Source organism: Streptomyces sp. PA03-5A (assembly GCF_033792725.1).
GTDB lineage: Bacteria > Actinomycetota > Actinomycetes > Streptomycetales > Streptomycetaceae > Actinacidiphila.
In genome coordinates, this window is sequence record NZ_JARAVL010000054.1 from 1 (window position 1) to 45,133 (window position 45,133).

Sequence of the window (45,133 nt, forward strand, 5' to 3'; positions counted from 1 at the left end):
CGGCCGGCGCGGGGCGCACCCGGCGGCGCCGGGCCGCGGGGCCGCTGGTGCCGTAGCCGACCAGCACGTTGCCGGATCCGGAGTCGCCGTCGGCCGAGGCGGCCGGGGCGGCGGGTGCGGGTGCGGGTGCGCCGGCGGCGTGCCGGTCGGGGGAGCCGACCGCGACCGTCAGCAGCGGCCGTCCGACGTCGAGGGTCTGGCCCTCCTCGCCGAAGCGCGCGGTGACCACGCCGCCGTAGGGGCAGGGCACCTCGACCACGGCCTTGGCCGTCTCGACCTCGACGACCGGCTGGTCGATGGCGACGACGTCGCCGACCTGCACCAGCCAGCGCACGATCTCGGCCTCGGTCAGCCCCTCACCCAGGTCGGGGAGGGCGAACTCGCGGACGACGCCCATCACACCTCCTCCCACTGCAGGCGCCCCACCGCGTCGAGGACGCGGTCGACGCCGGGCAGGTGGTGCCGCTCCAGCATCGGCGGCGGGTAGGGGATGTCGAAGCCGGCGACCCGCAGGACCGGGGCCTCCAGGTGGTGGAAGCAGCGCTCGCTCACCCGGGCCGCGATCTCGGCGCCCACACCGCCGAAGCCCGAGGACTCGTGGACGACGACCGCGCGGCCGGTACGGCGCACCGACGCGGTGACCGTCTCGTCGTCGAAGGGCACCAGGCTGCGCAGGTCGACGACCTCCAGGTCCCAGCCTTCCTGCACCGCGGCCTCGGCCGCCTCCAGGCAGACCGTGAGCGACGGGCCGTAGGTGATGAGCGTCGCGGAGCGGCCGCTGCGCCGGACGACGGCACGTCCGATGGGGGCCACCTCCTCCGGCGCGTCCGCCGACCAGTCGGCCTTGGACCAGTACAGCCGCTTCGGCTCGAGGAAGATCACCGGGTCGTCGGAGGCGATCGAGGCCCTCAGCAGCCCGTAGGCGTCCGCCACCGTGGCGGGGGTGACGACGTGCAGACCGGGGGTGTGCGCGTAGTACGCCTCGGAGGCGTCGCTGTGGTGCTCCACGCCGCCGATGCCGCCGCCGTACGGCACCCGGATGGTCAGGGGCAGCGGCATGGTGCCGCGCGTACGGTTGCGCATCTTGGCGACGTGGCTGACGAGCTGCTCGAACGCCGGGTACGCGAATGCGTCGAACTGCATCTCGACCACGGGGCGCATGCCGTACATCGCCATGCCCACGGCCGTACCGAGGATGCCGGCCTCGGCGAGCGGGGTGTCGGTGCAGCGGCTGTCGCCGAACTCCTTGGCGAGGCCGTCGGTGATCCGGAAGACGCCGCCGAGGGTGCCGATGTCCTCGCCGAAGAGGTGGACCGACGGGTCCTCGGCGAGGGAGTCGCGCAGCGCGCGGTTGAGCGCCTGGGCCATGGTGGCCGGCTTGCGTCCGGTGGCCACGGGGGTCGCGGTGGTGGCGGTGCTCATGACTGTGCCTCGGCCTCCAGCTCGGCCCTCAGCATCGCGGCCTGCTCGCGCAGCTGCGGGGTGGGCTCGGCGTAGACGTGTGCGAACAGGTCCATCGGGTCGAGGACCGGGTCCTCGTTCATCCGTTCGCGCAGCGCGGCGGCCATCCGCTCCGCGTCCTCCTCGGCGGCGCGGACCATCGCCTCGTCGAGCAGGTCGCGCTCGCGCAGGGCGCGCTCGAGCACGGCGATCGGGTCGTGCTCGCGCCAGGCCTCGACCTCGGCGTCCTCCCGGTAGCGGGTGGCGTCGTCGGCGTTGGTGTGGGCGTCCATGCGGTAGGTGATCGCCTCCACCAGGGTCGGGCCGCCGCCCTCGCGGGCGCGGGCCACGGCCTCGGTGAGCACGGCGTGGACGGCCGCGACGTCGTTGCCGTCGACGAGCCGCCCGGGCATCCCGTAGCCGACGGCCTTGTGGGCCAGCGACGGGGCGGCGGTCTGCTTGGCGAGCGGCACCGAGATGGCGAAGCCGTTGTTCTGCACGAGGAAGACGACGGGGGAGTGCCACACGGCGGCGAAGTTCAGCGCCTCGTGGAAGTCTCCCTCGCTGGTGCCTCCGTCGCCGACCATGGCCAGGGCGACGACGTCGTCGCCCTTGAGCCGGGCCGCGTGCGCGAGGCCCACGGCGTGCGGCAGCTGGGTGGCCAGCGGCGTGCTGAGCGGGGCGACCCGGTGCTCGCGCGGGTCGTAGCCGGTGTGCCAGTCACCGCGCAGCAGCGTCAGCGCCTCGACGGGGTCGACGCCGCGGGCGACGGCGGCCAGGGTGTCGCGATAGCTCGGGAACAGCCAGTCCTGGGGCTCCAGGGCGAGTGCCGCGGCGACCTCGCACGCCTCCTGACCGGTGCTGGAGGGGTAGACGGCCAGCCTGCCCTGCTTGGTGAGCGCGGTGGCCTGCCGGTTGTAACGGCGGCCCCGCACCAGCTGTCCGTACATCGTGGTCAGCACTCCGGCGTCGAGCGCGCCTGCCTCGGGGGTGCCGAGCAGTCGGTACGGCTCAGGGTCGGGCAGCAGCGGCGCCGGGTCGGTGCGGGGTTGCCAGACGTGCTGGTCCAGGACGGTCATCGCGAGCACCTCCTCGTGGGCGTGTTCAGTGGGGGGAGCGGGTATCGCTCCCCTACCGATTGTTCGGTCGCCGGAGGCATTTTGGCTACAGGTGTGTCCCGCCTGTGGACAAACGGTTCTCCACACCCTGAGATGGAGCCAGTACGTCCATGCTAGGGAGGCTCGGGGGCGTGACGGATTCCCAAATTTCTCGGGGCGGCGCCCCGGGACCGCAGGCAGCGGCGCCGGACACCGGTCCGGCGGCGGTGCGTCCGCTGGACGCGATCGACCGCGCGATCCTGCGCTACCTGCAGGAGGACGGGCGGGCGTCCATACGATCGGTGGCCGAGCACGTCCACGTGTCCCGCGCCAACGCCTACGCCCGGATCAACCGCCTCATCGAGGACGGGGTCATCCGCGGCTTCACGGCCCGGGTCGACCACGAACGCGCAGGTCACGGCGCGTCCGCCTACATCACCTTGAAGATCGTGCAGAACTCCTGGCGCACCGTGCGGGAAAAGCTGCTGGAACTGCCGGGGGTGGCCCACATCGCCCTGGTGAGCGGGGACTTCGACGTGCTGCTGCTCGTCCACACCCCCGACAACCGCAGCCTGCGCGAACTGGTGCTCACCCGCATCCAGGCGGTGCCCGAGGTGCTCAGCAGCCGCACGCTGCTGGTCTTCGAAGAGACCGACCGGGTGCTGACCGACTGACCCCACCGGCACCGCCCGCGGGCTCCCCGGCGCGGCTATCCGGCGTACTTCTGCAGGAAGGCCGTCACGGTGGCCCAGTTGGGGTCGTAGGTGAGCATGCCCACGCCGTGCTGGGGTCCGCTGACGATGTCGAGCCGGTTCTCGGCCGCCTTCTTCGTGGCCTTGCTCAGCGCCTCGGTCGACTCCGCGAACGCGGTGTCGCCCGCCGCCGCCATGTAGAGCACGGGCGCGGTCAGCCGCGGCACCGCGGAGCTCGCGTCCATGGTCCCGTAGGTCTCGGGCGCGGAGAGCGAGACCACGGCGTCGACCGGCGGATCCACCGACGCGGCGCCCTCCAGGACCGCCGTGCCGCCCTTGGACGCGCCCATGAGCAGGACGTGCCGCGCGCCCTTGGCGCGCAGGAACGCCACCCCGCCCACGACCTCGGGCACCTCGCTGCCGTTGGAGTCGACGACCAGGACGCGGTAGCCGTCCTTCAGCAGGAGGTCGGCCTGCGGCATCCACTGGCACATGTCGCCGTCCGCCTGGTGCATCAGCAGAACGGAGGTGTCGCCCTTGCCGGCGAGCCAGGCGTCCACGGGGTTGTCGTCGGTGTCGTCGTAACTGACGGACCCGGACTTCGCCTGCGCGGCCGTCAGGCAGCCGAAGTCCTCCGGCGGTGTGGCGTCGGCGGCCTGACCGCCGTCGTCACCCCCTCCGCACCCGGCGAGCAGCAGGACGGCGGCTGAGGCGGCGCACAGGCGGGCACGGAGGGTGAAGGACATGGCCCCGATCGTGAGGGTTGGTCTGGACCAGCGTCAAGAGACGCGCAAGCCGTCGAAGGCCAGCCGCACGACGGCGTCCACGACTGCGGCGTCGTCGTGCTCCCGGGTACCGGCCGTGTGCGGCTGGTACCACTCGACTATGGAGTTGATCATTCCGAAGAGCAGCCTGGTCGCGAGCCTGGGCTCCACGTCACCGCGCAGGTCCCCCTCCGCGACGGCCGACTTCAGCAGGTCGGCGACCCGGTGGTCGAACTCCCTGCGGCGCTCCAGGGCGGCGCGCTCGGTCCTGGTGTTCCCGCGCACCCGCAGCAGCAGCGTGACGTAGGGAAGCTCCGCCATCAGCACCTCGGTGGTGCGGCGCGTGACGTACTCCAGCCGCTCCACGGCGCGCCCGCCGCGCGCTCCGGGCTCCTCCAGGATGCCGAAGAGACCGTCCAGGGCACGGCCGACGGCGCGCTCCAGGAGCTCCTCCTTGCCCCGCACATGGTGGTAGATCGAGGACTTGGAGATGCCGGCGGCCCGCGACAGGTGCTCCATGGACGTGCCGTCGTAACCGCGCTCGATGAAGACCGTCACGGCCACGGCCAGCAGCGAGTCAGGCGTGTAGGTGTCCCTCTTGGGGGCGGGGTTGTCGCGCTGTGCCATGGTCATGATGAGAGTAGTCTCCCCTCGGCCGCCGCGCGGCGGTTCAGCGGACGGGACGGCGCGTAGCGCCCGCCGGGGTACGCCTGGTGCAGGTTGCGCAGCACCTCGCGGACCCACTCCGGGCCGAGTTCGGCACCCCAGGCGAGCGGACCGCGCGGGTAGTTCACGCCGAGCCGCATCGCGGCGTCGACGTCCTCCGGTGAGGCCACCCCCCGGGCGACGGCGTCGGTGGCGAAGTCCACCAGCATCGCCACGGTACGGGCGACGATCATGCCCGGTACGTCCTCGATGACGCTGACCTTCTTGCCCAGCGCCTGGAACAGCCCGATCGCCGCCTGCACGGTCTCCGGGCGTGCCGAGTCGGACGGCGCGATCGCGACCCGGGTGGCCACCCGGTAGTCCAGCGCGAGGTCGAACTGCACGTAGTCGACGGCCGGGCCCGTGGTGGCCGGGCCCCCGTCCGCCAGGTAGAGCCGGCCGCCGCCGGGCAGCTCGAGGTACCCGTCGTCCGGGTCGGCGACCTCGCCGTCCAGCACCTCTATGCCCGCCTCGGCGATCAGCCGGGGCAGCACCGCGGCCGGGCCGCGGCCGCCCATGCACACGGTGACCTCGGCGGGCGGCTTCTCCGGCCCCGCGGTGTGGGGGGCCGGGGCGGCGGCGCCCTCGGCGTGGTCGTACCAGCCGTGCCCGCTCTTGCGGCCGAGCCGCCCGGACTCCACCAGCCGCCGCTGGGCGAGGGAGGGGGTGAACTTGGGGTCCTGGAAGAACGAGTCCCACACCGAGCGCGTGACGGCCTCGTTGACGTCCTGGCCGATCAGGTCGGTGAGCTCGAACGGGCCCATCCGGAAGCCGCCGCTCTCCCGCAGCACCGCGTCGATGGTGGCGGGGTCGGCCACGCGCTCCTCGTGGAGCCGGAAGGCCTCGGCGTAGAAGGGGCGCGCGACCCGGTTGACGATGAAGCCGGGGGTGTCGGTGCAGCGCACCGGTGTCTTTCCCCAGGCGGCGGCGGTGTCGTACACGGCCTGGGCGGCGGCCTCGTCGGTGGCGGCGCCGGAGACCACCTCGACCAGCGGCAGCAGCGGCGCGGGGTTGAAGAAGTGGAGGCCGACGAAGCGGCCCGGGCGCCGCAGCGCGCCGCCCACGGCGGTGACCGACAGGGAGGAGGTGTTGGTGGCCAGCAGGCAGTCCTCGGCGACCACCGACTCCAGGGCCGTGAAGAGCTGCTGCTTAGCGCCCAGGTCCTCCAGGATCGCCTCGACGACGAGCGACACGCCCGCCAGTTCCTCGATCTCCCGGACGGCCGAGAGCCGGCCGCGGGCCGCGTCACGCTCGGCGGCGGGCAGCCGGCCCTTCTCCACCAGGCGGTCCAGCCGTTCCGCCAGGGCCCGCTCGGCCTGCTCGGCCCGGCCGGGGCCCGCGTCGTAGAGCCGTACGGAATGGCCCGCCACCAGCGCGACCTGGGCGATCCCCTGGCCCATCGTCCCCGTGCCCACCACCGCGACCGTGCTGGATCGGTCAAGAGCGCTCATCGCCGCCACTGCTCCTCGCCAGTTGTCCACAGCTTCGGTCGGCCCCCTTGTCCCGACCGAACATTCGGTTAATCTAGCGGGGAAGCCAGCACCCTGCCCACCCCAATCCAGCTCGACGAGGAGTTGGCCCCATGGCTGCCGATCTCACCGCTGTCCCGTCGGTCGCACGGCACCGCGAGACGCTCGACAAGGCGCTCGAGGCGATCCGTACCCGCGAGTACTGGTCTCCGTACCCCGAGCACCCGAAGGCATACGCGGACGGCGAGACCGCCCAGGCCGCGTTCGACGCCCTGCGCGGCACCCGCTTCGACCTGGACCAGCCCGGCACCGACGGCTGGACCGGCGGCGAGGTGTCCCCGTACGGCATCGAGCTGGGTGTGGAGTACCCGCACCCGGACGTCGACGTGCTCCTCCCCGCGATGAAGGCCGCGATGCCCGCCTGGCGCGAGGCCGGCCCGGAGAACCGGGCCCTGGTCTGCCTGGAGATCCTGGCCCGGATCAACGCGCGCACCACGGAGATGGCCCACACGGTCATGCACACCTCCGGTCAGGCCTTCATGATGGCCTTCCAGGCCGGCGGCCCGCACGCGCAGGACCGCGGCCTCGAAGCGGTCGCGTACGCCTACGTGGAGCAGGTGCGCACCCCCGGCACGGCCGAGTGGGTCAAGCCGCAGGGCAAGCGCGACCCGCTGACCCTGCGCAAGGACTTCACGACGGTGCCGCGCGGCATCGCGCTCGTGATCGGCTGCAACACCTTCCCCACCTGGAACGGGTACCCGGGCCTCTTCGCCTCCCTGGCCACCGGCAACGCGGTCGTGGTCAAGCCGCACCCGCGCGCCGTGCTCCCGCTGGCGCTGACGGTCGGGATCGCCCGCGAGGTGCTCGCCGAGAACGGCTTCGACCCGAACCTGGTCTGCCTGGCCGCCGAGCGCCCCGGCGAGGGCCTGGCCAAGACGCTGGCGCTGCGCCCCGAGGTCCGCGTCATCGACTACACGGGCTCCACCGCCTTCGGCGACTGGCTGGAGGAGAACGCCCGCCAGGCCCAGGTCTTCACCGAGAAGGCCGGCGTCAACACCGTCGTCGTCGACTCCACGGACGACTACAAGGGCATGCTGTCCAACCTGGCCTTCTCCCTGTCCCTGTACAGCGGACAGATGTGCACCACCCCGCAGAACCTGCTGATCCCGCGTGACGGCATGGCCACCGACGACGGCCACAAGGGCTTCGACGAGGTGGTGGGCGATCTGTCGGCCGCCGTGGGCGGGCTGCTCGGCGACGACGCCCGGGCCAACGCCCTGCTGGGCGCCCTGGTCAATCCCGATGTGAAGGCACGCCTGGAGGCCGCCGCCTCCCTCGGCGAGGTCGCGCTCGCCTCCCGCGAGGTCGCGCACCCCGACTTCCCGGACGCCGTGGTCCGCACCCCGGTGATCGTGAAGCTGGACGGCGCGAAGCCGGACGACGAGGCCGCCTACATGTCGGAGTGCTTCGGCCCGGTCGCCTTCGCGGTCGCCATGGACTCCACCAAGGACTCGGTCGACCTGCTGCGCCGCACCGTGCGGGAGAAGGGCGCCATGACGGTCGGCGCCTACACCACCTCCGGCGAGGTGGAGCGGCAGATCGAGGAGGTCTGCCTGGAGGAGGCCGCCCAGCTCTCCCTCAACCTGACCGGCGGGGTGTACGTCAACCAGACGGCCGCCTTCTCCGACTTCCACGGCTCCGGCGGCAACCCGGCCGCCAACGCGGCCCTGTGCGACGGCGCCTTCGTCGCGAGCCGCTTCCGGGTCATCGAGGTCCGCCGCCAGGCCTGATCCGGCCCGCCCGCACACCGACAGCCCCGTCCGGAGCAGCCCTGTCACTCCGGACGGGGCTGCTCCGTACCCACCCGCGCGTAGCGCTGGATCCAGGCGTGCATGGCGATGGCCGCCGCGGCCCCCGCGTTGATCGAGCGCGTGGAGCCGAACTGGGCGATCGAGCAGACCGCCGCCGCGTGCTTCCACGCCTCGTCGGTCAGCCCGGGCCCCTCCTGCCCGAAGAGCAGCACGCAGCGCCGTGGCAGTTCGGTGGTCTCCAGCGGCACGGCACCGGGGAGGTTGTCGATCCCGATGATCGGCAGGTCCTCCGCAGCCGCCCACGCGGCCAGCGCCGCGACGTCCAAGTGGTGGCGCACGTGCTGGTAGCGGTCGGTCACCATGGCGCCGCGCCGGTTCCAGCGGCGCCGCCCCACGATGTGCACCTCCTTCGCCAGGAAGGCGTTGGCGGTGCGCACCACGGACCCGATGTTGAAGTCGTGCTGCCAGTTCTCGACGGCGACGTGGAAGTCGTGGCGCCGGGTGTCGAGGTCGGCGACGATCGCCTCCCGCGTCCAGTAGCGGTACTCGTCCACCACGTTGCGGCGGTCGCCCTGCGCGAGCAGCTCGGCGTCGTAGCGCGGGTCCTCGGGCCAGGGCCGCGGGTGCGGCCCGACCCCGACCTCGGGGCCGAAGCCGTCGTCGTACTGCAGCGGCTCGGCCGCGTCGTCCTGGCTGGTGCTCACACCACGAGATTAGAGGGGGCGGGCTCGCCGGCCGGTCCCGGCCCTCGCTGCCCCGCGACCGCCCGCGCCTGCGCGTCCTCCGCGCCTTCCCCGCCTTCACCGCCTTCACCGCCTTCACCGTCTTCACCGCCTCCCGCGCCCTGCGGCCGGCCGTCCTCGGACTCCCCGGCCGCGCCGCGCCGCAACGGACGCACCACCCGGTCGCCCGCCCAGCGCAGGAAGCCGGTGGGCAGGAAGACCGCGTCGGCGGCGATCATCGCCAGCGAGAAGAACGGCAGTCCGAGGACGATCGCGATCGAGGCGTGCTCCAGCATCATCAACGCGAGGAGCACGTTCTTCACCCGGCGGTTGAAGAGGGTGAAGGGGAAGGCGACCTGGACGATCACCGTGCCGTAGGTGATCACCATGACCATCAGTCCGCTGGCGGCCATCGCATGGGACAGCCCCGGCCAGGGGCTGAAGTCGTCCAGGTGCAGCGGGTAGTACACCGCGGTGCCGTCCTGCCAGCGCGAGCCCTGGACCTTGTACCAACCCGCCGTGGCGTAGATCAGGCACACCTCGACGACGATCACCAGCAGACCGGCGGCGTGCAGGATGTTCGCGAGGATCCGAAGGACCGTGCGCGGCTCGCCCGGCGCGTACCGCCGCACCGCCCACCACACGGCCTGCAGCAGCAGGAAGCCCCACAGGAACGGCGTCCAGCCGAGCCAGGGCAGCAGGCCGTCGGTCCAGTTCAGGCCGGTACGGCCGAGCAGCTGCGCCACGGTGAGCACGAGTCCGAGGACGATCCACAGCGCGATCCCCGCGCCGTCGCCGTCCCGCCCCTTGGCGCGGCGGCGGGCGTCGAGCGACCAGACCCGCCCGCACCGGGTGAAGACGAGGTAGATCGCCATCAGGTGGATCACGTTGTCACCGCCGTCGCCGACGAACACGCTCCGGTTCTGCAGGGAGAGCACGCCGATCATGAACAGCAGCGAGGCCGTGCGGGTCCGCCAGCCGAGCAGCAGCATCGCGCTCGCCACGATCGCACCCGCGTACACGACCTCGAACCACGCGTCGGCCCTGCCCCACAGCAGCAGGGTGAAGGCGTGGTTGTCGGCGACGAGCCGGTTCGCCAGGTCCCAGCTCCACGCCCCGTCCGGCCCGTAGAGCTCGTGGCGGTGCGGCCACTCGCGCAGCAGGAACAGCAGCCAGGCCAGTGAGATGCCGATCCGCACCACGGCGGTCTGGTACGGGCCGACGGTGGTGCCGGTGATCCGGGCCAGGCCACGCGACAGCCCGCCCGCGGCGGAGTCGAGCAGTCCGGCGAAGGGGGACGGGACGGGGGCCGGGCGGGCGGCGGGGGCCGGGCGGCCGCGGGCCGCCGCCGGCTCGGGTACGGGGCGGCCCACGGGCTCCGCGGCCGCCCCGTGCGCGGACTCGTTCACGGCTTCGCTCACGACGCCTCCTCCCCGCTCTCGTCTCCCTCGTCCTCGTCCGCCGCGTGCGCGTTCCACCAGGGCAGCACCTGGAAGGTGGTGCGCGTGTCGATCTCCTCGGGGCTCCAGGTGGGGGCCGCGACCGGCGTGGTGCCGGTGCGCACCTGGAGGCGGACGACGTCGCCACCGTCGAGCCGGGGCCCGATGCGGTCCTCCACGATGCGTTCCAGGTACCGCCTGCTCAGCTCGCCGCGCACGCCGATCGGCTTGTCCTTCTCACCGTGGGAGGCGGCGTAGAAGCTCCACGCCCGGCGCAGCTCGTTCTGCTGGGTGTGGCTGGGCAGGACGTTGTGCCTGATGGCGGCGATGTCCATGGCCGTGAGGTCGATCCAGCCGGTCACCTGGTCGGTGCCGTCGTCCTTGTGCACATCGGCGCGCGCCCAGACGTGGATGTTCTGCTGGAGCGGATTGGGTGCGAAGAGCTTCCAGTTCTGCTCGAACTCGGGGTAGACGTAGCTGCCGACCAGGTCGCCGTGCTTCTTGGTGGCGGTGTTCGTGGGCGCGACGTGCAGGAAGACCATGAGCAGGTGCACCGCGACGCCGACCACGGCCGCGGCCAGCGCCAGCGCGACCACGGCCCGGGCGGGTGGCGACAGCGCGGCTATCCCGGCCGGTCCCCCGGATTCCTCGGGTGGCTCCATCGTGGTTCTCCGCTCGTGTTCCCCGTGTTCCGCTCAGCACGGAACGGTACTCATGCCGCACACGTGCGGTACAGCCGTCCCGGTCAGCACGGGCCGCGGGCGCCACGGGCAGGGTCAGGGAGGAGGCTACGGGGATGTGGACTTCCCCGCCCGGTCCGCCTAATCTGACACGCCGTCAGAATGGACGCGTCCGGGAGGTCGGGCCATGGACTTCAGCTTCAGCGAGGAGCAACTGGCGGCCGTCGAGGCGGCACGGGCGGTGTTCTCCGGCGTGGCCCCCGACGCCGTTCCGAGCCCCGCGCTCACCGCCGGTGCGGTGGCGGAGGACTTCGACCGCCCGCTGTGGCGCCGGCTGGCCGCCGCCGACCTCCTCGGGCTGGTGCTCGGCGAGGCGTACGGCGGGGCCGGCCTCGACCCGGTCGCACTGTGCCTGGTGCTGCGCGAGGCCGGGGCCGTGCTCGCCCGGGTGCCGCTGCTGGAGACCTGTGCCGCCGCGCTCGCCGTGCAGGGCGACGGCCCCGAGGAGCTGCGCGCCAGGCTGCTGCCCGCGGTCGGCCGCGGCGACCTCGTCCTGACCGTCGCCTCCGCGGGCCGCACCGGCCACGACGGCGCGGAACTCGCCGTCACCGCGCGGCCCGTGGACGCGGACGCGAACAGCCACGGGCAGGGCGCCGCCCGCGACTGGCTGCTCGACGGCGTCCAGACCGCCGTCCCCTGGGCGCCGCAGGCCGACCTCGTCCTGGTCCCGGCCTCCGCCGCCGGAGGCCGCACGGTCATCGCCCTCGTCCCGCGCGAGGCGGTCACCGCGGCCGAGCAGATCTCGACCAGCGGGGAGCGCCACGCCGAGCTCCGGCTGGACGCCGTCCGCGTCCCCGCGGGCGACGTGATCACCGCCGAGGGCGCCTGGGACCGGCTGCGCCGGCTGCTGACCACCGGCACCTGCGCCCTGGCGCTGGGGCTGGGCACCACCGTCCTGCGCATGACCGGCGCCTACACCGCCAAGCGCGAGCAGTTCGGGCACCCGCTGGCCACCTTCCAGGCGGTGGCCGTGCAGTCCGCCGACCGCTACATCGACCTGCGGGCGATGGAGGTCACCTGCTGGCAGGCCGCCTGGCGGCTGGACCCCGCCGACGTCGCGGTCGCCAAGATCTGGGCCTCGGAGGGCGTACGACGGGTGGTGCAGACCGCGCAGCACCTGCACGGCGGCTTCGGCGCCGACACCGACTACCCGCTGCACCGCTACCACGCCTGGGCCAAACAGCTGGAGCTCTCCCTCGGCCCCGCCGCCGCCCACGAGGAGGAGCTGGGCGACCTGCTGGCGGCCGAGGCCTGACGGCCCCGGGGCCGCCCCGCGGGCCTCAGAGCACGTGCGCCGGGCCCGCGCCGTCCGTCACCAGCGGGCGGCCCGCGGCCTCCCAGCCGAGCATGCCGCCGTCGACGTTCACCACGTCGAGGCCCTGCGCGATCAGGTACTGGGCGACCTGCGCCGAGCGACCGCCGACCCGGCACACGACGTGCACCCGGCGGTCCGCCGGGACCTCCTCGATGCGGGCCACGACCTCGCCCATCGGGATGTGCACCGCGCCCTCGGCGTGCCCGGCGTCCCACTCGTCGTGCTCCCGGACGTCGAGCAGGTAGCCGTCGGCGGGGACCTGCGCCGCGTCCACCGCGGGCAGCTGGGCGTAAAACATGGAACGGACTCCTTCGGTCGGGGCGTGCACGTCGAACGTACCCGACCCGCTAATCGGACCCCTTCGAGGAGCGCACCAGCTCCGCCAGCCGGGCCTCCCGGTTGGCCACCTGGTTGAGGAGGTTCTCCGCGATCTCGTTGAGCAGCCCGTCCGGGTCCTCCGGGGCGAGCTTCATCATCTGCGCGATCGCGCTGTTCTCCAGGTCGGCGGCGAGCGCGGCCAGCCGCTCCTTGCGCTGCGCGAGCCACTCCAGCCGCGCGTACAGCACCTCGGCCTCGCTCGGCTGCTCCTCCTCCGGGACCGGCCCGGCCTCCCACTCCTCCGCGAGCTCCCGCAGCCGCTGCTCGTCGGCGTAGGTGTACGCCTCGTTGACCCGGGCGATGAACTCGCTGCGGCGCTCGACCTCGGCCTCGTCCTGCGCCAGGTCCGGGTGGGCCTTGCGGACCAGCTCGCGGTAGAGCCGCTGCGCCTCCTTGCCCGGCCGCACGCGGCGCGGCGGGTTCGGGTCCTCCTGGGGCCGGACCCCGTCCGAGCCGAGCAGGCCCTCGAAGAGCTCCTCCACCCCCGGCATCGGCATCACGAGGGCGCGCGCCTCCCAGGCGCGCTGGATGTCCTCGCGGGAGCCGCTCTTGGCCGCGACCGCCTCCGCGATCAGCGCGTCGAGCTCGTCGAGCCGGGCGTACATCGGGCCGAGCTTCTGGTGGTGCAGCCGGGAGAAGTTCTCGACCTCCACCCTGAAGGTCTCCACCGCGATCTCGAACTCGATCAGGGCCCGCTCGGCGGCACGCACCGCCTGGGCCAGCCGGTCCTGGGGTTCGGAGGATGCGGCGGCCGACTCGGTGCCGGGGGCCGACTCGGTGCCGGGGGAATTCGTCACCGGTCCAGCCTACGAGGAGTGGGGGGCGCCGGTCACAGGGTACGGCCTCGTACCTGCCCCGGCACACCGGCGCCCGGGCCCTCACACACCCTGTTCCGCGGCGATCCGCCCGGCCCGCACCTCCGCCACCAGCTCGGCGTGGTCCGCCTCGGTCCGGTCGGCGTACGCGACCGCGAAGGCCGCGACCGCCTCGTCGAGTTGCCCGCCCTTTCCGCAGTAGCCCGCGATCAGCCGGGGGTCCGCGGAGTGCGCGTGCGCCCGGGCCAGCAGCGCGCCCGTCATCCGCGCGTAGTCGTCTATGAGGCCGGCCTCCAGTGCCGCGGGGTCGACGCTGCCCTTGCGGTTGCGGAACTGCCGTACCTGGTGGGGACGGCCGTCCACGTCGGCCCAGCCCAGCAGGCTGTCGCTGACGACCTGCATGCGTTTTTGGCCCAGCACCACGCGCCGTCCCTCGTGCTCCACCGCGGGCGCGTCGAACCCGGCCTTCCCCAGGTACGGCAGCAGCGCGGAGGGCCGGGCCTCCTTCACCTGGAGCACCAGCGGCTGATCGAGGTGGTCCAGGAGCAGCACCACGTACGACCTCGTGCCCACGCTGCCCGTCCCGACCACCCGGAACGCCACGTCGTGCACCGCGTACCGGGCCAGCAGCGGCCGCCGGTCCTCACCGATCGTCGCCAGGTAGCCGCCCTCCGACAGGGCCCCGGCGACCGCCGCCGCCTCCCCGTCCGGCACCCGGCGCAGCACCGGGGGCGCGTCGACGAAGCGGCGGCCGCCGCCCTCGACCTCCTCCGTGGCCCGCGCCGCGAACTTGGCGCTGGTGTTGCGGCGCGCCTTCCCGGCCACCCGGCGCAACGTGCCCGCCAGGTCGCGGGCGTCGGCGTGCGCGACCAGCTCCTCGTCGGCGATGGCGTGCCAGGCGTCCAGCACCGGCATCTTCGCCAGCAGCCGCATGGTGCGCCGGTACGCGCCCACCGCGTCGAAGGCGGCACCCCGGCACGCGTCCTCGTCCGCCCCGGCCTCGCGCCCGGCCAGCACCAGGGAGGCGGCGAGCCGCTTGACGTCCCATTCCCAGGGGCCGTGGACGGTCTCGTCGAAGTCGTTGATGTCCATGACCAGCCGGCCCAGATGGTCCCCGTACAGGCCGAAGTTGGCGGCGTGCGCGTCCCCGCAGATCTGGGCGCCGATGCCGGTGACCGGGCCGCCCGCGAGGTCGGCCGCCATCAGCCCGGCCGAGCCGCGGAGGAAGGCGAAGGGGCTCGCCGCCATCCTCCCCACCCGCAGCGGGACGAGTTCCGGGATGCGCCCGAGGCTCGACTCCCGCACCGCCTCCACCGCGCCCGGCCGGTCTGCACCCGGAGTGAACACCGCGTGCGCCTCGCGCGGCACCGCCTCCCGCAGCGCCTTGCCCTCCTGCTTGGGCGCGCCGTCGTGCGGCCATCTCTGGAACCCCGCGATGTGCGGAAGCCTGTGCTCCACGTGCTCTTCCTCCCCACGGGCCATGCCCGGTTGGTCACTCCTGGGGGCAATCTAGCCATTTACCGGACCGCGTCCGATGTTTCATGCTTGCCTGGACGGTGAAGACCCGACCCTGATGCTCCTTCAGCCTTCCGCGCCGAACCGCAGCCGAACCGCAGGTGCCCGACGTTGGACGAGATGACCAGGCTTCCCACGACCACGACCACGACCCCGCTCGCAGCCACCGGTGTCTCCGCGCTCGTACGCCTCGCCGTGCTCTGCGTCGGCCCCGACGGTGACATCTCGTACTGGAACCGCGGCGCCGAGGAGCTCTTCGGCCACCGCTGGGAGGGCGTGTTCGGCCGTCCGGCGGCCGGACTGCTGCCGCACACCGCGGGCCGGCACCCCGGTGAGCAGGACGCCCTGGAGGTGCTGGACGAGTTCACCCGCTCCGCCTGGGCCGGATCGCTGCCCACCACCGACCGTGACGGCGGCGTCAAGGACGTGGTGTGGTGGTCCTACCGCATCATGGAGCCGGCCGGCCGGAGCCTGCTGGTGATCGCCGCCAACGCCCGCCCGTTGCGCGACACCGGGCCGCGTCTCGCGCTCGGCGACCACCTGCTGCCCTACACCGCCGACGGCACCACCGCCCGCGGCGCCGTCCGCATCATCCCGCGCCTCGCCCCGGCCGCCGACCCCGCGCACGCCGAGCACCTGGCCGGCCGGCTGGGCTCGGTGCTGCCCCGGGTCAGCGCGGGCCGGCTGGACCGGATCGTCCGTCAGATCGTGCCCCTGGGCTACCCGGCGGTGGAGGTCGACGGCACCGTGCTTCTCCCCGTGCTCCCCGAGGAGCACGGCACGACCGTGGCCCAGCCCGCCGCGAACCCCGCCACCGGCCGCGCCGCGCGGCCCACCCGGCCCGCCCGGCGCACCCGGCCCGCGCAACCGGAGCTGCTGCCCGGCCCCCGCGGCGACGTCGCGGCACCGGTACTGCTCCCGGTGGCCGCCCCCAGCGTCTCGCTCGCCCCGGGCCACGTGCTGGACGAGCAGCTCGCCCTGCTCCGGGAGACCGGGGCCAAGGTCGGCACGACCCTCGACCTGGCGACGACCGCCCGCGAGCTGTGCGCCGTCACCGTGCCGCGTTTCGCCGACTTCGCCGCCGTCCTCGTCGTCGACCAGCTGTTCTCCGACTCCGAGCCGCCGAAGGACGACCTGACCGGTGACACGATCATCGCGCGCCGGGTCGCCGTCGCCCACACCGACACCACTCCCGGCCCGTGGGCGGCCGCCCTGCCGGAGGGCGAACTGATCCCGCTGCCCGCCGACTCCACCCCGCGGCTGGGCGAGCCGCTGCTCGTGCCGGTGATAGACCCGGCACTGGCCCGAGACATCGCGCTCGACCTGGGCGTCCCCGGGCTCGGCCCGTTACTGCCCGAGCGGTCGATGGTCGTCGTACCGCTCACCGCACGGGGCACGGTGCTGGGCCGGATGTGCTTCCTGCGCCACCCCGGCCGCCGTCCCTTCGACGCCAAGGACGCCGCGACCGCCGCCGAGGTCGCCGCCCGCGGCGCGGTGCAGCTGGACAACGCCCGGCTGCACCGCCTGGAGTCGCGCGCCGCCGCGACCCTGCAGCGCAGCATGATGCCGACCCGCCCGCCCCGCATCCCCGGGGTGCGGATCGCCCACCGGTACATGCCCGGTGACCGCCAGGCCCAGGTCGGCGGCGACTGGTTCGACGCCATCCAGCTGCCCGGCGGGCGCGTGGCGCTGATCGTCGGCGACGTGATGGGCCACGGTCTGCTGTCGGCGGCCGTGATGGGCCAGTTCCGCACCTCGGTGATCACGATGGCCGCGCTCGACCTGCCGCCCGCGCAGTTGCTGCGCCACCTGGACAACCTCGCCCACCGCCTCGGCGCCGAGCACCTGGCGACGTGCGTGTACGCGGTCTACGACCCGATCCACCGGACCCTGACCCTGGCCAACGCCGGCCACATCCCGCCGGTGCTGGCCCGGCACGACGGCCGCAGCGAACTGCTGCAGATCCCCAAGGGCGCCCCGATCGGCGTCGGCGGCGTGCCCTTCGAGACGGTCGAGATCCCGGTACCGGACGGCAGTTGGCTGGTGCTGTGCACCGACGGCCTGGTGGAGGTGCGCGGCCAGGGGATAGACGCGGGCCTGGCGGCGCTGTGCTCCAACGTCATCGAGCCCCAGCAGACCCCCGAGGACGTCTGCGAGCAGATCCTCAGCCGTGTCCACTCCGACGACCGTCGCGACGACGTGGCGCTGCTGGTCGCCAACTTCCAGGGCATCCCGCCCGAGGACGTCGCCGAGTGGCGGCTGTCGATGGACCTCTCCGACGTCCGGCGGGCACGCGCGCTCACCCGTGAGCAACTGGCGCGGTGGGGGCTGGAGGGGGTCAGCGACCTGACCGAGCTGCTGGTCAGCGAGCTGGTGACCAACGCGCTGCGGGTCGCCTCGCACGAGGTGTCGCTGCGGCTGATGCGGGTCGGCAAGCTGCTGGTCGAGGTCAGCGACGACGACCACAACCTGCCGCAGCTGCGCCGCGCGGACGCCGACGACGAGGAGGGCCGGGGCCTGGCCCTGGTCAGCAACCTCTCCCGGCGCTGGGGCACCAGCCGCAAGGCGGTCGGCAAGGTCGTCTGGTTCGAGCTGCCGCTGCCCGCCTGACCCTGGGACGAACCGGACCGGACCACCCCGATCCAGTCAGATGTAACCTACAAGCATGCAGGCCGGCAAAGGCGCGTCCGTCGAGACGATCCACCGCGAGATGACCGCGTTCGCCCGCCGCGCACGCACCGCGGTGGCCCGCATGCACCCACAGCTGTCCCTGGTGGCGTACACGCTGCTGGCCCACATGAGCGAGCACCGGGACTGCCGGGCCACGGACCTCGCGCAGGCGTTCCTGCTGGACAAGTCGACGGTCAGCCGCCAGGTCGCCACCCTGGAGCGGCTGGGCCTCGTCGAACGGCGCCCCGACCCCGCCGACCACCGCGTCCAGGCGCTGCTGCCGACCGCGGCGGGCGCGGCCGTGCTCGCCGAGGCGAACCGCGCCGCACGGCGCATCGTGTGCGGGAGGCTCGCGGACTGGGACGACACCGACCTGGAGCGCTTCGCCGCCTACCTGACCCGCTACAACGACGCCGCGGAGCAGCAGGGCTGACCCGGCGTCAGCCGGTCGCCCCCGCCCCCGCCCCTGAGCCGCAGGCCTCCGCGCCCTCCGTGCAGGCAGCCGCACCGTCGGGGAGGTACTTCTCCGCCCACGACCCCAGCTCCCCCAGGGCCGGACCGAGCGCCTCACCTGCCTCGGTGAGGCGGTAGCTCACCCTCAGCGGCGGGCCGGGGTCCACCTCGCGGACGACGATGCCCGCCTCGGCCAGCTCCGTGAGCCGGTCGGAGAGCATCCGTTCGCTGATCTTGGGGATGGCCCGGCGCAGTTCGACGAAGTACGCCGGCCGCTGCGTGAGGACGGCCACGATCAGGCCGCTCCAGCGCTTGCCGAGGATCCCGAAGACGCGGGTCAGCCCGACGTCGACCTTGGCGCACGGCTCCGCGTCGTGCGCGGCCGGCTCAGTCCCCTGTCCCATGGCCACAAGGGTACCCGGCTTGTCGTTACGTGCTGCAGAAAAGTAAGGTCCTGTGGTAACAATAGCAACGCACGAATTTTTCACTCCGAACTTTACGGAAGTGGAGGCACCCCCATGCCCACGCTGCTGCACCTCGACTCGTCCATCTGGCCCTCCGAGACCTCCGCGTCCCGTGACGTGGCGAACTCCTTCCGCAAGGAATGGGAGGCCCAGCACCCGGGCGGCGTCGTGATCTACCGCGACCTGAACGCCGAGCCCATGCCGCACCTCGACGCGACCCACTACGTGGGCGGCGCCGAGCACCCGCTGCGCAGCGAGCTGGCCGACGAACTCGAACGGGCCGACGCCCTCCTGATCAGCGCGCCGATGTACAACTTCTCGATCCCCAGCACCCTCAAGGCCTGGCTCGACCAGGTGATCATCCTGGGCCGCACCGCGGGCGAGCAGCCCTCCGCCGCGGACACCCCGGTCGTCGTGGTGGCCAGCCGCGGCGGCGGCTACGGCCCGGGCACCCCGCGTGAGGACTTCGAGTTCGTGACCAACTACCTGGAGAAGGTCCTGCAGGGCTGCCTCGGCATCACCGACGTCGAGTTCATCGTCCCCGAGCTGACCCTGGCCCGCGTCGTCCCGGCCATGTCCGGCCTCATCGAGGCCTCCGACGCCTCCCGCACCAAGGCCCACGAGCAGGCCACCGCCAAGGCCAAGGAGCTCGCGGCGCGCGTCGCCTGACCCCCGTCCCGGCCGCCCCTCCGTCGTCGTACGTGCCCGGCCGCCCGGGCGTACGGCTACCCCACGCTCACAGGTTGACGCCGAAGTCCTGCGCGATGCCGCGCAGGCCCGAGGCGTAGCCCTGGCCGACGGCGCGGAACTTCCACTCGGCGCCGTTGCGGTACAGCTCGCCGAAGACCATCGCCGTCTCGGTCGAGGCGTCCTCGGAGAGGTCGTAGCGGGCGAGCTCGTTGTTGTCGGCCTGGTTCACCACACGGATGAAGGCGTTGCGGACCTGGCCGAACGACTGCTGGCGGCTCTCGGCGTCGTAGATCGACACCGGGAAGACGATCTTCTCGACCTCGGCCGGCACGGTGGCCAGGTTCACCTTCACCTGCTCGTCGTCGCCCTCACCCTCGCCGGTGAGGTTGTCGCCGGTGTGCTCCACCGAGCCCTCCGGGCTCTTCAGGTTGTTGAAGAACACGAAGTGCTTGTCCGAGACCACCTTGCTCTCGGCGTTGACCAGGAGCGCGCTCGCGTCGAGGTCGAAGTCGGTGCCGGTGGTCGTACGGACGTCCCAGCCCAGACCGACGGTGACCGCGGTCAGTCCCGGGGCCTCCTTCGTCAGCGAGACATTGCCGCCCTTGGAAAGGCTGACACCCATGGGATCTCCCTGCTCATTCCGGCGCGGGCCGCGCCCCTTGACGATTCCTTTGCCCAATCGCTCAACGGCTCTCCGGGGCCGCGGGTTCCCGGCGCCGCACCCGTTCACCTGAGTGCCGTACACGCCCGTACGACGGGCGTGGGAACGGTAGAAAGGACCCATGGCCACCGGCTCCCGCGCTCCGTCCGACTCCCCCTCCGGCGCCGACGACCCCGGGAGCACCGCCGAGGAGATGGTCGGCGCCCTGCTGACCGCGTCCCGGCTCCTCGTCGCGGTCTCCGCCCGCTCGCTCGCCGCGGTGGAGGAGGCACTGACCCTGCCGCAACTGCGCATGCTGGTCGTCCTCGAGACGCACGGGGCGCTGAACCTCTCGCAACTCGCCGCCGAACTGGGCGTCCAGCCCTCCACGGCGCTGCGCATGCTGGACCGCCTGGTGGCGATCGACATGGTCACGCGCGACGCCTCCCCCACCGACCGGCGCACGACCGTCATCTCGCTGACCGCGACCGGGCGGCGCACCGTGAACGACGTCACGGAGCGCCGCAGGGCCGAGATCGCCCGCATCGTCGACGCGATGCCCGCAGGACAACGCCGCCACCTCGTCCAGGCCCTCCAGGCCTTCGCCGAGGCCGGCGGCGAGCCCCCCGTCGGCCAGCGCGACGCGCATCACGCCGGCTGGTGACCCTCCCGCCGGCGTGCGGCGGTCAGGACGGCTGGAAGCCGCCGACCTGCGGGAGATCCCCGGCCAGCCCGAGCTTCGCGGCGGTCAGCTCCACGCTGCCCTTGCCGGTGGGCCAGCAGCACCGCGCCGCTCTTCGGTGACCAGGCGATCCACCCCGGTGCCGCCGGCACCGACGTCTCGTGCGGGCTGGTGGACCTCGGCGACGTCCGCTTCCACTGCACCGGTGAGCACGACGGCCCCTGTCCCCGGACCCGTTCCGTGACGTCGTCTCGTAAAGACCGCGGGTCGCACCCGTGGGAAGGCCTCCCCAGGGCGGTGGGCAGGCTGATGGTGGCCATGCCTTCGCCGAGGTTGCGGGAACTGCTGACCGCCCTCACTCAGCTCGCGCTCTTCTGCCACGCGAGGGCCTGCCTGCGTCAGCGGAGATCTGGCTGTCTCGCAAGGTCATCGAACGGTTCATCGCTGTTGGCTGTCCCCAATGGGAAAAGGCACCCGGGGCAACTAGCGCACCCGTCTTTTGCGCCTACGCGAGATCCTCTTCGGCGGTGAATGCCGCACCGGCGCCCCGGCCGGGCTCTCCGCCGCAACCGCGAACCGCCCCTGCGGCAGCACCGAGTTGCCTGGACAAGCCGGGAGAGCGCCCCGCGTACAACGGGCCGAAGACCATCCGTCGCCTCCGGGAGCGCGGCTACACGCCCGGCTACCTGGCCGACGACCGCGCCTCCAACAACTCCGAACTCCCGCTGGTCGACCCACAACCCGGTCCGACCGGGCCTGTCAAGGTCAGCCGCCAGCGCGCCATCCCGCTCGCCCCAGAAGAAGGGGCCAAGCACCGGCAGGCCTTGGACCACGGCGAACAGTGGCGGAAGATCTACTTCCGCCTCCGCAACAGCGTCGAAGGCTTCAACGGCTTCGCCAACAGCCCGCTCGCCGAGACCATCGAATCCTCACGATCCCGGCCCATCCGAGGGGTCGCCGCCCAGACCATCCTCCTGGTCCTCCAGCTCGCCCATGCCAACCGTCGGAAGATCACGACGTGGCTGGACAGCCTGGCAGTCGGCGGACACCACCCCATCAGGCGCACCAACCGCAGACGCAAGACGAAGCCCCTTGGTACCTGGACGCCAACGGGCCACTTGACACCCGCCACTTGAGTGACGCGCCTCACAGGTGCACATCACCCATACGAAAGAGCCCTCTCGCCGACCGTAAGCGGCCGGCGAGAGGGCTCCAGCGCGTGAGGGATGCGGCGACCGCCCCAGCCGCCGGCCCGACCCCTTGATCAGCACGAGAAACGGGCCCCCGACTGCGACTTTCGTCACGGTCGGAGACCCGTCTCCACTGTGTGCGCGAGGGGGGAGTTGAACCCCCACGCCCTTTCGGGCACTGGAACCTGAATCCAGCGCGTCTGCCTATTCCGCCACCCGCGCATGGGTGTTGTCTTCCGGATCCCTTCACACCTTGGGGTCTTCCCCGTCCGGTGCGTCAGCCCCTTCCGACACGGAGAACATTAGCACGCTGCTCAGGGTGGAATCACATCCGTTTCCGGGCACCCCCGAGCGAGGGGAACCGTCCTCTGTTGCGGGACACTGGCATGAGCCGCCTCTACCATCCCTGTGGGGGAGCGGCCGCGGACCATGGCACTGTTGACACCGGTCCCGTGGGACCGATCGGGGAACCAGCGGTTTTCCCAGTGCGTGGATACGATCAGTAAGCAGTACCGGAAGGATCGGACCGGAGGACCACGGCGGACCGCCGTGCGCAACCGCAGGACCTCGAGGAGGGAGGTGCACCGTGGGAGTACTCAAGAAGTTCGAGCAGCGTCTCGAGGGCTTCGTGAACGGCACCTTCGCCAAGGTGTTCAAGTCCGAGGTACAGCCCGTGGAGATCGCGGGTGCCCTGCAGCGCGAGTGCGACAACAACGCGACGATCTGGAACCGGGACCGCACCGTGGTCCCCAACGACTTCATCGTCGAGCTCAGCACCTCCGACTACGAGCGGCTGAGCCCGTACGCCGTCCAGCTCGGCGAGGAGCTCGCCGGCATGGTGCGCGACTACGCCAAGCAGCAGCGCTACACCTTCATGGGCAACATCAAGGTGAACCTGGAGAAGGCCGACGACCTCGACACCGGCCTGTACCGGGTGCGCAGCCGCACCCTCGCCTCCAGCGAGTCGCAACAGCAGCAGTACCAGCAGCAGCAACAGCCCCCCGCCGGCCGTGGTGGCTACGGCTACCCGCCGCAGGCCCCGCAGCGCCCCGCGGGCCCGCCGCCGATGCCGGCCGGTCCGCCGCCCGGCGCCGCGCCGGTCACCAGGCTCCCCGGAAGCGGCCCCACGGCCCCCGGTGGCGCCGGCATGAACGTACGCCGCTGGATCGAGATCAACGGCACGCGCCACCAGATCTCCCGTCCGACCCTCGTGCTCGGCCGCAGCACCGAGGCCGACGTCCGGGTCGACGACCCCGGTGTGTCCCGCCGCCACTGCGAGATCAGGGCGGGATCGCCCTCGACGGTCGTGGACCTCGGGTCGACGAACGGCATCGTGGTGGACGGACAGCACACCCAGCGCGCTACGCTCCGCGACGGTTCACGGATCGTCGTGGGCAGTACCACCATCGTGTACCGGCAAGCCGAAGGGTGAAGCGGGGGCAATGTCAGAGCTGACCCTGACGGTCATGCGGTTGGGTTTCCTCGCCGTACTGTGGCTGTTCGTCATCGTGGCCGTGCAGGTCATCCGCAGCGACCTGTTCGGCACGCGGGTGACCCAGCGCGCGGCCGGGCGCCGCGAGGCCCAGTCCCGCCCGCCGCAGCAGCGCCAGCAGGCGCAGCCCGCGCAGGGCCGCCAGCAGCAGAACAACAACAACCGGGCCCGGCGCGGTGCCCCCACCAAGCTGGTGGTCTCCGAGGGCTCGCTCGCGGGCACCACGGTCGCGCTCCAGGGGCAGACGATCACCCTGGGCCGGGCCCACGATTCCACGATCGTGCTCGACGACGACTACGCGTCCAGCCGCCATGCCAGGATCTACCCGGACCGCGACGGCAACTGGATCGTCGAGGACCTGGGATCCACCAACGGCACCTTCATGGACCGGAACCGGCTCACCACGCCGACCCCGATCCCGCTCGGTGCCCCGATCCGCATCGGCAAGACCGTCATCGAGCTGCGGAAGTAGTCGCACAATGGGCGAGCACAGCCAGCGAGCGCGAGCGAGAGGGTGGGCAGCGTGCGGATGTACCCGGAGCCGACGGGCGAGGTGCGCATGACTCTGTCGCTGCGCTTCGCCGCCGGCTCTCACAAGGGAATGATCCGGGAGGGCAACGAGGACTCCGGCTACGCCGGCCCGCGGCTGCTCGCCATCGCCGACGGCATGGGCGGCCAGGCCGCCGGTGAGGTCGCCTCCTCCGAGGTGATCTCCACGCTCGTCCCCCTCGACGACGACATCCCCGGCTCGGACATCCTCACCTCCCTCGCCACCGCAGTACAGCGGGCCAACGACCAGCTGCGCGTCATGGTCGAGGAGGACCCCCAGCTGGAGGGCATGGGCACCACGCTCACCGCCCTGCTCTGGACCGGCCAACGGCTCGGCCTGGTGCACGTCGGCGACTCCCGTGCGTACCTGCTGCGCGACGGTGTGCTCACCCAGATCACCCAGGACCACACCTGGGTGCAGCGGCTCGTCGACGAGGGCCGGATCACCGAGGAGGAGGCCGGCACGCACCCGCAGCGCTCGCTGCTGATGCGCGCCCTGGACGGCCGCGGCCAGGTCGAGCCCGACCTGTCGGTCCGCGAGGTCCGGGCCGGCGACCGCTACCTGATCTGCTCCGACGGCCTGTCCGGCGTCGTCAGCCACCAGACCCTCGAGGACACCCTCGCCGGGTACCAGGCGCCCGCCGAGACCGTGCAGGAGCTGATCCAGCTCGCCCTGCGCGGCGGCGGCCCCGACAACATCACCTGCATCGTCGCCGACGTCCTGGACATCGACGACGGCGACACCCTCGCCGTGCAGCTGCACGACACCCCCGTCGTCGTGGGCGCCGTCGCCGACAGCCGGCACCACTCGCCGCTGTCCGACCCGCGGCATCTGCAGACCCCGGCCGGCCGCGCCTCCGAGCTCGGCCGTCCGCCGGCCCCCGACGGCGCCTTCGGTCCGCCTGGCAGCGGGAACCCGCAGGTCAGCGCCCCCGTGGGCGGCTTCGGCGCGTTCGAGGACGAGGAGCTGAGCAAGCCCCGCAAGCGCGGCCGGTGGCTCAAGCGCTCGCTGATCCTGCTGGTCGTCCTCGGTGTCATCGGCGGCGGCCTGTACGGCGCGTACCGCTGGACCCAGACGCAGTACTACGTCGGCGTCAAGGGCGACCACGCGGCGATCTACCAGGGCATCGAGCAGAAGCTGGCCTGGGTCAACCTGTCGAAGGTCCACGAGGACCGCCCCGGTATCGAACTCAAGTACCTACCGCAGAACCAGCGCAAGTACGTCACGGCCACGATCGCCGCCAGCGGACTCGGCGACGCGCGCCGGACCGCGGACGAGCTCGAGCACCAGGCGAAGGTCTGCCAGACCAAGGAAGCCATCGACAAGTCCAAGGCCGCCGCGGCGGAGAAGGCCAAGAAGGACGCGCAGAAGGGCGCGGACACCGCCACCGGCAAGACCACCGGCAGCCCGTCCCCCGACGCGTCCAGCTCCCCCAAGCCCGGCACGACCCCCTCCAGCAGCCCGTCGACCAGCCCCACCCTCTCCGACGAGGACCAGTCGCTGGCCCAACAGTGCCCCAGCGGCAGCTAGTGAGCAGGAGGGGCGTCAGTCCAGCATGAGCGTTGTCACGAACACCACGACCATCACATCCGTCGGCGCACCGAGCCGCCGCAACACGGAGCTCGCGCTCCTGGTCTTCGCGGTCCTGATCCCGGTCTTCGCGTACGCGAACGTCGGGCTGGCGAAGAAGGGCACCCTGCCCGCCGGCATGCTCGCGTACGGCCTCGGCCTCGGCGCCATCGCCCTCGTCGCGCACCTGGTCGTCCGCAAGTTCGCCCCCTACGCGGACCCCCTGATGCTGCCGATCGCCACCCTGCTGAACGGCATGGGCCTGGTGTTCATCTGGCGGCTGGACCAGGAGCCCACGCTCCCCGGCGGTTCCTCCGCGCCGACGCAGCTGATGTGGTCGACGCTGGGCGTCGCGCTCTTCCTCGGCGTCCTGGTCTTCCTCAAGGACCACCGCATCCTGCAGCGCTACACCTACATCTCGATGGTCGTGGCGCTGGTCCTGCTGATCCTCCCGGTGTTCTTCCCGCCGGTCTACGGCGCGCGGATCTGGATCACCATCGCGGGCATGTCCATCCAGCCCGGTGAGTTCGTGAAGATCATCATCGCGGTGTTCTTCGCGGGCTACCTGATGGTCAAGCGGGACGCGCTCGCGCTCGCCAGCCGCCGCTTCATGGGGATGTACCTGCCCCGCGGCCGTGACCTCGGCCCGATCCTGGTGATCTGGGCCCTCAGCATCCTCATCCTGGTCTTCGAGACCGACCTGGGCACCTCGCTGCTCTTCTTCGGCCTCTTCGTGATCATGCTCTACGTCGCCACCGAGCGCACCAGCTGGATCGTGTTCGGTCTGCTGCTGTCCGTGGGCGGCGCGGTGGTCGTCGGCAGCTTCGAGTCGCACGTCCACAGCCGGGTGGAGGACTGGCTCAACCCGTTCCGCACCGTCGAGGCCGGCCAGGGCGCCAGCCAGCCCGCGCAGGCCATGTGGGCCTTCGGCTCCGGTGGCCTGTTCGGATCGGGTCTCGGCCAGGGTTACTCCCGGCTCATCGGCTTCGCGGCCAAGAGCGACTACATCCTGGCCACCGTCGGGGAGGAACTGGGCCTGGCGGGCCTGATGGGCATCCTGCTGCTCTACGCACTCCTGGTGGAGCGCGGCGCCCGCACCGCGCTGGCCGCCCGTGACCCCTTCGGCAAGCTGCTGGCGATCGGCCTGTCCGGGGCCTTCGCGCTCCAGGTGTTCGTCGTGGCCGGCGGTGTCACCGGGCTCATCCCGCTGACCGGCATGACCATGCCGTTCCTGGCACAGGGCGGTTCCTCGGTGATCGCCAACTGGGCCCTGGTGGCCATCCTGCTGAGAATCAGCGACACCGCGCGCCGACCGGCGCCGACCCCCGCCTCGTCCCCCGACGCCGAACCGACCCAGGTGGTGCGGACCCAGTGAACAAGCCCCTGCGCCGAGTCGCCATCTTCTGCGGACTGCTCGTGCTCGCCCTGCTCGTCAGGGTGAACTACATCCAGTTCGTGCAGGCCGACGAGCTCAAGAACGACGCGAACAACCGACGGGTCACGATCAACCAGTACGCGACGCCGCGCGGCGACATACTCGTCGACGGCAAGGCGATCACCGGCCACACCGAGACCACGGGCAGCGACTTCAGGTACAAGGCCACCTTCAAGAACGGGAAGATGTGGGCGCCGGTCACCGGCTACGCCTCGCAGGCCTTCGGGACGACCCTGCTCCAGGGCGTCGAGGACAAGATCCTCACCGGTGACGACGACCGGCTCTTCTTCACCCGCACCGTCGACGTGCTGTCCGGCAGGCAGAAGCAGGGCGGCGACGTCGTCACGACCCTCAACGGCGCCGCCCAGAAGGCGGCCTTCGAGGGCCTGGGCAACAAGAAGGGCGCGGTCGCGGCCATCAACCCGAAGACCGGGGCCATCCTGGCCCTGGCGAGCACGCCTTCGTACGACCCCTCATCCTTCGCCGGCAACTCGCAGAAGGACAGCGAGGCCTGGAACGCCCTGCAGAAGAAGAACAACCCCGACGACCCGATGCTGAACCGGGCGCTGCGGCAGACCTACCCGCCGGGCTCCACGTTCAAGGTCGTCACGGCGGCCGCGGCGCTGCAGGACGGGCTGTACGACGACATCGACGAGCCGACCGACTCCGAGGTGCCGTACATCCTCCCGGACACCAACCACCAGGAACTGAAGAACGAGGGCGGCATCGCCTGCAAGAACGTCTCCCTGAGGGAGGCGCTGCGGGTCTCGTGCAACTCCGTCTTCGGCAAGCTCGGTGCGACCCTCGGCCGCGACAAGATGGTCGAGGAGGCCGAGAAGTTCGGCTTCAACGAGGAGCAGTTCGTCCCGGTCCGCGTGGCGGCCAGCAACTTCTCCACCAAGATGGACAGGCCCCAGACGGCACTGTCGTCCATCGGCCAGTTCGAGACCGCCGCCACCCCGCTGCAGATGGCGATGGTGGCCTCGGCGATCGCCAACGACGGCAAGCTGATGAAGCCGTACATGGTGAGCGAGCTCCGCGGCTCGAACAACAAGCTCGTGGACAGCGTCAGCCCCGAGGAGCTCTCGCAGCCGCTCAGCGCGGAGAACGCGCAGAAGCTCCAGCAGATGATGGAGACCGTCGTGCAGTCGGGCACCGGCACCAACGCCCAGATCCCGGGCGTCACGGTCGGTGGCAAGACCGGTACCGCCCAGCACGGCGTCGACAACAGTGAGAAGCCTTACGCATGGTTCATCTCATACGCGAAGACGGACAGCGGCTCCCCGGTGGCCGTCGCCGTCGTGGTCGAGGACGCCAGCGCGAACCGCGGCGACATCTCCGGTGGCGGCTTCGCCGCGCCGATCGCCAAGAGCGTCATGGAGGCCGTGCTGAACAAGTGATGCCGGTCACACCGTATCCATGGATGTGCGCTATGTCGCACGTCGCGGTACCGGTCGTGTATCGGCTACCGGCGAGGGCCGGGATCGGCACGCGGCGGCGGGTACGGTATGCCCGAGCAGCCACACGGACGGTTTAGGAAGGGCAAGCGCTATGGAAGAGCCGCGTCGCCTCGGCGGCCGGTACGAGCTGGGCTCGGTGCTCGGCCGCGGTGGCATGGCCGAGGTGTACATCGCCCATGACACCCGGCTCGGCCGCACCGTCGCCGTGAAGACGCTCCGGGTGGACCTCGCCCGCGATCCGTCCTTCCAGGCCCGGTTCCGCCGTGAGGCCCAGTCGGCCGCCTCGCTGAACCACCCGTCGATCGTCGCGGTCTACGACACCGGCGAGGACTACGTCGACGGGGTCTCCATCCCGTACATCGTCATGGAGTACGTGGACGGCTCCACCCTGCGTGAGCTGCTCCACTCCGGGCGGAAGCTCCTGCCGGAGCGTTCGCTGGAGATGACCATCGGCATCCTCCAGGCCCTGGAGTACAGCCACCGGTCCGGCATCGTGCACCGCGACATCAAGCCCGCGAACGTGATGCTGACCCGGAACGGTCAGGTCAAGGTCATGGACTTCGGCATCGCCCGCGCCATGGGCGACTCCGGCATGACCATGACGCAGACCGCGGCCGTGATCGGCACCGCCCAGTACCTCTCCCCGGAGCAGGCCAAGGGCGAGACCGTCGACGCGCGCTCCGACCTGTACTCCGCCGGCTGCCTGCTCTACGAGCTGCTCACCGTGCGGCCGCCCTTCGTCGGCGACTCCCCGGTCGCGGTGGCGTACCAGCACGTGCGCGAGGAGCCGCAGCCGCCGAGCGTCTACGACCCCGAGGTCACGCCCTCGATGGACGCCATCGTGCTCAAGGCGCTGACCAAGGACCCGGACTACCGGTACCAGTCCGCCGACGAGATGCGCGCCGACATCGAGGCCTGCCTCGACGGCCAGCCCGTCGCCGCCACGGTCGCCCTGGGCGCCGTCGGCTACAACGGCGGCGGCTACGGGGGCTACGGCAACGACGCACCCACCACGGCCCTCCCGCCCCAGCAGGACGCCGGCACCTCGATGCTGCCGCCCATGCGCGAGGACGACGGCGGCTACGGCTACGACCAGCCCCAGGGCAACGGCCGGCGCAAGCCGAAGAAGAGCAACACGTCCACGATCCTGCTGGTCGTCGCCGCCGTCCTGGTCCTGATCGGCGCGATCTTCATGGGCAAGGCGCTGTTCTCCGGGAACGGCAGCGGCAACGACACGGTGTCCGTCCCGCAGTTCGTCGGCGACACCAAGTCCGAGGCCCAGGACCGGGCCTCGAACGGCGGGATCACCATCACCTTCGGTGAGGCGATCTTCTGCGCCGACCAGCCCAAGGACCACGTCTGCAAGCAGTCGGCCGAGGCCGACAGCAAGATCCCCAAGGACCAGAGCGTCACCCTGCAGCTCTCCAAGGGCGCAGAGAAGATCGAGGTCCCGGACGTCACCGGTGACTCCTTCGAGGACGCCGAGGCGGAGCTGAAGGAAAAGGGCTTCGAGGTCGACAAGCAGTCCAAGACCTCCAGCGAGGAAGAGGGCACGGTCCTCAAGCAGGACCCCAAGAGCGGCGCGAAGCGGGACAAGGGTTCGACGATCACGCTCACCGTGGCCGTGGCGCCCGAAGAGGTCACGATCAAGGACGTGAGCAACAAGACCCAGGCGGAGGCCACTCAGATCCTCCAAGCCGACGGCCTGAAGGTGACCAGCACCCAGGAGGAGTCCGCCGACCACGCCCAGGGCACGGTCATCCGGACCGACCCGACGGCCGGAAGCACGATCAAGGCGGGCGAGACGGTCACCCTGATCATCGCGAAGCCGCCGTCCACCAACGCGATCCCCGACCTGAAGGGCATGACGGTCGCGCAGGTCAACGGCATCGCGCAGGAATTCGGCGTGACGCTGCAGTTGGCCCCCGGCTCGTCGCAGGACCCGAACGCCATCGTCCGGAACCAGAATCCGCAGCCGGGCACCCAGATGAAGCCGGGTGACATCCTGACGGTCTTCGCCCCGGACCAGAACGGCGGCGGAGGCTTCATCAACGGAGGCAACGGCGGCTGACGCCGAACGCACCGGAAACGGCGGAAGGGGCCGCGGACATCACGTCCGCGGCCCCTTCCGTTTGCGTCCCCTGCCCGTGCGGGCGGCTCCTGCGCGTCAGCCCAGCTCCGCCGGAGGCGTCCGCTTCGCGTCCACCTTCTGGGTACGGACGAGTTCGGCCCACACGATGTAGCGGTCGCGCGAGGTGTAGACCGGGGTGCAGGTGGTGAGCGTGAGGTAGCGGCCGGCCTTCTTCTTGCCGCTCTCCTTCGGGATCTGGTCGATCACCTCGACGTTGTACTTCGAGGTCTCGGGGAGCACCTTGTAGACCTTGTAGACGTACCAGGTGTCGCGGTTCTCGAAGACGACCGGGTCGCCGTTCTTGATCTTGTCGATGTTGTGGAACTTGGCGCCGTGGCCGTCGCGGTGCGCGGCGAGCGTGAAGTTGCCCTGCTTGTCCCCGGGCATGGCGGACTCGACGGGCTCGGTGTAGTAACCGGCGACACCCTCGTTGAGCACCTTCGTGGAGGTGCCCTTCTTCACCAGGACCTCGTAGTTCCTGCCCATGGCGGGGACGTGGAGGAAGCCGATGCCGCCCTTGGTGTCGAGCTTGCCCGGGGCGCTGTCGGCCCACTGGCGCCTTATGGCATCGCCCTCGTGCTTGGCGGCGCGGTCGGCGAGGACGTTGGTCCACCAAAGGGAGTAGACGACGAAGAGCCCGAGGATCACGCCCGCGGTGATGAGGAGTTCACCGATCAGGCTGACGGTGGCGGCGAACCACGAGAGCCGGTGCCGGTCGGGCACGGCTTCCCGGGCGCGGTCGTGCTGGGTGGTCGTCACCACTTGCCCCGATCCTTGTACGTCCGTACCTGGCTCAGCCGACCAAGGCGGGCGGCTTGCCCTTGCTGCGCGGCCATTCCTCGACCATCTTGCCCCACACGATCAACCGGAACTTGCTGGTGAACTCCGGTGTGCACGTGGTCAGTGTGATGTAGCGGCCGGGCTTGGTGAAGCCGGATCCGTCGGGGACCGGCTTGATCACCGAGATGTTGGAGGGCGGGGTCGAGGGCAGCGTGCTCGTGATCTCGTACGTGTAGTACGTGCTCTCCGTCTCGACCACGACCTTGTCCCCCGCCACCAGTTTGTTGACGTAGCGGAACGGTTCGCCGTGGCTGTTGCGGTGGGCGGCGAGGGCGAAGTTGCCCTGCTTGTCCCAGGGCATGGCCGTCTCCAGGTCGCCGGAGTAGTGGCCGATCATGCCCTTGTCGAGCACCTTGTGCTTGTCGACGCCCTCGGCGATGGGCGCCTTCACGTCCAGCTTCGGGATGTACATGATCGCGAAGCCCTGCCCGGGCGAGAAGGCGCCGGGGTCGCGGGCCGGGTCCTTCTCGCCCTGCCACTGCTTCTGCAGGTTGTTGGCGGCGCCGCCGGCCTGCTGGTGGGCGAGGACGTTGGTCCACCACAGCTGGTAGGTGACGAAGAGCAGCATCAGCACGCCCAGGGTGATGAACACCTCGCCGGCCACCCGGCTGGCGATCACCGCGGGGCTCTCCTTGGCCGCGCGCGCGGCGCGCCGGGCCTCCATGCGGGACCTGGGTGCGGCCGGTGTCGACGCCATGGGGGCCGTGACGGCCCCTGTGGCGGCCTGGGGGGCCTCGGGGGTACCGGAACGCCTCCGTCCCCTGCCACCGCGCCGTGCGGCCTCCTGGGCCGCTTTCCGGCGGGCGGCACGTCCGCCGCCCTCGGGCGCCGGGACGCCGGAGGGCGGCTGCGGGATCTCCTCCCGGTCCTGCTCCGGCTCGCGTTCCGGCTCGGCCCCGGTCACCACGGGCATCGCCATGGTGTCGCCGGGCGCGCCCGCGACCCGGCGGCGCGCGGCGGCACGCTCCGCGTCGGTGAGCGGACGCCGGACGGCCCTGAACCCCTCGGCGTACGGCTGCTCGGGCGGCCCTCCGTGCCGGGGGCGCGGCTCGGGCGGCTCCTCGGGGCCCGGCGCGGACGACGGCCGGGAGGGCCACGGGTCGGCCGGCTGCGGCTCGTAGGCGGGCCTCGTGGACCCGTAGTACGCCTGCTCCTGCCCTTGTCCCTGTCCCTGCTCGTACACCTGCTGGCCCGGCACCGCGGCCTGGGGGGTGACCGGCTGCGCGGTCGCGGACGGCGGCGCAGGCGGCGTCATGGGGGGCGGCGCAGGTGGCGCCGCGGCGGGCTCCGCGCCGGAGTCCGCGCCGGAGTCCGTGCCGGACTCCTGGGCGGGGCGGGCCGCGCGGCGCCCGGTGCTGGGCAGCGGGTCGTTGAGCGGGTCGGCCAACTGCTCCACCACGGCGGCGAATTCGGCGGTGTCACCGAAGTGCCGATGCGCGGTCACGCAGTCACGCCCTGGTTCCGACCACAGGCGCGAGGCCCGCGGAACGCTCGACGGCGCCCTTGTCGCCGCATTCCACCAGCCAGTTGGCGAGCATCCGGTGCCCCCATTCGGTGAGCACCGACTCGGGATGGAACTGGACGCCCTCCACCCGGGCGCTGCGGTGCCGCAGTCCCATGATGATGCCGTTCTCCGTCCAGGAGGTGATCTCCAACTCCTCCGGCACCGTGTCCCGTTCGACCGCCAGCGAGTGGTAGCGGGTCGCGGTGAACGGCGTCGGCAGCCCCGCGAAGACCCCGCGGCCCTCGTGGGTCACCAGGGAGGTCTTGCCGTGCAGCAGCTCCGGCGCCCGGTCCACCACACCGCCGTACGCCACCGCCATGGACTGCAGTCCGAGGCAGACCCCGAAGACCGGGACGTCGGTGGCGGCGCAGTGGCGCACCATGTCGACGCAGACACCGGCCTCCTCGGGGGTGCCGGGCCCGGGGGAGAGCAGGACCCCGTCGAAGCCGTCCTGGGCGTGGGCGAGCTCCACCTGGTCGTTGCGGAGCACTTCGCACTCGGCGCCCAATTGGTACAGGTACTGGACCAGGTTGAAGACGAAGCTGTCGTAGTTGTCGACGACGAGGATGCGTGCGCTCATCTGACGGCTGCCATCCCCTCGTCGACGGTCACGTCCCCGAACGGCAGCAGCGGCTCCGCCCAGGGGAAGACGTACTGGAAGAGCACGTAGACGGTGGCGAGGACCAGCACCAGCGAGATGAGTGCCTTCAGCCACACGTTGCCCGGCAGATGCCGCCAGATCCAGCCGTACATGCGCCGCCTTCCTGCCCTCCGTGCCCGTGCCTCGCCCAAGATTAGCCCGACAAACCCTCCGGCATACCGTCCTCCACAGGCCGTGTGGATTCCAGGTGCCCCCAGGTGATGAGCCGGTGGCTGTGGCCCCACTCGGGATCGCAGGTGGTCAGGGTCAGATAGCGGCCGGGAACCGTGTACCCGGACTTCTCCGGGACGGGATCGATCACAGCGACGTCGGTGGGGACGGTGCGGTAGGGTGCGCGGTCGATCTCGTAGGTGTACCAGGTGCGCCCGTCGGTCAGGACGACCTCGTCGCCCTTGCGCAGCCTGGGGAAGTCCTTGAACGGGTCGCCGTAGGTGCGGCGGTGGCCGGCGACGGCGAAGTTGCCCACGGCGCCGAGCCGGGCGGTGTCCGCGTAGTGGCCGAGGCCCTTCTTCAGGGTGCCGGTGCCCGTCCCCTCCAGCACGGGCTTGTGCCAGGAACGGCCCAGCCGCGGGACGTACATCACCGCGAAGGCCGTGCCGTCCCGGTACGGCGCCGCGGCCGGCCCCGACGGGGAAGGGGACGCCGAGGGGGTGGCAGCGCCCGTGCCCTCGGGGGACGGGGCGGCCGCGGCGACCGGCCCGGTCGCCCAGCGGTCCTGCAGCCGGTCGAGCTCCCCGTCCATCGCGCGGTCCGCCCGTACGCCGGTCCAGAACAGCACGTAGCAGACGAAGAGCACGATCAGCGCGCCCACGGTGATGCACAATTCGCTCAGCGTCCGCACCACCAGGCGCATGATCACCCCACAGGCTTGGCGTACTGCAGGTCCACTGTGCCGGAGTAGCCGGGAAGAGTCACCCGTCGTTCGTCCTCGACCTTCCAGCCGAGCCCGTAGGCCTGGACGTACTGCAGGTAGTTCTGGATCGCGGGGCTGGCGTCGAGCGCCTTGTGCAGCTTCTCCTGGTCGCCGACGGCCGTGATGGTGTAGGGCGGGGAGTAGACGCGGCCCTGCAGGATGAGCGTGTTGCCGACGCAGCGCACCGCGCTGGTGGAGATCAGCCGCTGGTCCATCACCTTGATGCCGGAGGCGCCGCCCGCCCACAGGGCGTTGACCACGGCCTGCAGGTCCTGCTGGTGGATCACGAGGTCGTTCGGCTGCGGATTCGGCACGCCCGGGACGAGCGCCGTCGCGTCCGGCGGCGCGTCGTTCAGGGTGACGGAGACGGCGGGACCGGCGAGCTTCAGGGTGCCGGCCTCGGCGCCGAGCCGCGCCAGCTCCTTGCGCGTGGCGTCGCTGACGCCGCTGTCGGTGTGGGCGAGTCCGTCGACGTCCTCGCGCACCCCGGCGAGCTCGTTCTCCAGCTGCTCGTTCTGCCGGCTCTTCTCCTGGACACGGTCCGACAGGCGCAGCAGCGGGTCGTCGGTGCGGATGTCCAGGCCCTTGGCGGTGTCGAAGCTCATCCAGAACAGCAGACCGGCCATCGCGAAGACCCCGGCGCTGAGCACACGAAGCACCACAGACCGGGCGGATCGGGGGCCCGGGGAGGCGTCCACCGGATTGCTCACCGTAGCCTTATCTCCTTCCAACCCGCGGAAGCACTACGCTAACGGACGCCCGGAGGCGTGGGCCCCCCTGCCGTCGGGCCGCTCATACAAGACGTCACACGCGCGGTTACGCAGCGCATCGACAGGAGAGTCCCTCGTGCCGAAGTCACGGATCCGCAAGAAGGCCGACTTCACTCCGCCCCCGGAGAAGACCACCCCCATAAAGCTGAAGTCCGGCCGCGGCTGGGTGGCTCCGCTCATGCTGGCACTGTTCCTCGTCGGCCTGGCCTGGATCGTGGTCTTCTACGTGACGCAGGGCAGCTTCCCGATCGAGCAGCTGGGCAACTGGAACATCGCCGTCGGCTTCGGCTTCATCGCGGGCGGGTTCGTCGTGTCCACGCAGTGGAAGTAGCAGATCGCACAGTTATCCACAGGCGTCATCCACAGTGTTGAAAAGGTCGCATGATCTGTGGATAACCGCCAGCCGGTTGACACCGGTGTGACCGGTGGTCCGATGTACGGACCACCGGTCTTTCGTTGATCTTGCAGGTCAGACACGGTGTGTAGGGGCACGCGCACGGCTCGCCCACAGGATGCACAGGAGGCCTCCGCCTCTCTGTGGATAACGTCTGATCAACGCTGCGCGTTACGGCCTAGCCGGAGATATTCGCGACCCCGGCCCACACCGTGACCGCCACGGCGAGCAGCATCGCCACGCACGTCCCCCACTGGACCAGCGCCCGGCGCGAGCGGGGCGCGTACGCCATCGCGACGGCGATGATCGCCCCGGTGACGAGACCGCCGATGTGCGCCTCCCAGCTGATGTTCCCCCAGGTGAAGGTGAACAGCAGGTTCAGCCCGAGCAGGATCAGGACGGGCCGCATGTCCATCCGCAGCCGCTTCACGAAGACGGCCGTGGCGCCGAAGAGCCCGTAGATCGCGCCCGAGGCACCCAAGGTCAGGGTCTCCGGGGCCAGCAGCACCACCAGCGCGCCGCCCCCCAGCCCCGCGACCAGGTAGAGCGCGGTGTAGCGGGCCCGGCCGAGCAGCGTCTCCAGCGGGCCGCCGATCCACCACAGCGAGAGCATGTTGAAGGCGATGTGCGCGAAGTCCTCGTGGAGGAACATCGAGCTCACCAGCCGGTACCACTCGCCCGGCCCGCCCGCCACGCCGCACACCGCGGTGCCAGGGGCGTAGCACGGGACGAAGAGCCCCAGCTCGGTGACGAACTGCTTGCCCTCGACCTTGGCGAGCAGGAACACCAGCAGGTTCAGCCCGATCAGGATCTTGGTGACCAGCCGGGGGTCCCCGGCGACCGAACCGCCCGCCACCGTGCGGGGTTCGGCGGCCTGGGCCGCACGACGGCCCTCCCGCACGCACTCCGGGCAGTGGAAGCCCACCGACGCGTTGATCATGCACTCCGGACAGATCGGCCGCTCGCAGCGGGAACAGCGGATGCCGGTCTCCCGGTCCGGGTGCCGGTAGCAGCGGACGGCCTGGTCGGTCATGTGTCAGCCCTTCGCAGCGGAATCGCCCCGCCCGTCATACGCACGGGCGGGGCGTTCGGGTTCCCGGGACCCTAGCGACGCTCGATCACGACGCTCTGAATCACCACGTCCTCCAGCGGACGCTCGGTGCGCGGGTTGGTGGGGGCGGTCGCGATGGAGTCCACGACCTTCTGGCTGGCGGGGTCGGTGACCTCGCCGAAGATGGTGTGCTTGCGGGTGAGCCACGCCGTCGGGGCGACCGTGATGAAGAACTGCGAGCCGTTGGTGCCCGGGCCGGCGTTCGCCATGGCCAGGAGGTAGGGCTTGGTGAAACCGAGGTCCGGATGGAACTCGTCGGGGAACTGGTAGCCGGGGCCGCCGGTGCCGTTGCCCAGCGGGTCGCCGCCCTGGATCATGAAGCCGGAGATGACCCGGTGGAAGACCGTGCCGTCGTAGAGGTGCTCGTGGGAGGTCCGGCCGGTGTGCGGGTCCGTCCACTCACGGGTCCCCTCCGCGAGCTCCACGAAGTTCTTGACCGTCTTGGGCGCGTGGTTCGGCAGCAGCCGGACGGTGATGTCCCCGTGGTTGGTCTTCAGGGTGGCGTAGAGCTGCTCGGCCACGATCTTGCCTTCCATAGTCCTCACTGACAGGGGCAAATCCTCGCACGTCACGCCTTCCCGCACGCAACTGTCGCGCCCCAGGTCATCCGGTGGCATCGTCGGTGACGGCTCCCCTTGACCCGGATGCCCGTACGCACATGCCGTACCCCGCGACGGCGGGCATGATTTCAAACCGGGTGGAAAGGCGAAAACCGAACGCCACCGAGGAGGAGGTTCTCGTGACCCGCATCGACAGCGTGCGCGACGCAGCCGAGAGGACGAGGGTCAGCGTGCGGCACGCCGCGGACGTGGTGGCGCCGTACGCCGACACAGCGAAGCTCAACGCCGCGCACTACACGGACGAGGCCAGGCTCTACCTGGCACCCCGGGTGTCGGCGGCCGGGCGGCAGGCCCGCGCGGCGGCCCGGGCGCAGTACGACGCGCACCTGGCGGCGCGTCTCGACCAGGCCCTGGCGGCGGTGCCGCCGGGCGTCCAGCAGAAGGTCGGGACCGCCGCCCGGCGCACCCGTGACAGCGCCCGTCTGGCGGCGGAGTTCACAGCGCCGCGGATGGGCCAGGCGGTGACCACCGTGCGCAGCGTCGCGGCCCCGGCCGCGGAGGAGGCGGCCGCCCGCAGCGCCGCCGCGGTCGCCGTGCTGCGCAGCCACGTCACGGCGGACGACATCCGCAAGCTGGAGCGCCGCCGCGAGCGCCGGGCCCGCAACGGGCGGTTCGCCAAGGGCCTGCTCCTGGCGGGCCTCGTCGCCGGGGCCGGCTTCGCGGCGTGGAAGTGGTGGAGCAAGCAGACCAACCCCGACTGGCTGGTGGAGCCCGCGCCCGCCACCGAGGTCGCCGACCGCGCCTCCCTCAACGGCGGCGTCGGGGCCGACGCCTCGTTCGGCAAGGTCGACGGCTCGCCGGTGGACGCGCTCGACCCGGAGGTACAGGCCAAGCAGGCGGAGTCGGACGCCGACGACCGCCGCGACCACGGGGACACCCACCCGTGACGTGACGGTCCGGACACCGGCGGCGGTGCGACACGACCGGCAGGAGGGCGGGACCCGTGACGGGTCCCGCCGCCCTCCTGCCGTACGCACCCGTCACCGTCCGGAAGGCGCAGGCAGCGGCAGGACCTCCTCCTCGGCCTCTGGGTCGGCGATCTGCGCGGGCACCCCGCGCAGGGCGTACAGCGCCACGACGGCGCCGACCGCGAGCAGCGCCGCCCCCACCACGGTGGTGACCTGGACGCTGTGGCAGAAGGCGTCCTTCGCGGCCGCCAGCAGCGCGGCCCCGTCCGCCCCCGGCACCCGGGCGGCCGCCTCGGCGGCCCCGCCCACCGACTCGCGGGCGGCGTCCGCGGCACCTGCGGGCAGTCCCGCGGGAAGGGCGAGCGCTTCACGGTAGACCGCGCCGAGCAGCGAGCCGAGGACCGCGATGCCCAGCGAACCGCCCATCTCCATGGCGGTCTCCGAGACGGCGGCGGCCGCGCCCGTCCGCTCCTTGGGGGCACTCGCGAGGATCGTGTCGTTGGTGACCGAGACGATCAGGATGATGCCCGCGCCGTTGGCGACCAGCGGCGCCAGCAGCTCCCAGTACGGCGTCCCGGGCGTGGAGAGCCGGCCGAGCACCGCCGTGCTCGCGGCCAGCAGCACCAGGCCGAGGGCCACCACCCGCGCCCGGCCCAGCCGCGGGATCAGCGCGGTGGCCAGCGGAGCGGCGAAGGCCGCGGCCAGCGGGCCGGGGAGCAGCGCCAGCCCCGCGGTGAAGGGAGACCAGCCGCGGACGACCTGGAAGTACAGGGAGAAGGCGAGCGACAGCGTGGACGAGGCGAAGATCATGACCAGGTTGGCGCCGACGGCGCCGCTGAAGGCGGGGTTGCGGAACAGCCGCAGGTCGATCAGGGGCTCCTCGACCCGCACCTGGCGGCGGGCGAACAGCACCAGGGCCGCCGTCCCGATCGCCGCGGCGATCCAGACCGGCGCATGGTCCACGCCGTCCCGGAAACCCTCCTTGACGGCGTAGATGGCGCCCACGACACCGACGACCGACAGCGGCACGCCGATCCAGTCCAGCCGTCCCGGCCGGGGGTTGCGGGACTCCGGCAGCACCAGGGCGCCGGCCACGAGGACGACCGCCATGAGCGGGACGTTGATCAGGAAGACCGAGCCCCACCAGAAGTGGTCCAGCAGCAGACCGCCGACCACGGGGCCGAGCGCGAAGCTCGCGGCGGCGATGCCGCTGCTGATCCCGATGGCCGTGGTGCGCTCCTTGGCGTCGGTGAAGGCGTGGCGTACGACGGAGAGCGTCGAGGGCACCATCGCCGCCCCTGCGACGCCGAGCAGCGCGCGGCCGGCGATCAGCGCCCCGGGGTTCGGTGCGTAGGCGGTGAGCAGCGAGGCCACGCCGAAGGCGGCGGCGCCCAGCAGCATCATCCGCTTGCGGCCGAGCCGGTCGCCGAGGTTGCCCATGACGACCAGCAGGCCGCCCATGGCGAAGCCGTAGACGTCGGAGATCCACAGGATCTCGGTGCCGGACGGACCCATGTCCTTCAGCAGCGACGGGATGGCGTAGTTGAGCACGCTGTTGTCGATGCCGAGGAGCATGGCGGCCAGGCAGCAGACGGCGAGTGCGGCCCAGCGATGGCGGGCGGGGGCCGCGGGCGTCACGGCCGCGGCGTCGTGTGTGCGTGCGGGATTCGTCATGACCGACACGGTGCGCGCGGGCGCTGACCGGCCGCGCACCGTGCGCTGACCGGCGGCAGCCCGGGCCCGGTCAGCGCGTGGTCAGCCCGGTCAGTGCCCGCAGCGCCCGGTCGGCGGGGAGTCCCGCACCGCGCGCGTAGGCCTCCTGGTGGGCCGGGTCGCCGAGGGCGGCCCGTGCGGCGCCCTCGGTGCGGGCGGCGTCGGGACCGGCCGGCACCTCGGTGCCGCGCAGCGCACTTGCCACGCCCAGCAGTTCCGCAGCCCGTGCGGGGTCGCCCTCGGCGAGCGCGAGGCCGGCGAAGGCGTCGGCGAGGTTCGCCGCCAGCGGCAGGTCGCGGGCCCCGTGCTCCACACCCGCGGCCTCGCGCAAGTGCCCGCGGGCGCGGACGGTGTCGCCCTCCTCCTGGGCGATCCTGCCGAGGGCGATGTGCGCCTCGGCACGGGCGCTCTCGCCGGTGTACCAGCCGTCCAGGGACTCGGACAGGGCCAGCCCCGACAGCCGCCGCGCCTCGGCGAGGTCCCCGGTCAGCCGGGCGCACTCGCCGAGGCCCAGGTGGGCCCCGGCGAACATCTCCCGGGCGCCGCAACCGCGGGCGAGCTCCAGCCCGCGCGTGAAGTCGGCCCGGGCCTGCTCGTACCGTCCCGCCCGCAGGCCGCACCTGCCGCGTTCGCCGAGCAGCTCGGCGACGCTCTCGGTGGCGCCCAGCTCAGCGGCGTGACCGAGGGCCTCGTCGATCAGCCCCACGGCCCGCGCCACGTCACCGCGGGAGCCGGACAGCCAGGCCAGCTGTGTGAGGGCCATGGTGGCCCCCCAGCGGTCGCCCAGGGCGCGGAACCCGGCGAGGGCCCGGTCGAACTCCGTCTCGGCCGCGGCGATGTCACCGCCGACCATCCACGCGTGGAACCCCGAGCCGACGTGGACCAGGGCCCGCTGCCAGGGCTCGACGAGGCTCGCCGCGCCGTCCGCGTACCGGGCGTACGTCTCGTCGTCCGGCACTCCGGCGAAGGGCGCCCAGAGCAGGTTGAGCACGGGGTAGCGGCGGGCCATGCCACCGAGCCCGGCGACGACGTCCGTGGCGGCCGCCAGGTGGACGGCGAGTTCGGCCTGGTCCGCGGTGACGGAGGCGGCGGTGATCACGCACAGCGCGTACTCCTCCGCCAGCCCCGGCGGCCCGCCGGGCCCGGTCACCGCCAGCAACTCACGGGCGGGCCGGGCACCCTCGTAGCGCATGCCGCGCAGCATCCAGTACGTGCACAGGGCCGCGAGCAGCCGCAGCGCCACGGCGGTGTCGCCCGCGGCCACCGAACCGCCCAGCGCGGCGTGCAGGTTGTCGTGGTCGGCGGCGAGCCGGCCCAGCCACTCCAGCTGCTCGGCCCGGCGCAGCCGCGGGTCGGCGGTCAGCGCCAGGTCGAGGAAGTACGCCGCGTGCGCCCGGCGCAGCGCCTCCGACTCGCCCGCCTCGGCGAGGCGTTCGGCGGCGTACGCCCTGATGGTCTGGAGCAGCCGGTAGCGCACACCGCCTCCGTCGCCGTCCGGACGGTCCACCACCACCAGCGACTTGTCGGCGAGGGAGGCGAGCAGGTCGAGCACGTCCTCGGCGTCGATGGCGTCGCCGTCCGCCGGGCCGGCCGCGGGTCCCGCGCAGATCGCCTCGGCGGCCGGGAGGGTCCAGCCCCCGGCGAAGACGGAGGCGCGGCGCAGCACGGTGCGCTCGTCCTCGGGCAGCAGCTCCCAGCTCCAGTCCACGACCCCGCGCAGGGTCCGCTGACGGGGCTGCGCGGTGCGACTGCCCCGGGAGAGCAACCGGAAGCGGTCGCCGGGCCCGGCGAGCACGTCACCGAGCCGGTCGGCGACGTCGGCGGCGGACAACGACCGCAGCCGGGCGGCGGCCAGCTCGATGGCGAGCGGGACGCCGTCCAGGGCCCGGCAGATCCGGGCGGCCTCCTCGGCGTCGGGCAGCCTGCCGGACGGACTCACGGCGGCGGCCCGCTCGAGGAGCAACCGGACGGCGGGGGAGCCGAGCACGTCCTCCTCGGGCGCGCCGGGGGCCGGCAGCGGCAGCGGTTCGAGCGGGCAGAGCGTCTCGCCGTTGACGCCGAGCGCCTCCCGGGTGGTCGCCAGGACCCGCACCCGCGGGCAGGCGGCCAGCAGCTCCGCGGTGATGCGGGCGACGTCGGTGATCAGGTGCTCGCAGTTGTCCAGCACGAGGAGCACGTCCCGGTCGGTCAGCGCGGCCGTGAGACGGGCGAGCGGCGAGCCCTCCGGCCCCCCGGCCTCCCGCCCGGCGGCCCCGGGGAGCAGACCCGCCTCCCGCAGGCCCAGGGCCCCCGCGATCGCCTGCGGCACCTCGGAGCCGTGGGTCAGCCCGGAGAGGTCCACGAAGCAGACCTCTCCCGTGTGCCGCCCGGCCGCCTCCACCGCGGTACGGGTCTTGCCCGCACCGCCCGGGCCGATCAGGGTGACCAGCCGGGCGTCACCGAGCCGCGCCCCGATCCGTGCCAGCTCCTGCTCACGGCCGATGAAGCTGGTCAGCTGGGCGGGCAGCGCGTGCCGGCGGAGCGGCGCGGACGGACTCCCGGCGGACGATGTTTCACGTGAAACACCCGAAGACCGGGCATCCGGCACGCCTTCGGTGCCCCCGGTGACCGCGGCAGGCGCGGTACGGGCGGGCACCGGCTCGCCGCGCAGCACCGCCAGATGCGCCTCCGCCAGTTCCGGACCCGGGTCGGCGCCGAGGGACTCGGCGAGTTCACGCCGTGCGTCCTCGTACACCCGCAGCGCCTCGGACTGGCGGCCGCAGCCGTACAGCGCCCGCATCAACTGGGCGCGCAGCCGTTCCCGCAGCGGGTACCGGGTGACCAGTTCCTGCAGTTCGGCGACGAGTTCCTGGTGGTGCCGTGCGTCCAGCGCCAGCTCGGCCGCGATGCGGTCCTCCACCGCCGCGATCCGCAGTTCCTCCAGCCGCGCCACCTGCGCCCGCGCGAAGGGCGCGTCGCCCACGTCCGCCAGGGCCGAGCCCCGCCACAGGTCCAGCGCACCGCGCAGCAGGCCCGCGGCCCGCCCGGGCTCACCCGCGGCCAGCGCCTCCCGCCCCTCGGCCGCGAGCCGCTCGAAGCGGTGCACGTCCACCTCGTCAGGGGTGACCACCAGCCGGTAGCCGCCCGGATGGCGCTCGATGGGCACGGCGACGGCCGCGCGCAGCCGCGAGACCTGGGACTGCAGCGCGTTGCCGACCCCGGCCGGCGGCTCGTCCCCGTACAGCCCGTCGATCAGCCGCTCGGTGCCGACGATCCGGCCCGGCTCCAGCAGCAGCATCGCCAGCAGCGCCCGCCGGCCCGGGCCTCCGACGGCGGCGGTGCCCCCGTCGTCCCGCAGCGCTCTCGTCTCCCCCAGAATGCCGAACCGCACGCCGCCGATTCTGCCGTACGGGTCCGCGGCCGGCACCGGACCCCGGGAACACGACAGGCCGGGACCTCCATGAGGTTCCCGGCCCGGTCGGACGGTGTGGAGCCTAGGGGAGTCGAACCCCTGACATCCGCCATGCAAAGACGGCGCTCTACCAACTGAGCTAAGGCCCCGTGCCGCAGACCAGCGTACCGGCTGCGGAGAGGATCACCGACCGAGTATCGGGGGTCCGTAGGATGACGGGCAAGTTCGCGGCCGCAAAGGTCCCCCGTCAGGAGCCCGCAATGGACAGCTCGCAGCCGGACGCCACCACCCGCGTCCAGGACATGCAGCGCACCTGGTACGGCGAGCCGCTCGGCGTGCTGTTCCGCCGCCTCATGGAGACCCTGGCGCTCAACCAGGCGCGGCTGGCGGGGGTGCTGGGGCTGTCGGCGCCGATGCTCTCCCAGTTGATGAGCGGGCAGCGCGCGAAGATCGGCAATCCCGCGGTCGTGCAGCGGCTCCAGGCGCTGCAGGAGCTCGCCGCGGAGGTGTCCGGCGGGACGGTGGCCGCGGCGGACGCCGTGCCGCGGATGGAGGAGATCCGCGGTTCTGAGGGCTCACCCCTGCTCGGCACCACCCAGAGCGCGACCGGAGCGCCGCTGCCGCCCGCGCGCAGGGTCGTCCACGAGATCCGCTCGCTGCTGCACGGGGTGGCCTCGCCCGCCGAGATCGCCGAGGCGGCCGATTCCCTCGCCCACCGCCACCCCCAACTGGCAGAGTTCCTCCGGGTGTACGGCGCCGGGCCGTCCGACGCGGCGGTCCGGGACTACGAGGCGCGGAAGCAGGGGGCGGACGCACGCCATGGGTGAGGTCTTCGCGGGCCGGTACGAACTGGTCGATCCGGTCGGGCGCGGCGGGGTGGGCGCGGTGTGGCGCGCCTGGGACCGGCGGCGCGGACGTTACGTGGCGGCCAAGGTGCTGCTGCAGAGCGACGCCCACGCCCTGCTGCGCTTCGTCCGGGAGCAGGCGCTGCGCATCGACCACCCGCACGTCCTGGCCCCCACCAGCTGGGCGGCCGACGACGACAAGGTGCTGTTCACCATGGACCTGGTGCGCGGCGGCTCGCTGTCGCACCTCATCGGCGACTACGGCCCGCTGCCGGCGCGCTACGTCGGCGGCCTGCTCGACCAGTTGCTGTCCGGCCTGACGGCCGTGCACGCCGAGGGCGTGGTGCACCGGGACATCAAGCCCGCGAACCTCCTGATGGAGGCGACCGGCACCGGGCGCCCGCACCTGCGTCTGTCGGACTTCGGCATCGCCATGCGCAAGGGGGAGCCCCGGCTCACCGCGGCCAACTACGTCGTGGGCACCCCTGGTTACTTCGCCCCGGAACAGCTGCTCGGCGCCGAGCCCGACTTCCCCGCCGACCTGTACGCGACCGGGCTGGTCGCGCTCTACCTGCTGGGCGGCAGCAAGCCCGACGCGGAGGCGATCGTCACCCAGTACGTCCACGGCATGCCCCGGGCCCCGCAGGGCGTCCCCGGCCCGCTGTGGGAGGTGATCGGCACCCTGCTGCAGCCGGACCCGGAAGCCCGCTTCCGCACCGCCGCGGGGGCCCGCAAGGCCCTGGCGGCGGCGGTGGAGCTGCTGCCGGACCCCGAGCCGGACGAGGAGGCCGTCGAGGTCTTCGACCAGATCGGGCCGCTGCCCGCCGGCTTCTCCCCCGACGGACCGGTGGACCCGGCGCCGTCCGTGGAGGGGACCGGGAGCTTCCGCCTGCCGCCGCCCGCACCCGCCCCGCGGCCCGCCGCGACGGCTCCGACGCCGCCCACACTGCCGACGCAAGCGCCGGTCACCCCGGCGCCCACGCGTCCGTACACGGCCACCGTGGCGGGTGCCGGCGCCCCGGTGGCCGCCGCTGCCGCTGCCGCCGCCGCCGTGGGCCTGCCCGTCGTCGGCTACCGCCCCATCCCGGGCCACGGCAAGGCCGGGGCGCACCAGATGGCGGCGCTCGGTCTGACC

42 protein-coding genes and 2 tRNA genes are annotated in these 45,133 nt (G+C 72.3%); 18 read left to right on the forward strand and 26 right to left on the reverse strand.

From position 1 onward, the window contains the following. From PV410_RS40605 to pdhA, 3 genes are all read right to left on the reverse strand, one after another. On the reverse strand, positions 1-397 hold a 397-nt coding region (locus PV410_RS40605), incomplete at its 3' end, for a biotin/lipoyl-containing protein (protein WP_500331579.1). Continuing rightward, positions 397-1,422, reverse strand: a complete 1,026-nt coding sequence (locus PV410_RS40610) for an alpha-ketoacid dehydrogenase subunit beta (protein ID WP_500331581.1) — start codon at positions 1,420-1,422, stop codon at positions 397-399. The genes PV410_RS40605 and PV410_RS40610, both read right to left, overlap by 1 nt. Continuing rightward, positions 1,419-2,519, reverse strand: coding sequence for a pyruvate dehydrogenase (acetyl-transferring) E1 component subunit alpha (gene pdhA, locus PV410_RS40615; protein ID WP_500331583.1), 1,101 nt, complete (start codon positions 2,517-2,519; stop codon positions 1,419-1,421). Before pdhA ends, PV410_RS40610 begins: the two co-directional genes overlap by 4 nt. Before the next feature lie 149 nt (positions 2,520-2,668). On the opposite strand from pdhA, the gene PV410_RS40620 reads away from it, so the two are divergent. Then, positions 2,669-3,211 (forward strand): Lrp/AsnC family transcriptional regulator, encoded by a 543-nt coding sequence (locus tag PV410_RS40620; RefSeq protein ID WP_078619887.1) that lies wholly within the window; start codon positions 2,669-2,671, stop codon positions 3,209-3,211. A 35-nt stretch (positions 3,212-3,246) separates the two neighbouring features. Here the strand turns inward: PV410_RS40620 and PV410_RS40625 are convergent, their stop codons facing one another. The 3 genes from PV410_RS40625 to PV410_RS40635 are packed head-to-tail and all read right to left on the reverse strand — an operon-like array spanning position 3,247 to position 6,149. Beyond that, positions 3,247-3,975, reverse strand: a complete 729-nt coding sequence (locus PV410_RS40625; RefSeq protein WP_500331585.1) for an alpha/beta hydrolase family protein — start codon at positions 3,973-3,975, stop codon at positions 3,247-3,249. 33 nt (positions 3,976-4,008) lie between these two features. Then, complete coding sequence (locus tag PV410_RS40630; protein ID WP_500331587.1) at positions 4,009-4,626, reverse strand: TetR/AcrR family transcriptional regulator; 618 nt, start codon at positions 4,624-4,626, stop codon at positions 4,009-4,011. Then, positions 4,623-6,149 (reverse strand): 3-hydroxyacyl-CoA dehydrogenase, encoded by a 1,527-nt coding sequence (locus tag PV410_RS40635; RefSeq protein WP_500331588.1) that lies wholly within the window; start codon positions 6,147-6,149, stop codon positions 4,623-4,625. Before PV410_RS40635 ends, PV410_RS40630 begins: the two co-directional genes overlap by 4 nt. A 131-nt stretch (positions 6,150-6,280) precedes the next feature. Between PV410_RS40635 and paaN the strand changes: the two genes are divergently transcribed. Next, positions 6,281-7,957 carry a phenylacetic acid degradation protein PaaN gene (gene paaN / locus PV410_RS40640; RefSeq protein ID WP_500331590.1) on the forward strand — a complete coding sequence of 559 codons (1,677 nt, stop codon included), beginning with the start codon at positions 6,281-6,283 and terminating at the stop codon, positions 7,955-7,957. Positions 7,958-8,001: 44 nt separating this feature from the next. On the opposite strand, the gene PV410_RS40645 is transcribed toward paaN, so the two are convergent. Genes PV410_RS40645 through PV410_RS40655 form a run of 3 tightly spaced genes read right to left on the reverse strand, consistent with a single transcriptional unit; the run spans position 8,002 to position 10,801 of the window. Continuing rightward, positions 8,002-8,682 (reverse strand): TrmH family RNA methyltransferase, encoded by a 681-nt coding sequence (locus PV410_RS40645; RefSeq protein ID WP_500331592.1) that lies wholly within the window; start codon positions 8,680-8,682, stop codon positions 8,002-8,004. Beyond that, the gene (locus PV410_RS40650; RefSeq protein WP_500331594.1) at positions 8,679-10,121 is read right to left on the reverse strand and encodes an HTTM domain-containing protein; all 1,443 of its coding nucleotides are present in this window, start codon (positions 10,119-10,121) and stop codon (positions 8,679-8,681) included. The genes PV410_RS40645 and PV410_RS40650 overlap by 4 nt, the downstream gene beginning before the upstream one ends. Beyond that, positions 10,118-10,801 (reverse strand): DUF5819 family protein, encoded by a 684-nt coding sequence (locus tag PV410_RS40655; protein WP_500331596.1) that lies wholly within the window; start codon positions 10,799-10,801, stop codon positions 10,118-10,120. The genes PV410_RS40650 and PV410_RS40655 overlap by 4 nt, the downstream gene beginning before the upstream one ends. A 205-nt stretch (positions 10,802-11,006) precedes the next feature. Between PV410_RS40655 and PV410_RS40660 the strand changes: the two genes are divergently transcribed. Beyond that, complete coding sequence (locus tag PV410_RS40660) at positions 11,007-12,134, forward strand: acyl-CoA dehydrogenase family protein (protein WP_500331597.1); 1,128 nt, start codon at positions 11,007-11,009, stop codon at positions 12,132-12,134. Positions 12,135-12,159: 25 nt separating this feature from the next. Here PV410_RS40660 and PV410_RS40665 read toward each other — a convergent pair whose 3' ends face one another. From PV410_RS40665 to PV410_RS40675, 3 genes are all read right to left on the reverse strand, one after another. After that, entirely contained in the window at positions 12,160-12,492 is a 333-nt protein-coding gene (locus tag PV410_RS40665) for a rhodanese-like domain-containing protein (protein WP_499512856.1), read from the reverse strand. Between the two features lie 49 nt (positions 12,493-12,541). Then, positions 12,542-13,369 (reverse strand): hypothetical protein, encoded by an 828-nt coding sequence (locus PV410_RS40670; protein WP_499512857.1) that lies wholly within the window; start codon positions 13,367-13,369, stop codon positions 12,542-12,544. Positions 13,370-13,450: 81 nt separating this feature from the next. Beyond that, positions 13,451-14,845 carry a DUF2252 domain-containing protein gene (locus tag PV410_RS40675; protein WP_500331599.1) on the reverse strand — a complete coding sequence of 465 codons (1,395 nt, stop codon included), beginning with the start codon at positions 14,843-14,845 and terminating at the stop codon, positions 13,451-13,453. A 177-nt stretch (positions 14,846-15,022) separates the two neighbouring features. Between PV410_RS40675 and PV410_RS40680 the strand changes: the two genes are divergently transcribed. Both PV410_RS40680 and PV410_RS40685 read left to right on the forward strand, forming a co-directional pair. After that, entirely contained in the window at positions 15,023-17,512 is a 2,490-nt protein-coding gene (locus tag PV410_RS40680; protein ID WP_500331601.1) for an ATP-binding SpoIIE family protein phosphatase, read from the forward strand. Between the two features lie 55 nt (positions 17,513-17,567). Beyond that, complete coding sequence (locus PV410_RS40685) at positions 17,568-18,005, forward strand: MarR family winged helix-turn-helix transcriptional regulator (protein WP_500331603.1); 438 nt, start codon at positions 17,568-17,570, stop codon at positions 18,003-18,005. Between the two features lie 7 nt (positions 18,006-18,012). Here PV410_RS40685 and PV410_RS40690 read toward each other — a convergent pair whose 3' ends face one another. Beyond that, entirely contained in the window at positions 18,013-18,429 is a 417-nt protein-coding gene (locus PV410_RS40690) for a winged helix-turn-helix transcriptional regulator (protein ID WP_500331604.1), read from the reverse strand. Between the two features lie 114 nt (positions 18,430-18,543). Between PV410_RS40690 and PV410_RS40695 the strand changes: the two genes are divergently transcribed. Continuing rightward, the gene (locus tag PV410_RS40695) at positions 18,544-19,158 is read left to right on the forward strand and encodes an FMN-dependent NADH-azoreductase (RefSeq protein WP_500331606.1); all 615 of its coding nucleotides are present in this window, start codon (positions 18,544-18,546) and stop codon (positions 19,156-19,158) included. A gap of 67 nt (positions 19,159-19,225) precedes the next feature. On the opposite strand, the gene PV410_RS40700 is transcribed toward PV410_RS40695, so the two are convergent. Then, entirely contained in the window at positions 19,226-19,801 is a 576-nt protein-coding gene (locus tag PV410_RS40700; protein ID WP_431959002.1) for a TerD family protein, read from the reverse strand. Between the two features lie 160 nt (positions 19,802-19,961). On the opposite strand from PV410_RS40700, the gene PV410_RS40705 reads away from it, so the two are divergent. Then, a complete protein-coding gene (locus PV410_RS40705; protein WP_500331607.1) occupies positions 19,962-20,483 on the forward strand; it encodes a MarR family winged helix-turn-helix transcriptional regulator in 522 nt (173 codons plus the stop codon). A gap of 545 nt (positions 20,484-21,028) precedes the next feature. Then, positions 21,029-21,637 carry a hypothetical protein gene (locus PV410_RS40710; protein WP_500331609.1) on the forward strand — a complete coding sequence of 203 codons (609 nt, stop codon included), beginning with the start codon at positions 21,029-21,031 and terminating at the stop codon, positions 21,635-21,637. Between the two features lie 192 nt (positions 21,638-21,829). Here the strand turns inward: PV410_RS40710 and PV410_RS40715 are convergent. Further along, positions 21,830-21,913, reverse strand: a tRNA-Leu gene (locus tag PV410_RS40715). A gap of 364 nt (positions 21,914-22,277) precedes the next feature. Here PV410_RS40715 and PV410_RS40720 point away from each other — a divergent pair. The 6 genes from PV410_RS40720 to pknB all read left to right on the forward strand — a co-directional run bounded on the left by PV410_RS40720 (position 22,278) and on the right by pknB (position 30,268). Beyond that, entirely contained in the window at positions 22,278-23,123 is an 846-nt protein-coding gene (locus PV410_RS40720; RefSeq protein ID WP_500331610.1) for an FHA domain-containing protein, read from the forward strand. A 10-nt stretch (positions 23,124-23,133) separates the two neighbouring features. Next, on the forward strand, positions 23,134-23,655 hold the full coding sequence (locus PV410_RS40725; RefSeq protein WP_499512867.1) for an FHA domain-containing protein: 522 nt from the start codon (positions 23,134-23,136) through the stop codon (positions 23,653-23,655). 57 nt (positions 23,656-23,712) lie between these two features. Then, on the forward strand, positions 23,713-25,263 hold the full coding sequence (locus PV410_RS40730; protein ID WP_500331631.1) for a PP2C family protein-serine/threonine phosphatase: 1,551 nt from the start codon (positions 23,713-23,715) through the stop codon (positions 25,261-25,263). Positions 25,264-25,288: 25 nt separating this feature from the next. After that, complete coding sequence (locus PV410_RS40735) at positions 25,289-26,677, forward strand: FtsW/RodA/SpoVE family cell cycle protein (protein ID WP_499512868.1); 1,389 nt, start codon at positions 25,289-25,291, stop codon at positions 26,675-26,677. Continuing rightward, on the forward strand, positions 26,674-28,137 hold the full coding sequence (locus tag PV410_RS40740) for a peptidoglycan D,D-transpeptidase FtsI family protein (protein ID WP_500331612.1): 1,464 nt from the start codon (positions 26,674-26,676) through the stop codon (positions 28,135-28,137). The genes PV410_RS40735 and PV410_RS40740 overlap by 4 nt, the downstream gene beginning before the upstream one ends. Positions 28,138-28,288: 151 nt before the next feature. After that, on the forward strand, positions 28,289-30,268 hold the full coding sequence (gene pknB, locus PV410_RS40745) for a Stk1 family PASTA domain-containing Ser/Thr kinase (protein WP_500331614.1): 1,980 nt from the start codon (positions 28,289-28,291) through the stop codon (positions 30,266-30,268). 96 nt (positions 30,269-30,364) lie between these two features. Here the strand turns inward: pknB and PV410_RS40750 are convergent, their stop codons facing one another. From PV410_RS40750 to PV410_RS40775, 6 genes are all read right to left on the reverse strand, one after another. Continuing rightward, positions 30,365-31,051 (reverse strand): class E sortase, encoded by a 687-nt coding sequence (locus PV410_RS40750; RefSeq protein ID WP_499516889.1) that lies wholly within the window; start codon positions 31,049-31,051, stop codon positions 30,365-30,367. Between the two features lie 70 nt (positions 31,052-31,121). Then, positions 31,122-32,612, reverse strand: coding sequence for a class E sortase (locus PV410_RS40755; protein WP_500331616.1), 1,491 nt, complete (start codon positions 32,610-32,612; stop codon positions 31,122-31,124). 4 nt (positions 32,613-32,616) lie between these two features. Further along, positions 32,617-33,252, reverse strand: coding sequence for an aminodeoxychorismate/anthranilate synthase component II (locus PV410_RS40760; RefSeq protein ID WP_354792929.1), 636 nt, complete (start codon positions 33,250-33,252; stop codon positions 32,617-32,619). Next, positions 33,249-33,425 (reverse strand): hypothetical protein, encoded by a 177-nt coding sequence (locus PV410_RS40765; RefSeq protein ID WP_499512872.1) that lies wholly within the window; start codon positions 33,423-33,425, stop codon positions 33,249-33,251. Before PV410_RS40765 ends, PV410_RS40760 begins: the two co-directional genes overlap by 4 nt. A gap of 41 nt (positions 33,426-33,466) precedes the next feature. Continuing rightward, positions 33,467-34,186 carry a class E sortase gene (locus tag PV410_RS40770; protein WP_500331618.1) on the reverse strand — a complete coding sequence of 240 codons (720 nt, stop codon included), beginning with the start codon at positions 34,184-34,186 and terminating at the stop codon, positions 33,467-33,469. Between the two features lie 2 nt (positions 34,187-34,188). Continuing rightward, positions 34,189-34,896 (reverse strand): DUF881 domain-containing protein, encoded by a 708-nt coding sequence (locus PV410_RS40775; protein ID WP_500331619.1) that lies wholly within the window; start codon positions 34,894-34,896, stop codon positions 34,189-34,191. A gap of 196 nt (positions 34,897-35,092) precedes the next feature. On the opposite strand from PV410_RS40775, the gene crgA reads away from it, so the two are divergent. Further along, positions 35,093-35,347, forward strand: coding sequence for a cell division protein CrgA (crgA, locus tag PV410_RS40780; protein WP_089229113.1), 255 nt, complete (start codon positions 35,093-35,095; stop codon positions 35,345-35,347). A gap of 241 nt (positions 35,348-35,588) precedes the next feature. Here the strand turns inward: crgA and PV410_RS40785 are convergent, their stop codons facing one another. Continuing rightward, positions 35,589-36,443 (reverse strand): rhomboid family intramembrane serine protease, encoded by an 855-nt coding sequence (locus PV410_RS40785; protein ID WP_500331620.1) that lies wholly within the window; start codon positions 36,441-36,443, stop codon positions 35,589-35,591. A 71-nt stretch (positions 36,444-36,514) separates the two neighbouring features. Beyond that, positions 36,515-37,042, reverse strand: a complete 528-nt coding sequence (locus PV410_RS40790; RefSeq protein WP_499516890.1) for a peptidylprolyl isomerase — start codon at positions 37,040-37,042, stop codon at positions 36,515-36,517. Between the two features lie 218 nt (positions 37,043-37,260). Between PV410_RS40790 and PV410_RS40795 the strand changes: the two genes are divergently transcribed. Continuing rightward, positions 37,261-38,028 (forward strand): DUF5324 family protein, encoded by a 768-nt coding sequence (locus PV410_RS40795; RefSeq protein ID WP_500331622.1) that lies wholly within the window; start codon positions 37,261-37,263, stop codon positions 38,026-38,028. Between the two features lie 93 nt (positions 38,029-38,121). Here the strand turns inward: PV410_RS40795 and PV410_RS40800 are convergent, their stop codons facing one another. The 3 genes from PV410_RS40800 to PV410_RS40810 all read right to left on the reverse strand — a co-directional run bounded on the left by PV410_RS40800 (position 38,122) and on the right by PV410_RS40810 (position 43,302). Beyond that, a complete protein-coding gene (locus PV410_RS40800) occupies positions 38,122-39,723 on the reverse strand; it encodes an MFS transporter (RefSeq protein ID WP_500331624.1) in 1,602 nt (533 codons plus the stop codon). 70 nt (positions 39,724-39,793) lie between these two features. Next, positions 39,794-43,132, reverse strand: a complete 3,339-nt coding sequence (locus tag PV410_RS40805; RefSeq protein WP_500331626.1) for an AfsR/SARP family transcriptional regulator — start codon at positions 43,130-43,132, stop codon at positions 39,794-39,796. 97 nt (positions 43,133-43,229) lie between these two features. Continuing rightward, positions 43,230-43,302: transfer RNA gene (locus tag PV410_RS40810), tRNA-Ala, on the reverse strand. A gap of 111 nt (positions 43,303-43,413) precedes the next feature. On the opposite strand from PV410_RS40810, the gene PV410_RS40815 reads away from it, so the two are divergent. After that, positions 43,414-43,980 (forward strand): DNA-binding protein, encoded by a 567-nt coding sequence (locus PV410_RS40815; protein ID WP_500331628.1) that lies wholly within the window; start codon positions 43,414-43,416, stop codon positions 43,978-43,980. After that, positions 43,973-45,133 (forward strand): serine/threonine-protein kinase (locus PV410_RS40820; RefSeq protein ID WP_500331629.1); only part of this gene is annotated, 1,161 nt, incomplete at its 3' end. The genes PV410_RS40815 and PV410_RS40820, both read left to right, overlap by 8 nt.

Bases quoted from the DNA above. Each gene is read 5' to 3' on its own strand.
- PV410_RS40610 (WP_500331581.1), bottom strand. From the start codon at position 1,422: ATGAGCACCGCCACCACCGCGACCCCCGTGGCCACCGGACGCAAGCCG.
- pdhA (WP_500331583.1), bottom strand. From the start codon at position 2,519: ATGACCGTCCTGGACCAGCACGTCTGGCAACCCCGCACCGACCCGGCG.
- PV410_RS40620 (WP_078619887.1), top strand. From the start codon at position 2,669: ATGCTAGGGAGGCTCGGGGGCGTGACGGATTCCCAAATTTCTCGGGGC.
- PV410_RS40625 (WP_500331585.1), bottom strand. From the start codon at position 3,975: ATGTCCTTCACCCTCCGTGCCCGCCTGTGCGCCGCCTCAGCCGCCGTC.
- PV410_RS40630 (WP_500331587.1), bottom strand. From the start codon at position 4,626: ATGACCATGGCACAGCGCGACAACCCCGCCCCCAAGAGGGACACCTAC.
- PV410_RS40635 (WP_500331588.1), bottom strand. From the start codon at position 6,149: ATGAGCGCTCTTGACCGATCCAGCACGGTCGCGGTGGTGGGCACGGGG.
- paaN (WP_500331590.1), top strand. From the start codon at position 6,281: ATGGCTGCCGATCTCACCGCTGTCCCGTCGGTCGCACGGCACCGCGAG.
- PV410_RS40655 (WP_500331596.1), bottom strand. From the start codon at position 10,801: ATGGAGCCACCCGAGGAATCCGGGGGACCGGCCGGGATAGCCGCGCTG.
- PV410_RS40660 (WP_500331597.1), top strand. From the start codon at position 11,007: ATGGACTTCAGCTTCAGCGAGGAGCAACTGGCGGCCGTCGAGGCGGCA.
- PV410_RS40665 (WP_499512856.1), bottom strand. From the start codon at position 12,492: ATGTTTTACGCCCAGCTGCCCGCGGTGGACGCGGCGCAGGTCCCCGCC.
- PV410_RS40680 (WP_500331601.1), top strand. From the start codon at position 15,023: ATGACCAGGCTTCCCACGACCACGACCACGACCCCGCTCGCAGCCACC.
- PV410_RS40685 (WP_500331603.1), top strand. From the start codon at position 17,568: ATGCAGGCCGGCAAAGGCGCGTCCGTCGAGACGATCCACCGCGAGATG.
- PV410_RS40690 (WP_500331604.1), bottom strand. From the start codon at position 18,429: ATGGGACAGGGGACTGAGCCGGCCGCGCACGACGCGGAGCCGTGCGCC.
- PV410_RS40695 (WP_500331606.1), top strand. From the start codon at position 18,544: ATGCCCACGCTGCTGCACCTCGACTCGTCCATCTGGCCCTCCGAGACC.
- PV410_RS40700 (WP_431959002.1), bottom strand. From the start codon at position 19,801: ATGGGTGTCAGCCTTTCCAAGGGCGGCAATGTCTCGCTGACGAAGGAG.
- PV410_RS40705 (WP_500331607.1), top strand. From the start codon at position 19,962: ATGGCCACCGGCTCCCGCGCTCCGTCCGACTCCCCCTCCGGCGCCGAC.
- PV410_RS40725 (WP_499512867.1), top strand. From the start codon at position 23,134: ATGTCAGAGCTGACCCTGACGGTCATGCGGTTGGGTTTCCTCGCCGTA.
- PV410_RS40730 (WP_500331631.1), top strand. From the start codon at position 23,713: ATGTACCCGGAGCCGACGGGCGAGGTGCGCATGACTCTGTCGCTGCGC.
- PV410_RS40735 (WP_499512868.1), top strand. From the start codon at position 25,289: ATGAGCGTTGTCACGAACACCACGACCATCACATCCGTCGGCGCACCG.
- pknB (WP_500331614.1), top strand. From the start codon at position 28,289: ATGGAAGAGCCGCGTCGCCTCGGCGGCCGGTACGAGCTGGGCTCGGTG.
- PV410_RS40760 (WP_354792929.1), bottom strand. From the start codon at position 33,252: ATGAGCGCACGCATCCTCGTCGTCGACAACTACGACAGCTTCGTCTTC.
- PV410_RS40765 (WP_499512872.1), bottom strand. From the start codon at position 33,425: ATGTACGGCTGGATCTGGCGGCATCTGCCGGGCAACGTGTGGCTGAAG.
- PV410_RS40770 (WP_500331618.1), bottom strand. From the start codon at position 34,186: ATGCGCCTGGTGGTGCGGACGCTGAGCGAATTGTGCATCACCGTGGGC.
- PV410_RS40785 (WP_500331620.1), bottom strand. From the start codon at position 36,443: ATGACCGACCAGGCCGTCCGCTGCTACCGGCACCCGGACCGGGAGACC.
- PV410_RS40800 (WP_500331624.1), bottom strand. From the start codon at position 39,723: ATGACGAATCCCGCACGCACACACGACGCCGCGGCCGTGACGCCCGCG.
- PV410_RS40815 (WP_500331628.1), top strand. From the start codon at position 43,414: ATGGACAGCTCGCAGCCGGACGCCACCACCCGCGTCCAGGACATGCAG.